At 68.2% G+C, this 57671-nt stretch carries 49 protein-coding genes (1 of these 49 running past the window's edge); 9 read left to right on the top strand and 40 right to left on the bottom strand.

Annotated features, from left to right (window positions below; translation table 11 throughout):
- The 26 genes from IFY26_RS16425 to IFY26_RS16300 form a co-directional block, all read right to left on the bottom strand.
- Positions 1–54: the 5' portion of a hypothetical protein gene (locus IFY26_RS16425; protein ID WP_232550086.1), read on the bottom strand. 405 nt of this gene lie to the left of the window's left edge; only the first 54 of its 459 coding nucleotides appear in the window; the start codon lies at positions 52–54; its stop codon lies beyond the left edge, outside the window.
- Between the two features lie 60 nt (positions 55–114).
- Positions 115–1227: a lytic transglycosylase domain-containing protein gene (locus IFY26_RS16420; protein WP_232550085.1), complete on the bottom strand. Its 1113-nt coding sequence runs from the start codon at positions 1225–1227 to the stop codon at positions 115–117.
- A complete protein-coding gene (locus IFY26_RS16415) occupies positions 1224–2735 on the bottom strand; it encodes an ATP-binding protein (protein WP_232550084.1) in 1512 nt (503 codons plus the stop codon). Before IFY26_RS16415 ends, IFY26_RS16420 begins: the two co-directional genes overlap by 4 nt.
- Positions 2732–4231 carry an SCO6880 family protein gene (locus IFY26_RS16410; protein ID WP_232550083.1) on the bottom strand — a complete coding sequence of 500 codons (1500 nt, stop codon included), beginning with the start codon at positions 4229–4231 and terminating at the stop codon, positions 2732–2734. The genes IFY26_RS16415 and IFY26_RS16410 overlap by 4 nt, the downstream gene beginning before the upstream one ends.
- Positions 4228–5700: a hypothetical protein gene (locus IFY26_RS16405; protein WP_232550082.1), complete on the bottom strand. Its 1473-nt coding sequence runs from the start codon at positions 5698–5700 to the stop codon at positions 4228–4230. The genes IFY26_RS16410 and IFY26_RS16405 overlap by 4 nt, the downstream gene beginning before the upstream one ends.
- Positions 5697–6482, bottom strand: coding sequence for a hypothetical protein (locus tag IFY26_RS16400; protein WP_232550081.1), 786 nt, complete (start codon positions 6480–6482; stop codon positions 5697–5699). The genes IFY26_RS16405 and IFY26_RS16400 overlap by 4 nt, the downstream gene beginning before the upstream one ends.
- Entirely contained in the window at positions 6479–6805 is a 327-nt protein-coding gene (locus tag IFY26_RS16395; protein ID WP_232550080.1) for a hypothetical protein, read from the bottom strand. Before IFY26_RS16395 ends, IFY26_RS16400 begins: the two co-directional genes overlap by 4 nt.
- An 18-nt stretch (positions 6806–6823) precedes the next feature.
- Positions 6824–7579: a hypothetical protein gene (locus IFY26_RS16390; RefSeq protein ID WP_232550079.1), complete on the bottom strand. Its 756-nt coding sequence runs from the start codon at positions 7577–7579 to the stop codon at positions 6824–6826.
- The gene (locus IFY26_RS16385; RefSeq protein ID WP_232550078.1) at positions 7576–7794 is read right to left on the bottom strand and encodes a hypothetical protein; all 219 of its coding nucleotides are present in this window, start codon (positions 7792–7794) and stop codon (positions 7576–7578) included. The genes IFY26_RS16390 and IFY26_RS16385 overlap by 4 nt, the downstream gene beginning before the upstream one ends.
- Positions 7791–7985, bottom strand: a complete 195-nt coding sequence (locus IFY26_RS16380; protein WP_232550077.1) for a hypothetical protein — start codon at positions 7983–7985, stop codon at positions 7791–7793. Before IFY26_RS16380 ends, IFY26_RS16385 begins: the two co-directional genes overlap by 4 nt.
- 144 nt (positions 7986–8129) lie before the next feature.
- Complete coding sequence (locus IFY26_RS16375; RefSeq protein WP_232550076.1) at positions 8130–8942, bottom strand: hypothetical protein; 813 nt, start codon at positions 8940–8942, stop codon at positions 8130–8132.
- 593 nt (positions 8943–9535) lie between these two features.
- Positions 9536–12736, bottom strand: coding sequence for a LysM peptidoglycan-binding domain-containing protein (locus tag IFY26_RS16370; RefSeq protein WP_232550075.1), 3201 nt, complete (start codon positions 12734–12736; stop codon positions 9536–9538).
- A complete protein-coding gene (locus IFY26_RS16365) occupies positions 12733–13104 on the bottom strand; it encodes a pilus assembly protein (RefSeq protein WP_232550074.1) in 372 nt (123 codons plus the stop codon). Before IFY26_RS16365 ends, IFY26_RS16370 begins: the two co-directional genes overlap by 4 nt.
- Positions 13105–13158: 54 nt before the next feature.
- Positions 13159–13584, bottom strand: coding sequence for a TadE/TadG family type IV pilus assembly protein (locus IFY26_RS16360; protein ID WP_232550073.1), 426 nt, complete (start codon positions 13582–13584; stop codon positions 13159–13161).
- On the bottom strand, positions 13581–13919 hold the full coding sequence (locus tag IFY26_RS16355) for a TadE/TadG family type IV pilus assembly protein (RefSeq protein WP_332836211.1): 339 nt from the start codon (positions 13917–13919) through the stop codon (positions 13581–13583). Before IFY26_RS16355 ends, IFY26_RS16360 begins: the two co-directional genes overlap by 4 nt.
- Before the next feature lie 41 nt (positions 13920–13960).
- On the bottom strand, positions 13961–14194 hold the full coding sequence (locus IFY26_RS16350; protein WP_232550072.1) for a hypothetical protein: 234 nt from the start codon (positions 14192–14194) through the stop codon (positions 13961–13963).
- Positions 14187–14387 (bottom strand): hypothetical protein, encoded by a 201-nt coding sequence (locus tag IFY26_RS16345; RefSeq protein ID WP_232550071.1) that lies wholly within the window; start codon positions 14385–14387, stop codon positions 14187–14189. Before IFY26_RS16345 ends, IFY26_RS16350 begins: the two co-directional genes overlap by 8 nt.
- Positions 14388–14438: 51 nt before the next feature.
- Positions 14439–15350 (bottom strand): type II secretion system F family protein, encoded by a 912-nt coding sequence (locus tag IFY26_RS16340; protein WP_232550070.1) that lies wholly within the window; start codon positions 15348–15350, stop codon positions 14439–14441.
- A gap of 7 nt (positions 15351–15357) precedes the next feature.
- Positions 15358–16236 carry a type II secretion system F family protein gene (locus tag IFY26_RS16335; protein WP_232550069.1) on the bottom strand — a complete coding sequence of 293 codons (879 nt, stop codon included), beginning with the start codon at positions 16234–16236 and terminating at the stop codon, positions 15358–15360.
- Positions 16233–17801 (bottom strand): CpaF family protein, encoded by a 1569-nt coding sequence (locus IFY26_RS16330; protein ID WP_232550068.1) that lies wholly within the window; start codon positions 17799–17801, stop codon positions 16233–16235. Before IFY26_RS16330 ends, IFY26_RS16335 begins: the two co-directional genes overlap by 4 nt.
- A complete protein-coding gene (locus IFY26_RS16325; protein ID WP_232550067.1) occupies positions 17798–18619 on the bottom strand; it encodes a hypothetical protein in 822 nt (273 codons plus the stop codon). The genes IFY26_RS16330 and IFY26_RS16325 overlap by 4 nt, the downstream gene beginning before the upstream one ends.
- Before the next feature lie 4 nt (positions 18620–18623).
- On the bottom strand, positions 18624–19229 hold the full coding sequence (locus IFY26_RS16320) for an SAF domain-containing protein (protein ID WP_232550066.1): 606 nt from the start codon (positions 19227–19229) through the stop codon (positions 18624–18626).
- A gap of 98 nt (positions 19230–19327) precedes the next feature.
- The gene (locus IFY26_RS16315; RefSeq protein WP_232550065.1) at positions 19328–19804 is read right to left on the bottom strand and encodes a hypothetical protein; all 477 of its coding nucleotides are present in this window, start codon (positions 19802–19804) and stop codon (positions 19328–19330) included.
- Positions 19805–20208: 404 nt separating this feature from the next.
- Positions 20209–20754: a hypothetical protein gene (locus tag IFY26_RS16310; RefSeq protein ID WP_232550064.1), complete on the bottom strand. Its 546-nt coding sequence runs from the start codon at positions 20752–20754 to the stop codon at positions 20209–20211.
- A gap of 402 nt (positions 20755–21156) precedes the next feature.
- Positions 21157–22965 carry a bifunctional DNA primase/polymerase gene (locus IFY26_RS16305; protein ID WP_232550063.1) on the bottom strand — a complete coding sequence of 603 codons (1809 nt, stop codon included), beginning with the start codon at positions 22963–22965 and terminating at the stop codon, positions 21157–21159.
- Positions 22966–23554: 589 nt separating this feature from the next.
- Positions 23555–23818, bottom strand: a complete 264-nt coding sequence (locus IFY26_RS16300; RefSeq protein WP_232550062.1) for a hypothetical protein — start codon at positions 23816–23818, stop codon at positions 23555–23557.
- A 561-nt stretch (positions 23819–24379) separates the two neighbouring features.
- On the opposite strand from IFY26_RS16300, the gene IFY26_RS16295 reads away from it, so the two are divergent.
- Genes IFY26_RS16295 through IFY26_RS16285 form a run of 3 tightly spaced genes read left to right on the top strand, consistent with a single transcriptional unit; the run spans position 24380 to position 26838 of the window.
- Entirely contained in the window at positions 24380–25840 is a 1461-nt protein-coding gene (locus IFY26_RS16295; RefSeq protein ID WP_232550061.1) for a ParB/RepB/Spo0J family partition protein, read from the top strand.
- Positions 25837–26613: a ParA family protein gene (locus IFY26_RS16290; protein ID WP_232550060.1), complete on the top strand. Its 777-nt coding sequence runs from the start codon at positions 25837–25839 to the stop codon at positions 26611–26613. The genes IFY26_RS16295 and IFY26_RS16290 overlap by 4 nt, the downstream gene beginning before the upstream one ends.
- Positions 26614–26838 (top strand): hypothetical protein, encoded by a 225-nt coding sequence (locus tag IFY26_RS16285; protein WP_232550059.1) that lies wholly within the window; start codon positions 26614–26616, stop codon positions 26836–26838.
- Between the two features lie 72 nt (positions 26839–26910).
- Here IFY26_RS16285 and IFY26_RS16280 read toward each other — a convergent pair whose 3' ends face one another.
- The 12 genes from IFY26_RS16280 to IFY26_RS16225 form a co-directional block, all read right to left on the bottom strand.
- Positions 26911–28311, bottom strand: a complete 1401-nt coding sequence (locus IFY26_RS16280) for a hypothetical protein (RefSeq protein ID WP_232550058.1) — start codon at positions 28309–28311, stop codon at positions 26911–26913.
- Positions 28308–28664 carry a hypothetical protein gene (locus tag IFY26_RS16275; protein ID WP_232550057.1) on the bottom strand — a complete coding sequence of 119 codons (357 nt, stop codon included), beginning with the start codon at positions 28662–28664 and terminating at the stop codon, positions 28308–28310. Before IFY26_RS16275 ends, IFY26_RS16280 begins: the two co-directional genes overlap by 4 nt.
- A 177-nt stretch (positions 28665–28841) precedes the next feature.
- Positions 28842–33797 carry a helicase-related protein gene (locus IFY26_RS16270; RefSeq protein WP_232550056.1) on the bottom strand — a complete coding sequence of 1652 codons (4956 nt, stop codon included), beginning with the start codon at positions 33795–33797 and terminating at the stop codon, positions 28842–28844.
- Between the two features lie 92 nt (positions 33798–33889).
- On the bottom strand, positions 33890–34294 hold the full coding sequence (locus tag IFY26_RS16265; protein WP_232550055.1) for a TnpV protein: 405 nt from the start codon (positions 34292–34294) through the stop codon (positions 33890–33892).
- A gap of 162 nt (positions 34295–34456) precedes the next feature.
- Positions 34457–35026 (bottom strand): hypothetical protein, encoded by a 570-nt coding sequence (locus IFY26_RS16260; RefSeq protein ID WP_232550054.1) that lies wholly within the window; start codon positions 35024–35026, stop codon positions 34457–34459.
- Positions 35027–35174: 148 nt separating this feature from the next.
- Entirely contained in the window at positions 35175–36470 is a 1296-nt protein-coding gene (locus tag IFY26_RS16255) for an RNA polymerase sigma factor (RefSeq protein WP_232550053.1), read from the bottom strand.
- The gene (locus tag IFY26_RS16250; RefSeq protein WP_232550052.1) at positions 36467–36823 is read right to left on the bottom strand and encodes a hypothetical protein; all 357 of its coding nucleotides are present in this window, start codon (positions 36821–36823) and stop codon (positions 36467–36469) included. Before IFY26_RS16250 ends, IFY26_RS16255 begins: the two co-directional genes overlap by 4 nt.
- Before the next feature lie 95 nt (positions 36824–36918).
- Positions 36919–38763 carry a DNA cytosine methyltransferase gene (locus IFY26_RS16245; protein ID WP_232550051.1) on the bottom strand — a complete coding sequence of 615 codons (1845 nt, stop codon included), beginning with the start codon at positions 38761–38763 and terminating at the stop codon, positions 36919–36921.
- A 113-nt stretch (positions 38764–38876) separates the two neighbouring features.
- Positions 38877–39461 (bottom strand): hypothetical protein, encoded by a 585-nt coding sequence (locus IFY26_RS16240; RefSeq protein WP_232550050.1) that lies wholly within the window; start codon positions 39459–39461, stop codon positions 38877–38879.
- Between the two features lie 10 nt (positions 39462–39471).
- Positions 39472–39897, bottom strand: a complete 426-nt coding sequence (locus tag IFY26_RS16235; RefSeq protein WP_232550049.1) for a thermonuclease family protein — start codon at positions 39895–39897, stop codon at positions 39472–39474.
- Between the two features lie 104 nt (positions 39898–40001).
- On the bottom strand, positions 40002–40715 hold the full coding sequence (locus IFY26_RS16230) for a hypothetical protein (RefSeq protein ID WP_232550048.1): 714 nt from the start codon (positions 40713–40715) through the stop codon (positions 40002–40004).
- Entirely contained in the window at positions 40712–41035 is a 324-nt protein-coding gene (locus tag IFY26_RS16225) for a hypothetical protein (protein ID WP_232550047.1), read from the bottom strand. The genes IFY26_RS16230 and IFY26_RS16225 overlap by 4 nt, the downstream gene beginning before the upstream one ends.
- 377 nt (positions 41036–41412) lie before the next feature.
- On the opposite strand from IFY26_RS16225, the gene mobF reads away from it, so the two are divergent.
- The 3 genes from mobF to IFY26_RS16210 all read left to right on the top strand — a co-directional run bounded on the left by mobF (position 41413) and on the right by IFY26_RS16210 (position 48199).
- Entirely contained in the window at positions 41413–46884 is a 5472-nt protein-coding gene (mobF, locus tag IFY26_RS16220) for a MobF family relaxase (RefSeq protein WP_232550046.1), read from the top strand.
- 25 nt (positions 46885–46909) lie between these two features.
- Positions 46910–47569, top strand: a complete 660-nt coding sequence (locus IFY26_RS16215) for a prepilin peptidase (protein ID WP_232550045.1) — start codon at positions 46910–46912, stop codon at positions 47567–47569.
- Between the two features lie 276 nt (positions 47570–47845).
- On the top strand, positions 47846–48199 hold the full coding sequence (locus IFY26_RS16210; protein WP_232550044.1) for a hypothetical protein: 354 nt from the start codon (positions 47846–47848) through the stop codon (positions 48197–48199).
- Positions 48200–48419: 220 nt separating this feature from the next.
- Here IFY26_RS16210 and IFY26_RS16205 read toward each other — a convergent pair whose 3' ends face one another.
- Together IFY26_RS16205 and IFY26_RS16200 are read right to left on the bottom strand one after the other, a co-directional pair.
- Entirely contained in the window at positions 48420–49049 is a 630-nt protein-coding gene (locus IFY26_RS16205; RefSeq protein ID WP_232550043.1) for a hypothetical protein, read from the bottom strand.
- Positions 49050–49358: 309 nt separating this feature from the next.
- A complete protein-coding gene (locus IFY26_RS16200; protein WP_232550042.1) occupies positions 49359–54137 on the bottom strand; it encodes a DEAD/DEAH box helicase in 4779 nt (1592 codons plus the stop codon).
- A 167-nt stretch (positions 54138–54304) separates the two neighbouring features.
- On the opposite strand from IFY26_RS16200, the gene IFY26_RS16195 reads away from it, so the two are divergent.
- The 3 genes from IFY26_RS16195 to IFY26_RS16185 all read left to right on the top strand — a co-directional run.
- Entirely contained in the window at positions 54305–55201 is an 897-nt protein-coding gene (locus IFY26_RS16195) for an EcsC family protein (protein WP_232550041.1), read from the top strand.
- A 66-nt stretch (positions 55202–55267) separates the two neighbouring features.
- On the top strand, positions 55268–55654 hold the full coding sequence (locus tag IFY26_RS16190; RefSeq protein ID WP_232550040.1) for a hypothetical protein: 387 nt from the start codon (positions 55268–55270) through the stop codon (positions 55652–55654).
- A gap of 168 nt (positions 55655–55822) precedes the next feature.
- On the top strand, positions 55823–57671 hold a 1849-nt coding region (locus IFY26_RS16185; RefSeq protein WP_232550039.1), incomplete at its 3' end, for an NB-ARC domain-containing protein.

The raw sequence follows: 57671 nt of genomic DNA, 5'->3' as shown, positions 1-57671 counted from the left end.
GGCGGGGATCTCCCAGGTGGTCGGGTAGGGGTTGTGCCGGCGCTGCTGCTGCATGGTGGGCCTTTCGCGCGGTCGTGAGACGGGTGTAGCTGTTCGGGTGTGTGGGCGTGGGTTTCACTCCAGGACGCTGATGTGGACGTGGTCGTAGTGGTTGTCGGTGTCGGAGCCGCGGTCAGCCATGGGCCGCCAGTAGGGCCGCTGCGGTGACCAGGACTGCTGGCGCCAGATGAGGTACTTGATGTTGAGGACCTCGTGGTTGGCGATGAGCCAGTCGCAGATCGCGTCACCGAGGGCGATCTGGGCGGGGTCGCGGTAGTTGGAGATCATCACGTCCAGGCCCTTGCCGTGGGGGTGGTCGGAGGTGCTGATCTTGGAGCTGGCCCGCCAGCCGCCGATGGTGGTGATGGTGGGGAACATGGCCGCCACGGCACGCTTGACGATCACCGTGGCCACGGTGAGGCGGTACTCGGAGCCGACGTTGCGGTCGGATTGGGGGATCTCGCCGTCGATGAGGGTCGGCGCGGTGGGTGTGCAAGGCTCGGTGGGGCTACCGGTGAGGGTTCCCCCGCCGTAGGCGTGGGCGTAGAACAGGACGTCGTTGACGTACCACTGGGCGCGGTTGTAGGCGAACACGGCGCTGCGGGTGCCGTCGGGGCCGTCGTGGGCGCCGCTGGCGGTGAGGTAGTTCGCGGCGGAGAAGATGCTGTCGGCGTCGTTGCGGATGTCGGCGTCGCCGTCGCCGTCGCCGTCGGTGCCGTAGGAGGCGAAGGTGGCGGGCATGAACTGCATCAGCCCTTGGGCGCCGGCGCTGCTGGTCGCCTTCAGCCGGCCGTGGTTGGTTTCAGCCATCCCGATCCCGGCCAGCAGGGTCCAGGGCAGCTGGAAGGCGGCCGCGGCGTCGCGGTAGAGCGTTTCGATGGGCGCGGGGATTGGGGTGGGCGGGTTGTTCAGGCTGGCTTTGCGGAGCCGGTCGTCGGCCGGCGGCAGCGCGAACCCTCCGCTCGGCTGGTCGCCGGTGGCGGCCAGCCCGCGGGTGCTCGGCGCCGACCCCTCCCCCACCCCCACCCCTGCCGTGGCGGCGGCGTCGGCGGGCAAGGTGGGGGTGCAGCTGGTGGTGGCGTGGTCGAGGGTGGGTGCGAACACGACGGTGGCGACGACCGCGACGGCGAACGGCCCGGCGGTGGCGAGGACGCTCGCGGTGAGCATGGCGATGATGAAGGTCTTCATGCCGGTGTCCCTGCGAGGGCTTCGTTGGTGTCGAACAGGGCCTGTTCGGCGGGGTGGAGGACGGTCTGGACGCGGAACTGGCGGTCGCCGACCCTCCACAGGGCGCGGCCCTTGTGTTGGCAGGCCCATTCGGTGATGGCGTGGTGGGCGACCGGGCCGAGGCTGGCGGGCACGGCGTCGGTGTCCTCGATGCCGTGGTAGATGGTGGTGGAGGCCAGCTTGGCCAGGTCGCGGGCGATCAGCGAGGACTGCGAGCCGGCGTCGGCGATTGCTTCGAAGTTCGACGGGTGGTGCATGTTGCACCACTGCACCGATCCTTCGCTGCGGGACAGCCGCAGGTCGGCGTCAAAGCTCTTGACCGCATCGGGTCCGAGCCGCAGCTGGAGCCACACCTCGTCGCGGATAGTGATGTTGAGCTGGTTGGGCTCAGACACTTCCCGCACACCGCGGCCCCACGAGCTGGTGCAGGCCAGCGCGATCGCGACCGCCTCATCCCCCAGCGGCTTGAGCCGGGACAGCGACAGCGACTGGATGGGCGCGTTCCAGTCGACCTTGATGGTGGTGTGGGCGTCGAAGATGCCGGCGAGGACGCCCTTGACGAGCCGGTTCAAGGAGTCGCGGAGCAGGCGGGTGTCGTCGAGGAACTGGCGGCGTCCGGCGTAGCGGCACTCACCGATCAGGTCGCTGCTGGGGTCCTCGATCAGTTTGGACAGCTCCGGCAGGGTGGTTTCGCTGAGCCGGGTCTGACCGTCGGCGTACCCGGTGAGGGTCCGCAGCGCTTGGTCGACGACGCGGGCCTCGGTGGGTCCGTAAGGGACGTGGGCATCACCGACCTTCTGGCTGCCGACCAGACCGCGGACCAGGGTGCCCCACCGGCCGAACACGACGGTAGCGCGGGTGCGGGCCTCGGCGGCGGTGAGGTTCTCCCAGCCGTGGATCAGCGGCCCGAAATCCAAAGGGTTGATCCGGGCCTGCAAGCCCTGGCCGACCGCGATCGGGTGGACGCCGAACCAGTGGCACAAGGACTCGTACTCGTCCTTAATGTCACCCAGGATCAGCGTCTTGTAGCCGAAGTCGCTCATTCGCAGCACGAACGCTTTGGTGGTGCCGGACTTGCCGCGGCCCGGGTCGCCGAAGCAGAACACGTTGGTGTTGGTGACCGGGATCGCGTCATCGAGGGTCCAGCCGACCGGATCGGCGTAGAACGCGCCCCCGGAGAAGTCGTCCACGCCGATCTCCGCACCGGTCGGCGGCAGCCCGGGGCCGGCGACAAACGGCCACAGGGCCGGGGCTTGGTCCGACGTCATCCGCCAGGCGGGGACCGGCGGCATGGACGGCGCCCAGCCGCTGTTGCGGCGCATCGGGCCGCGGCGGTTCGCGGGGCGGAACAGCGGCGTCCGGTCCGGTGCCGGCTCACTCGCCGCGACGTGGCGGGGTAGATCGTGGCCGAAGTCGGCCAGCAGCGCATCGACCGAGCGGACCGCCCGGCGGCGGGTGGGGTTGGTCATGTGGTGCTCCTGGACAGGCTGATGCCCAGCGGCAGCGACGACGCGGCGAACGCGACGTCGTGGGCCAGGTCGAGGACTTGGGGGGCGAACCCGGCCCGCCGCACCGCCGCCTCCAGCTGGTGGCTGTAGTCGCCGATCGAGAAGTGCTTCGGGACGGTCACGGTGCACACCGCATACGGGGTGGTCAGGGAGTTCCCGGCGGCCAACTTCGCATCCAGGGCGCGGCGGTGCCGGATGGTGGTGGCCTCCTTGGCGCGGGTCTTCATCTTGGCGCCCTCGCGCATCGCCTCGCCGACGTCGGCGGCCCACTCCCCCTTCCCGGTCTCTCGTTCAGCGGCCCGCAGCGTCTTGATCGGGTAGGCGACCACCATGGTGCGCCGCTCCATCGCCTCGCTGGGGGTCAGCATGGGCGCCATCGCCCCCATCAACACCCCCCGCGGCGGGAGCGCGATCCCGACCGAGGCTGAGTTCCACGCATCGTGGCTGTACCAGCGAGCCATGGTGTCCGCCCCGGACGGCCCGGCCTGGGACCACGGCACGCCCGCGTTCACCGTGGGGTCCTGCTCACGTTCTGCCAGCGCAGCGACGATCCCGGCTCGGTCGGTCGGCGCGAACCCGGTCCGGACCGCGACCGCAAGCTCGGGCGAGGTGAGCCAGACCACCTCGGTGAACCCCAACGCCCCCACCAGCTGCGCTTCCACCTCGGCCATGGTCAGTTCCAGCACTCGAGCGCGTCCCTCGACGCGGCCGCCGACCTCGCGGGCCCGGCGGGCGATGCGGCCCTCCGGCACGACGAGCGTCACGAACGCCTCGGTGCGGACGCTGGCGCGAGTCAGCGCCGCAGCGAGCTGGTCGTTGATCTGCGCCGCACCAGTACCCTCCCGGACCCGATGCCGCGCCACCCACTGGGCGCGCTCGGCGCCGTCATCGGGCACCGTGCGGACCACGAACAGTAACTCCGCGACCAGTTCGCCACGCGAGCAGATGTCCAGCAGGTCCGACAAGCCGCGGGCCATCTGGGCCCGCTCGGCCTCGGTGGCGGTCATGATGCCCTGGTGGGTGATCTTCGCGGTCACCGCCCACGTGCGTGCCACGTGGTCCTGGATGATGGCGACGCGCTGCATCAGCGGCGGCCGCGGCGTGCCCTCATGGATGTCGAGGGCGTTCATCACCCCGGGAAGGTCCGCCGCAGCCACATCGGTGACCGCGCCGCGGGTCAGCTTGGACCGCCACACCGACCAGCCGGTGACCCGGCCGGTCACGAACCGGGCGGCCGCCGCCGCCCAGCCGACCGCCGGGCGGCCGTGGATTGGCAGCACCGTCAACAGCGCCAACACCACCCAGCCAATCACTAGTCCGACCGTCACCAGCCACCGGCTGCTGCTCAGCGCGATCAGCGCCGGGAACGCGCCCACCACGAGGGTGCCCAACTGGGCCCCGGACAGGCCGAAGAACAGCCCCGCCTTGTCGCGGGCGTAGTCGTTGTAGATAGTCATGCGGGGTTTCCTGTCTGGTTGGAATTGCCGGGGCTTGTGCTGCCCGGGTCAGGCGGGGCGCCGAACGACAGTGCCGGGACCGGCGGCATCGGAGGCTGGTTGGGGGGCTGCTGGGCGGGTTGCTGCTGTTGGGTTGCGTTGTGTTGGGTGGCCACCTGCCCCTGCTGCGGGGCCCGCGGGGAGCCGTTGAAGTCGGGGTAGTAGCTGTTGTGGCCCACCCCGGACTGGCCCTGCAGGTCGGCGCCGATGGAGGCAAACTGGGCGCCGGCGCCGGCGAACGTGTCCAGCCCCTTGCCGTAAGCGTCGCGCATCGCGTTGATCCCGGTCGCCAGCGCGCCGGGCTGGTGACCGCCGCCTTGCTGGGGTGTCCCGCCGTGGGTTGCGCTGCCCGGCTGTCCGGGGGCGGCGGTGCCGCCGCCCAGCGAGTTGAGGGCGCTGGACAGCCGGCCTTGGGTGTTTGCCTGGGCTTGGGTCTCCCCCTGGGAGCCGCCCGTGCTGTTGGGCGAGGACGCCGCCGCAGAGGTGGTGCCCGCCTGGGTGGTCTGCTTGCCGGCGATGATGCCCTGCAGGCCGCCGACGGCCGCCCAGCCAGCCCGGGCCGAAGCGCCCGACGCGGTGCCGGGGTCCATGAACGCGAGCAGCCGGAACAACGCCAACGGCGCGAACGCCGAGGTGGCGATCAAGATGGTGGACGCGAACGCCGACCCGATCGAGGCCGCCACCCCGTCAGAGAACCCGGCCGCGACACCGTTGGCCATCTGGATGCCGATGCCCAGCACCAGCACCACCACCGTCGGGCTGAACGCGGCCGCGTGGAACCACCGCGACAGCTTCCACAGCCAGGTGTGGCCCAGATCCGAGACCAGACCTGCGGCCGCGATCGGGCTCGTGACCGCCATCACCAGCAGCGCCACCCCGCGCGCCACCATGATCAAGAAGAACGCGATCGCGGCGATGATCACGAACGCCGCGCAGATGCCCAGCACCGTCGCCAATGCGCCGTCGGTGACGTCCTGCAGGGCGAACGGCGTCCACGGCTGGAACTCCCGCCACGACGTCACCCCGAGCAGGGACCCCATCAGTGCCCGCGTGATCGCCGACGCCGCAGCGAGGACCGCCACCATGTAGGTGATGCCGATCGTCAGGTAGAACCAGAACGTCGCCACGCCGATCAGGAGCCGCCCCACGCTGCGGCCGTCGCGGCGCACCAGCGCCACCCCGGTCTGCACGACCGACAACACCCCCGCCAACACGACCGCCAACGCGATCGTGGTCATGTACACGTCGCGGGCCGGCCCGGCCAGGCGCAGGTCAGGCAACAGCATGGCGTCCATGAAGCCCAGCACCACACCCAGCAGCCACAGCGATGCCGACCAGATGCCCACCATCAGCGTGATCCAGCTGTCGGTGACCACATTGCCGACCGCCGAGCCGAGCAGGCCCAGCACATCCCACGGCAGGGGCATCATCGCTGCACCCCCTCGATGAGCCACGGCCGCCAGCCCGCGTCCGCGGCCTTCTGTGAACCCGGCCACGTTGAGGGCGCCCACGCCGGTGGGCTGCCGGCGTCGATCACCCAGCGGCCCTCGACCCACGCCATCCGCTCGCAATGCCCGAACCCGACCCGGGCCTTGGCGTGCAGGCTGGCGTCCACGTCCAACAGCACGCAAGCCACCACCCAATCGGGCCCATCGACACCCTTGACCTGAGCGGCCGCCGGGGTGGCCTTCACCACAGCCGCCTGCCCGTCCGCGCCGCTGCCACGGATGAAGCTCTGCACGCTGCGGGTCAGGACCCACTCCCCCACCAGCGGCCCACCCTCACGAACCCAAGCGGCGTGGACCGCCCGCACGGTGTCCATGCTCATGCTGTCCAGCACCGTGGCCTCGATCTGCGCCAGCTGACCCACCGCCCCCTCCGGGGTCTGCGGGAAGCCGGTCGGGACGCCGGCAGGACCATCGAGCACAGCTGGTTCGGGAATGGTGATGGCCGCCGGCTGGGCCAGCGCCGGGGCGCCCCGGGTCGCATCGTCACGAGACACCGCCAACATCGGGGAGGCGGCGATCCTGTCCCGTTCCACGCTGGCCGAGGCCGCCGCAGCGTCCCCGCCGCCCACGCTGGCGCTCGCCTGCGGCGAGCTGCCGGTGACCGCCTGCCAGACAGCCACCCCCAGACCTGCCAGCAGCACCACCACCGCCACGACGCCGACCAGCAGCATCGCCAGCAGCCGCTCCCGCGACCACGGAGTCATTGGGGCGTCGGTGCTGCAGAAGGGACGACTCCGATGCAGCCCGTCCCGCGCAGCCCCATCACGATGGCGTAGACCACCGGCAGGGCGATCGCCACGATCGCGGTCACCACCAGCGTCATCACGCCAGCCTTCGTGACATGCGGGATGCCGAAGATCCTGCCCACCAGGATCGCGCCGATGCCGATGATGATCGCCAGCCCGAACAAGATCGCGACACCACCGAGCACGTAGCCGCTCATCTCGTTGACGGCCGCGGTGGCCGCGTCCGGCAGCGTGGGGCAGATCTCCAGGACGCGGATCCGGACGAATAGGTAGTTGTTCATGGTTCCTCTTGGTTCCTTTCAGTGGAGGTTGCTGACCGCCGCCAAGACGGCGGCGGGCACAGGTTGAGAGTCCAGACCCCGCACAGCGAGGGCCTTGACCTCGGGTATGTGGGCGACCCTTTCGGCCTCGAGCAGGTCGGTGAGGGCGGCGGGACGCGGAATCTCGCGGGGCCATCGATGCTTCGGCGACGAGCCCGTGATCGCGACCCGCACTTCACGAGACGTGTTCCAGAGTTGGCCGAGCGCCACCTCGAGGCGGCGCATCCCAGGGGCCGTGAGGCGGGTGACGAGCACCAGCGGGGTCGACGGGTTGACCAGCGCTGCGGAGACCCAGCCGGGCGCTCCGCGCAGACTGAGGGCATCCCAGCCGGCGTCCAACACCGCCTGCCCACCATCGGGCGGCTCCGGACACTGCCCAGGCACGCAGGACCAGTCCAGCGGGGACCGCTGCACCAGCAGCCCGCCGCGGCGCCCCTGCCGCCACCCGTCGTCGGTGTCGCGAAGTTCTCGATCGCACACCCCGACCAGACCCGATGCCACCGTCGGTGCGGCGTCCCACAGCCGTTCGAGTCCGGCGCTCTCGGCCAAAGCCAACGAGACCGTGGATGCCCCCACCCCGCCGGCAACACCGACGACCACCACGCTCAGATCGGCAGGCACCCCCCCCTGGTTGCCTCTGGCAGGCGCCGCGAAAGCACCGGGTGTAGCGAACATCCCCGCATTGAGCGCGCGGGCAGCTCGCTTGAGCTCGGCGACATCCGCGGGACGCCTCATGCTTCATCTCCTGCGGTGAGGGCTTGCCGGCGTTCCAAGAGCGCCTCTTGCCTAGTTCGGGGCCCCATTTCGACCAGACCCGCGCGCGCCGCGCGGCTTTCACGCAGTAGGGCCACCCCTACTTCGAGGAGGGTCAGGGCGGTCTCTTCATCAGCGGCTGAGGCGATCAGACCATCGATGCGCGATTGCACGTTGCTGTGGCGGGCATCGTTCATGGTCTGCCCCCCTCCGGGAGGTGGCGCTCCAACCAGTGCTTCAGTTCGGTCAGGTCGGATCGATCGACATAGATGGCCGGTCGGCCGTTGATGCCGATGGAGAAGTAGCCGTGGCCGTCGCGCACCACCGACATAACCTGGACGCCACGCGCGATGATCAGTTGGTCGGGGTGGAGATCAAGGACGCTCACCGCTGTCCCTTTCTGTCGATGTGGATGTCCGACACCAGCTCACGTGACTGGCCGAGGTGTTCACGGCCAGCAACTCGGGCCACCGGGGCACCGATTGAGATGCGTCCGCAGGCATGTCTGGTGTCGCCGCGTGGCCTGCTCGCCTCATCGACGCCCGCCTTTGAACCGGGCAAGAGCGTCGACACAGGCCCCGGCGCGGCGCCGGATGCTTCGGGGGCTGGACTGATAGCGCTGTGCGACGACTGCCTCGACGTCGGCGGTCAGCAGACCTGCTACACCAGATCCCGACTGCCGACCAGCAGGAGCAGCCGCAGACGCTTCAGCGATCGTGAGGAGAAGGGCCCGCTCTCCCCAGTCGATGACCTGGCTCTCGATGGCCTCGTCGAGCAGCTCGATCAGCTCGTCGGCAGGGCGGGGATCGGCTGGATCATCGGGGTGGCCGAGGGGCAGCAGTGTGAAGTCGTTGGGGTCGACCGGGACGACGTGCCCGGCACGGTCACGGTCTTGGCTGTGGAGATCGTCAATGACAGCGCGGTTCAGGTCTCGCGCGATGTTCGCCGCGACGCTGCCGTGTCTGGTTTGCCAGGGATAGTCCCGGACGATGATCCACAGTTGCGCTGCGACGATCTGATCAATCAGGCGAGGCGATCGCCATTCGTTGCGGGACGCCACTGCGCATGCTGCGGGAAGCATCACCCAGCACAAGACCACAGCAGCGTCGGGATCGTCGTCGCCGTCACGCGATCCCAGGACGGCCAGCGCCCGCAACACTCGATTGATCTCTTGGTGAGTCTGGTCACTGGCTTGGCCGCGGCCCCGCCCCAGCCAGCGCTGGAGGTCTGTGGGCACTTTGACGGCACCGAGATCGGGCTGCAGCGCGCTCCACTGGGCCCACCGCTTGGCGACGATGACGACCGGGTCGACTGACTCCAATCCAAGTTCCCGCGCAACGCTCATGAGGAATCCCCTTCTGTTCTTCACAGCAAGGAACTCCACACAAGGGATGTGGCACGACAGGTTCAGGAGTTGTCCACACCCACCTTCAGCCACCGCCTAGAGATGTCCACAGCAGGACATCACCGGTTGTCAGGGGCATGTCCCCCCATGTCCCCCCTTCGATGGTGGGACGTGGTTGCCAGCACCCGCACGGGGGGCCCGCGCAAGTCACGGCGGGCCCGTGGTGGACGGATTATTCCGTGGAATATCGGGTCGCTGACGCGCTCGCGCGGCCCTGTGGGTGCATCGTCGGGGACGCGGCCGGTGACCCGCGCAAGTCACGGCGGGCCGTGGTGGACGAATTATTCCGTGGAGTATCGGGTCGCTGACGCGCTCAGGCGGCCCTGTGGGTGCATCGTCGGGGACGCGGCCGGGGCCCGCGCGTTTGGTGGGTCAGGGGCGGTTTGCCCGGCCCGTCGTGCAACGACGAGTTGCTGGCTGCGCCCCTGCAGGTGGCCTCTATCGTGAGGCCGGTCCAGATCATTCCGCCGTCCCGACGGCGACCCCGGACCGAATCGCTGTGGTTCAGGCGTCGCACACGACAGCTGGTCTGGTCAGCTGGCCTCGGCTCGGTCGAGCCAGGGGTGCCGGCCCAGGATTTCGTTGGCGCGGTCGCTCAGCTCGAGGGGTGCTTCGTCCCCGTCTCCGTCGATGGCCGTCCGCGCGATGCGCTGGGCCTCATGGGTCAGCCCTTCGGCGCTGGCAACAGCCGCCAGATCCAGTCGCGGGATCTGCTCGTGGGGGGCGGCGAGGATGGCTGTTTCTGCGGCCGCACGCGCGGCACGGTAGTTGCCTCGCGTCAGGCTGATCGTGGTCACCATGTGGGCCACATCGACGATGGCAGCTGTGAGGTAGTGCGGGAGGTTCTGGTCAATCAGCCACACTCCCCCACCGCTGCGGATCTGATCGAATGGCCTGCCGTTGACCAAGGAGAGTGCCTCGATGAGGTCGGCGAGTCCTTCCGGACCGCGCGCCTGCCCGCGGAGGCGGAGTCTGCGGAACAGGTCGGCGTCGTAGAGCAGGCCGTTGACTTCGTAGGCGCCGCCCCCGAGCAGTTTGGCGGCGTTGCTCTTGGTCGCTTCGGGTACATGGGGCTGGCTGGTCGCCGGGTCGGTGCCGAGCCAGTCGCGAAGGACGCTGAGGTCGCGGCGGACCCGCTTGGGGTCGATGTTCATGGCGTCGGCCACTTGGTCGGTGCGTGCACCGTTGGGGCGGCTGGCGAGATAGCAGAGCAGCTCGGTGTAGTAAGGCTTGCGCCGGATGACGGCCTGGGCGTTGCCACCGGTCCCGGTGCGGGCGGTGACCGGCCCGAGGACACTGAGGCGCGGCCGCGGACCGCCGGCCTTCCATTCGGCGAGATCCTCGTCGAGGGTGGGATCGATGACTTGCACCTCCACGGCGACGTCGTCGGGGATGGTGGGGGCAAGAGTGTCGAGGTCTTCTACGGTGGCCGCAGCGTGCGCCACGATGGTGGCATCGGCCTCGGGGATGATGGACGCATCATCTTGTCCGCTTGGGTGCCGGCCGGTGACCCGGGGGTCGGTGATTTGGCCGGCCTCGTTGGCGTAGCTGCGCCAGGTGTCCTGCCCGGCGGCAGGCTCCATCGGGGGGATGTCTGCGTCGTCGGTCTGGTCTGCGAAGGCGATCAGGGCGGCGCAGCCAGCGGCCTCGTCCTGGGTGAGGCCCACGGCAATCAGGTCCAACCCCACTTCGGGCAACTGGACGCGGCCGCTGGGGGTCAGGTGAATCTCGACCCCGTGGGTGCTGCCGGCGGGACCGGTCAGGATGACGCTGGTGCCGGTGCGACCAGGCTGGGAGGCGATGGTGTCCATCAACACGTCCAGCTCAGGCGTCGCCGGGTGGGCGATGACGACGGTGCGACTGACCCACAGGTCGTCTCCGGCATCGCCGGCGCGAGCATCGCCAAGGTCCGCGACGTCCGCCTCGGCGAGTCGGTCTGCAGTGTGGACCGCTTCGGCGAGGGCGTCGGTGACTGCTGCAGCAGTGGTGTGGTGGCGGACTCGGTTCGAGTCAATGGCTGTCAGCTCCGAGCAGGTGTTGATGCAGTCGACGCGAACGTCCTGCGCCCACGGGTTGAGGGCGAGTTCGGCCACCAAGTACCGGGTGAAGTCTTCGACGTAGGTCGGGTCGCCGCTGAGGCGCAGGGTGCCCATCTCTTCGGCGTTCAGCAGCCACGTGGCCCCAGTGTCGCCGGTGCCGATGGTGACCAGCTGGGGCCATGCCGGGGTGCCGCTGCCACCTGTGAGGGCGTCTTGGTCGGGGGCCTCGGACAGCTGCAGCGTCCAGTGGGTGCCGGTCGCGTCGCCGCGCCACGGGGCGAGCAGTTCATCATCCTCGGCCAGGTGCAGGGTGATTTTCTCGGCGTCCATGTCCAAGGCGACCAGGGGTGGCACCGTGCGGCCGGCTTGTAGCTGCTGGGTCGCTGTCCAGGACAGCACCCGATCGAGCATGTGGCCGCTCGCGGCGGCCGCAGGGCTGGCTGCGACAGTCTTCTCGATGGGTGCCAGCTCGGCAGGCGCGGCGGGGATTGCCTTGCCGGGCCGTCGGAATCTCGCTTGGATCGCCCTGCGGCGTCCCAGCGCGATCCCCAGTGCCCCGACCAGCAGTCCACCGGCGGCAAGTCCAGGCACGATCCAGCCAGCCATTGGGGCCCCGCCCGGTGCGTCGTGGTCTTGGGTCGTCACCGCATCGTCGGCGTTCGGTGCGGCATCCGCAGGAGCTGCGACGGGAGCCGTCACCGTGGCGTCGTCGGTCGATGTGTCCGCCGAGGGCTGTGGGTCGGCTTGGATGGGCGCCGGCTCGGCGGTGGGTGCTGGGGCGGAGAGTTCCGGACCAGACCTGGGGTTGGGCCCATCGTCGGCGACCGGCTGGGGTTGCTGGTCGACGGGGTCGGGGATGGCGAGGGTCCAGCCGATGTCGATCTGGTCGGGGTCCACCAGATGGCGGCCGTCGGGCTGGGTGATGGCGGTCGACGCGGCGTAGATGTCGGGCCAACTGGTGGCGTCGCCCAAATGAGCGGCTGCCAGTTTGCTCAGCGTGTCGCCTCTTTCCACGGTCACCTGGACCTGACCCCCGGTGGGTCCGGGCGCCTCGGCCGGAAGGAGGAGCTCCCAGCCGGGTTCGAGGAAGTCGGGTCCGTTGCTGAGGAGTTGACCGTTGAGGGCGACGATCTCGGGGAAGCGATCGGCGGTGCCGAGTTCACGTTCGGCGATGCGCCACAGCGAATCACCGGGCTGCACCACATAGGTCACCTCTGTCGCCGCCAAGGCCGTGGCGGGCGCTGCCTCAGCAACGGGCTCGGGCACCACGTCTTCATTGGGCGTGGAGTCGGCCACCTCGATTGTGGACACGGTGTTCGTCGAGGGAGCTGCCTCAGCGACACCCACGACGCTGTTGGTCGCCACGAACAGCAAAGCCGCCGTGCTGACCAGCTGGCGTGCCAGCGCCTGGGGGACGCGCAACCCCGTGATCTGGGGCGCCCGGACCCGGCGAACAGCGGCCACCAGCTCGGTCAACGTCAGCAGCGTGAACACGACCCACACCAGGCATCCGATGACCCACAACCCCGCCAGGACCAAAGTGCCGTCATCAGGCCGCAGCAGCGCGTCGAGCGGATTTCCGTAGGGAGGGCTGAGCACCGTCGGGACACCGACACCGACGAGGACGACCGGGAGGCCGACAAGGATCACGGCGATCGTGAAGGTCGCCGCCAGACCGCTAATGCGCTTCCTCATCGTTCTTCCCCGTTCTGTGCACGCACCAGCCGTGCTTGCGCCTCTCCGGTCAACGACACCGGCCCGAACGCGGGGAGGAACACGGGGGTGTGCGTTCCGGTCACGGTGACGTGCAGCACGTCACCCGACACACTCACGGTCCCGGTGTAGCCGGCAGTGGCGATGTAGGCCTGCGCAGCCGAGCGGGCATTCCCCGGATCGACCCTGGGGCTACGGCCCCGCATGGCGCTAGCCACGTCGACTTGCTGGCTGCCCGTGCGGGCAGCCTCGGCGGCGACATCGTTGATGCGCTGCAACGCGTACATGCGCCCGCCAAGGTCGACTGAGATGCCGATGATGATCACGAACGTCACCACCGAGAGCAGCATCCACGTGGAAATTGAGCCTCGTTCGTCGCGTCGTTTGGGATGGGGCATGGGCCGCTACCGTTCTCGATAGGTGTCCAACGGACTGGTCTGGGATGCCTCCACGAGCATGGTGCCGGGGACGCCGGGCAGGCTCAGGTCGGAGGTGGGGACGTGGCAGCTGATCGTCGCGGTGATCGTGGCTGGTGTGCCGACGGGCCGGTTGAACTGGCTGGTGTCGACCCTCACCGCCGCCGGCGAACAGGTTAAGCCCTGGTTGGCCAGACCCGCATAGCCAGCGGCCTGGCCGCCGAACGATGCCGCGCTGGCCGTGCGGGCGATGGATGCCGAGCGGGCAGCGTCCGCGGCTGCCGCCTGGACAGCCTGATGAGTGATGGCCAACCTGCCACCAAGCACGGTCAAAGCGAAGAAGACCGCGATGACCGGCACCACCATGAGTGCTTCGATGGTGGCTGACCCACGCTCGCGCAGTTTGCGGTTCATCCGGTGATCCTCTCCACGGGCAGGTTGACGCTCTGATGGGTGCTCGGCAGCACCAACGGGATGACGGACAAGGTCGTGCCCTGCACAGTCACTGTCGCGTCGGTGGTCGAACGCGAGCAGGAGACGGTGACGCCCGTCAGGGCGTCACCGACTTTCGCTGCCATCGCTTGCGCGGCCGCGTAGCAAGCAGCGGTGGTGCCGCTTTCCGCCGCAGCGGCTCGGACGCCGGTGTTGGCGATCGCGAGCGCTGCAGAGCGGCCGTAGTAGTACAGGCCGCCCTGCAGCGTCGCGAACATCAGCGCTAGGATCGCCGGCATCAGCATCAGCATCTGCACGGTCGCAGACCCTCGCTCGTCTCGACGCCCAGACTTGGGGATCATGCCAACAACACCAACAAGGGGCTGAACACCCACCAGACGAAGGCGATCGCGATCACCGCGATCGCAATGATCCCGCACACGGCCAGCAGGTTGTCGGTGGTGTGCGACCCTTCCTCGTTCGTGCGCGTGCTCCGCTGGGCGACGTAGCGCTCGGCGCGCAGTTGCTGGGACAGGAAGAAAGCGATGATGGTGTTCGGCTCTTCCGTAGGCTTCATGTCGTCGTCAGCCAATCTTGCCGATCAGACCGGAGGTGTACGCGAGGACGGCGGCGGTCCCGATCCCCGCGATCGCAATGACCGCCACTACCCACAGCAGGTTGTCGGTGGTCTGCGACCCTTCCTCGTTCGTGCGCGTGCTCCGCTGGGCGACGAAGTGCTCGGCGCGCAGCTGCTGGGACAGGAAGAAGGCGATGATGGTGTTCATGGTGCGGGTTCCTTTCGGTGTGGGTTGAGGTGTTGCAGGTGGTCGTTGAGGTCAGGCGCCGGTGAAGAGTCTGAAGATGGCAGGCCCGATGAGGATGACCATGAAGATCATCACCAAGAAGTTGCCGGGGATTGTGACGCGCTCGGACAAGGCGTTGGCCTTGGCCGTTTCGGTGGCGAGCATGGCGTCGCGCAGCGCGGTGCTGTGAGCGCGGAGAACGCCGTAGACCTGGGAGCCCTCCTCGCCTGCCAAGCGCATGATGTCGGCGACGTCGGCCAACTCGGGCAGGCCGAGTTCATCGGACAGGTCGTCCAGTGCGTCCCACGGGGCTTGGCCTGACCAGCGGGATCGTCCGAGTTCTTCCCTCAGCCGCCGGAACACCCAGCTGTCACCCACTTGGGCGGCTCGTTCCATGGCTTGCCGGGGTCCGGAACCGGAGTTGCGCTCCAAGGCGACCAGGTCCACCCAGGCGCTCAGGGACCGGTTGAACTCGTCTCGAGCTGCTTTGGCCTCCTGCTTGGCGTCGTAGGTAGGCACGAACCACATCGCGACGCCGGCCCCGAGCGAGGCGAGCACCGGGATGGTGAGGGGGATGGCAAAGCTCAACGAGAAGATCCACACCAGCAAGGGGGCGGTAGCCATGCCGACCAGCGCATACAGGATCTTCTGGCCGTAGAACACCGCCAGCGGGCGGCGAAGCAGACGCAACTCCTTGTAGGGGACGGCGCCCCACAACCGGGTCGGCACCACGCGCATGCCGATGGTGCCCAATCTTGAGGTCAGCCCCTCCGCGACGGCAGCGGTATCTGTGGTGGCTGTGGCCCGGCTTGGGACGGTGGGGCTGAGCCGGGTCAAGGCGTTGCCCAGGTCGGGGTGGGCCGGGATGAGCCGGAGGGCGAGAAGCGCGATCCCGGTGCCAATGGCGAGCCCGGACATCAAGAACAGCTGCAGCGTGGTGGGCATCAGGGCTTCACGCTCCTGCTCCGGCCTGGGCGCTGAGGAAGCGCGGCAGCGGCTTGCCCTGGGTCATGCGTCGCATCCAGACCAGCACCGCTGCGTACAGCGCCAAAAGGGTTCCCAGCACAATCTGGCCAACCGGGGTGGTGTAGGGGGCCATGTACTGCCCGGTGAAGGCCAACGCGACCAACACGACCGCCGAGACGAGCGTGGCGATCCGGGCGGTCGATCGGGGTTTGGCCCGATCAGCCTCGATCTTGCGGCGCGCGCTCACATCCTCGGCCACAGCGCTGGCCAGTCCGGACAGGACCGACGCCAAGCCCGCTCCCCGTTTGCGGGCGCTCAACAGCAACGCGGCCGCGACCATGTCACCGGTGGGGTCATCCAAGTCGTCTGCGAAGGCCCGTAACGCCGCCTCAGTGGTCCAGCGCGCCTGCAGGCGGGCGGCAAGTCGGCCCACCTCGTCACGGATCGCGGGCGGGGTGGAGCGGAGCGTGGCAATGAGCGCTTGTTCCAAGCCCACACCGACGGTGAGGACGCTGGCGAGGTTCCGCGTCCACTCAGCGATCCCCTCCAGCCGCTCGATGGTGCGTCCTTCGGTTGGAGCCGCGACCAGATACGGGATGGCGACCACGCACAACGGCAAGATGACGACCGCCAAGACCAGACCGGTCCACACCGCGATCACCACACCCGCGAGGAGCGCAGCAACGACCCCCAGCCGCATCTGTGCCGACAGCCCACCCCACCACGCACCCAGACCCCGCTTCTGCCGCAGCGACGTGCGCCGCGGCGCCGCGGGCGCCTCGGGACGGGGAATCAACGCCCACACCAACAACATCACGCCACCGGTCACCAAAGCTCCCGCCAGCGCCGGGACCAACGCGATCATGCCCGCCCCCGGTCTGCCTGCGCGAAGAACTCCCCCACATCGAACCCGCTGCGGCTCAGGTCCCGCAGCGGCTCGGGCATCACCCGCGGCACCGCAACGTAACTACCGGCCGGCGCATGGAACACATGGGTGAGGGCATACCCCTTCTCCGACTCCCCCGGAGTGACATGCACGATCTCGGAGACCCAGCGGACCTTCTGCGTGGCACCGCGCTCGTCGGTGATCGTCTCCGTGCGCAGGTAGACGACCAAGTCGACCACCTGGGCGAGCTTGCGGATCGCCAGCTCGGAGGTGACGTGCGGACCAGCCTCCATCGCACACGTCACCAACTTCCCGATCGCACCCTCGGCGTCCGCGGCATGCGTGGTGCACATCGACCCCGGCCCGGACTCCATCGCCTTCAACATCGGCCACGCCTCAGGACCACGAACCTCGCCCACCAGCTGACGGGACAAGATGAACCGGAAACTGTCGTTCAGCTGCTCCAACGTGGTGTACTCCCCCGCGCCCCGGCCATCGGCCATCACCTCACCTGACCCTGGCCGCGCCTCCCAAGCAAACACCACGTCCTGGTTGTGCAGCTCGTGAAGGTGGAGCTCGTACTCCGTCTCGAACGTGCCCAACACCTCATCACGCGGGATCTCTGCCGCCAACGCACGCATCATCGTCGTCTTCCCGACCCCCTGGACGCCGGCGACAATGATCGACAACTTCGCTCGCACCGCCGCCTTCAGGAAGCTGGCTGCTGTCGGTGACAGCGACTGCCGAGCCACCAGATCATCCAGCGTCTCCCGCATCAAACGGTGGCGGCGGATCACCACCGCCGGGCGAGGCACCACCCAGGCGGTTGCCGCGAGCCGATAGCCGCCGTCCAACCGGAGATGCAGTGACGGATGCGCCTCGCTGAACGACCTGGCATTGGCCTCCGAGCGGGACGCCAAGAAGGACAAGAAGTCGATGAGTTCCTGATCGGAATCCGCAACGGCCGGGCCCGGCACCGTAGAACCGTCGGTCAATCCCAACCAGACCCGGTCGCAGCCGTCGATGATGATGTTCTCCACCCGGTCGTCCTCAACCAGCGGCTGCAGGCGTCCCAACCGGAACAAGGCGTCAAACACGGCCTGGGCAAGGCGTTGCTGCAGCGCCGGCGACCACGCCTTCTTGCCCTGGTCGATCAGGGTCATCGCCGCCGTGTCCAGCAGCTCCAACACAATCGCACGTCCCTGCTCGCGCTGCAGCTCAGCAGACACATGCGTGCGATCCTCCCCCAAGACGCGGGTGAGTTGCTCGGAGGCCTGCGCACGGAAGGCAGCCACCAACGACCAGTCCACCGACTCCCCCTCAGCCAACGGCAGCGCTACACCCGAGACGGCGACGTCCTCGGCCGACACCACCCCGACGGGCAGATCAGCCAACGGAGCGCGCTCAGCATCACCCAACCGGAACTGGCCACGGACCCGGCCACCTCGAGCAGGAAGCCGCCCCTCGCCAGCGGGCTGGGCCGAGTTCCCCGCCCCGGCGAACAACGGCAATCCCGAGATGGGTTGACGTCCCTGCTCGCTCATTGCACACCATCCTTGACCTGCGCCATCACCTCAGGGGTCAGCACCGAACGCGTCTGCCGACGCAGCACGTCACCTGCCGTCGTAACGCTGCGAACGTAGCCCGAACGCGCGAACCTCTCCTTGGTTGCTGCGCGGCCAGCAAGGCGTGACAGCCCGCCCGGTCGGGGATAGCCGGCCCCCTCGGAAAACACCGCGGCCGCCTCCGGGCACCACTCCACGTCCCCGATGAGGGGAACGTCCAACGCTGAGGCGACCTCACGGCTCGAATACGGCCTGCCGCCACCCACCACCACCACGCCAAGCTGGCCGGCGGAACGGTCCTTCAACGTCTGAACCCACGAGCGCGCAGCAGAGACCGCAGTCAGGTTGGACCGCACCAACACCGTCGTGATGTCGGCGCCGACCAACAGCGGCATCGGTGATCCCACCAGGCCCAGCCGGCCGGCATCCACGAGCACGTCTTGACCGTTGTCCTCCAACCGGCGCAGCGTCTCCAGCAGCGGAGACCACAACGTCTCCAAGCCCACCGACTGATCATGGGAACGCGTCCCGACCAGCACACTGGCCTGGGTGCCCTCGATGCCCCTCAGCAACGACGGCAAGGTGTGCGCCAACTGCCCCCGCCGGTGGGCCATCACCAGCTGGATCAGGCCGGGCTGGTCCACCATCCCCTGGTAGAAACCGGCCAAGACGGCCGAGCCACCCGTGGGATCGGCTTCGACCACGACGACCGGTCGCGGCCACACACTGCCCAGTGCCAGCACGGTCGTGGTGACTCCCGGGGACCCACCGGCCGAAGCGAACGCGTAAATGGCCATCGAACTACTGCTCCCGAGCGTCGAGGACGAGCGCGACCCGCCCAGTCGCAGCGCGCGCCGCAACCTCAGGGGCCAGCGCTGATGCCACCAAGACGTCGACCACGGTCCGGTCCCCGACCGTGCGCACCGCGAGGACCTCCGCGGAGAGCGCCGTTGGAGTGCCGGTGAAGTCACCCTGCGCGCCCGGAGTCTGCACAATCCGGACTTGGTCGCCCGGCCGGAGCTCCTCGGCCGGCATGAACCCCACCTCGGGAGAAACACCCACCACCGAGAAGCCCGTCGAGGGCGGCAACGCGTCTGTGACCTCGCCCGCCGCTACCAAGGTCCCGGCCACCAGGTCGGTCGTGGCACGGTCTCCCACCAGCGACGCCATCTCGGAGGCTGGCACGACCTGCAGATTGGCGTCCGGGTTGACCCGCACCGTCATCAAGTCCTCGGCGCGGAGCTCTTGGCCCCGCTGGACGGCCGCGCGCGTTGCAACTACCTCAACCGTGTCGGACGCCGACATCCACACCCACACACCACCCAGACCACCCATCACGATCAGCGCGGCAGCCACCAAGGCCGCGAGCGGACGCCGGCGCAGCTTTGGTGGATCAGGCAGCGTCACGCTGCGAACGATCCCGCCATCGTGGGGAGTCCCGTTCGCCGCCTGTGGCGTCGTGTCTGTGCGAGGTGTGGCAGTCATGATCGTCCTTCAGCTCCGGTTCACTGGTTGAGTGCTTGGGCTTCGCCCACGTTGATCGTCGTTGTCGAACCCATCTCCCAAGCGAAGTCGCCCGACTCGCCCGTCGAGGCGAACCACTCGGCCGCCCACTGGGTCGACGCCTCGACCGCATACGCGCCCTGCTTGGTGTAGCGGTGCCCGCACGTCGGGGAATCCGAACTCCCAAAACGGTCCTCATACGGCGTCCCCGGGGTCGTACAGGTCACCACGGCCCCATCGCCCATCACCCACCGGATCGCGTGGACCTTGGCCTGCAGCGTCACCGTGACCCCGCCCACCGTCAGCGACCGGGTCTGCGGACCCCACGTCGATGGCCCCGGGTCAGACACCCACATCCACGTGGGGAGCCCCACCAGCCCCATCGAATCCGGCCCCGGCTCGGGCACGATGCCAATAGCAACCGGCTGCAGCGGCATCTCGGCCAGCAGCTGCTCCGCAATCGCCCGCGGATCAACCACCACCGGCGCCACACCAGGCGGAACCCACACCTGGTAGCTCAACCCGCCAGCGATGGGCGTGCAGCGATAAATCTGACCTTCCTGCTGGCCACCCCACTCAGGGTCAGAGAACGGCGGCGGAGGTACGACGAGCTGCATGTAGCAGTTGTTCGCGTTGCTCCACACACCCGAACCCGAGTTGCACGCCACCACCGCACCCGAAGCCGTAGCGCAAACCCGAGCACCCCCCGGACCCCCTCCAGACCCGCCGCCATCTCCGCCACCGGGAGTGCGCATGCTGATCACGCAGTAGCCAAGCACCGCCACCTGCCCCTTTGGGCAGGTGACGGGAGCCGCAACCGCGGAGCTGAAAGGAGAGAGAGCCACGAGCGTGCTGGCCGCCAGTAGGACGCCCACTGATCGGCCTAGCATGGCGAGGACACCGCTTCCTCCTCCATCACCAGCAAGCGACCGCTTACGTCTCGCACCGAGTACTGCCACAGCGTCAAGGTGGCTTGGCCCTCAGGGATCATCGAACGACCCTCCGCGTCCGTGATGGTGATCTCTGAGTTGTCCACGCAAGCCTGAACGATGTACGGCGCCGCCTCTCCCTGGACGTCACGAACTTCGACATAACGTCGTCCGTTCATTACGTACCCATCGCCCAGGAGTTCCTGCATCACACGCAACTGCTGGCGAGCAACGTCTCCCGACGCCGCTTCGTAGAGCGAGTCAAGGGGAGCACCCTCGACCGCAATTTGGTCAACGATCTGGATGTAGCGCTCGACGACCGCGGCCGCTTCAGCCTGCCCCGCATCTGGGGTGGGGGTTGGCGTCGGGCTGGCGAAGGGTGTGGTGGGGGTGCTGAGGGTGGGAGTAGGCGTGGGGGTTGCATCTCCAACACAGGCGCTCAGCGTCACGACAGTGGCACACACGGCCGTCGTCGCGATCGCGCATCGCTTGAACATCATGTCGGTCTCCTCTACTACTCCCCCCTGCACCGCCATATGCGTTTCAGGGACGCGTTCACGGCCACGTTGCGGTGAACCATCCCTTAGAAGAGCCTGCACGCCATCCAGGAAACGAACCGAACACGGAGGGTTCCCGTGTGGGGCCTTCGGGGGTAGGTCCAACTGCGTCGCACAGTAGCCCACGCATCCCTCAAGGCCCGTCATGTCACACCCTGAGACCCCTCGCCAGACCTGGCTCTCCGACACCCCACCCCCGAGAACACGCCCTGCGGCGGGGTGAGTCCACCCCGTTATTCCATGGAATATCGGCCACGACCGACCACCTGAGAGTCTCCGGCGCCAACAGCCCCTCGCCGATATTCCATGGAGTATCGCCCGCCAAGAGCCTCGGCCAGGGCCGCTTCAGGCGGCGGCAGTGGAGCGGTGGACGATCGCCTGGGCACATGTGCGCGCCGCCTCGAGGTGATTGGGTCGCCAAGTTCTGCCGCGTCGGGGATACCGACCGAGCGACTCCAGTACCCTCGGTGAACTCGACTCGGGTCGCTGCTGGTCCCGCACACGTTGGACCTCGTCGAGCCACCACCGGTACTGGAGTCGCTCGATCGCATGACTCACCCTTCGCCGATCGAGCGTCCCATCAACCCGGTGCTGCTTCGCCCAAGCATCGAGCTCCTGACGTGTTGTGGTAGGACGGATCCCTCCGGTGGTCAGCCGCCGGGTACCACTCTCACTCACCACCTTCGGATTGACCCACAGGTTTCCAGCGGCAAGACCCAACCCCCTGCCTGTCCATGCATCGTGATGCAGACGCAACAGTCGACTCCGCAAAATCGCACGCAGAACGCTCCAGCCCACGCGGGCGGTCGCGTCGGCTGGGGGAGGTACCCCCCCTGGGACTGCGTGTGGCAGAGCAGGTATTGGATGCGTGTGGATAACTAGCTCCCAAGTGGCGGCTCGCGTGCCGACGCTCTCGGAGACGTGACGCACCAGGCCCCATCGCTCGAGCGCCCACAGGGCCGTCCTGGCGCTCTCGTGACTGAGGGTGGCGCTTTCACCGAGGTGGCGGACCGATGCATCGAGCCTGAGCGTCAAACCCTCGAGGGCCCAGGCGCAGAGGGTGTCCAGCGCGCGGCGCGCTGCGGGGCCATGTCCCTCGGCCCAGCGACCTGGGGTGGCATCGGCAGCGGCCTGGATGCTCTCCACGGCGTCGGCGATGGGCGCAGCGAGGCGGTCCCACGTCTCGCCGTGGTCGGAGCGGCGGGGATTCCGTGCGATGTGCGCGCACGCCTTTCGCCACTGGCGCCTCATGACGGCCGTCGCGCTGTCCGGCCCCGTTCGTGGCCGTGCGATGCGGGCCTGACCTGTCACTGAGCGCTGGGTGCGAGCGTGCTCGAATCCAGGCTCGCCGGCATGGGCGATGACGTCGGCGAAACGCCACCGGGCTGCCGCGCAGCCGAGCATGATTCGCCACAGAGCAGCACTGGCATCGTCGCCTGGTCCCATGGCCCGCTGCACCGCGTCCTTGGTCGCTGGCGACAGGTTCCGCCGTTCCCCGGAGAGGTACGGATGACCTTTCCCATCCTTCGGTAGGCGCGCCAGGGTCGCGTCCTCGCTGGCTACAACCGCCGGAAGCTCCTCAATGCGGGCATCCAACACGTCGAGCAGGGCCGCGACATGCTGGGGCGTGTTCGCTGGGCGGGTCAGCCATTCGATCCGACCTCGAAGCAGCGTCGAGCTACCACCTGCCCGGTGTGGTGCGCCTGGAGGTCGGACACAGCCCGAGGTGGCGTTACACAGGGGCGCCTTGTCGAGCGTCGGCAGTAGCGCTCCCAACCGCTGCGCAAGAGCGTTGGCCACCGCTGCGGAAATCGGTTCAGTGAGCGCCACCCAGACGTGCCGGCCGCCGTCGGCTTGTCCTGAAGAGGCCGTGGTCACGGCACGGATACGAAGGTCAGCCAGCAACTTCTCCAAGGTCGCGGTGTCTTCGTGAGCGGCCTCAGTGACGTCGGGCCGGTGCGCGTCAAGATCGAAGGCCAGCAGATGGAACCGGCCTTGATCGTCAGCCAGGTTCACAGCCCACGGGCTGTCCGGGACGCCGTCGTCGAGCCCGTGAGTCTCGCTGTACCGCTGCGCCAGCATGCCTGACGCCTCGCGTGGGATGACGCGGACCGTGTGCCGGGGGCTGATCACCTGCGTGATCTGCCACCCCATCTGGGCAGAGATCCGGCGCCCAGCGCTGTTCACGCTGAGACCCGGAGTTTGCTGGCCAGGTCAAGGCGATGCGCACGGTACACCCTGCGCTCCAGCGCAGCCACGGTGGTCCCCAGCCTGGCAGCAATGTGGGCTGCGGTGTCCCACGTCAAGAGCCACTCCAGCTCGGCGATCAGCTCCACCGTCGAGTACCCACGCCGACTTGTCTTGGCGCGATTGGATCGCTCCGACTGCCGAGGCGCGGCATCAGCTGCCGGAGCTTTGAGCGTGCCAGTACTCGAGGCTGCGGAGTTCTGGCGCTGCCAACGCGGCAGGCATGCCCCGCACACCGGCGCGTCGGAAGGGAACTGGGTGGCTGTCCGCCGCTGGTTGCAGCGCGGGCAGCACCGCAGCATGTCGCGACGCGCGGTAGCGGGGGGGTTGGCTGTGCGCGCGGGCTGGGTTACTCTAGGCATGCCGAAGCTCCTCACGGTTTCTGCTGGTGGCAGTGATCCCAAGGGAAGGGCGACGACGGACGGGCTGGCACCCGGAACGTCGAAGAATCTTGTGAGTCGGATCGGGGTGGGGACCCCGGTCCGACTTTCGTTTGTCAGCCGGTCATCCGGAGGTCCTCCTCATCGCGGATGGGAAGCAGGTCTTGGTTGAGCCCTTCGCAACTGGGGAGGTCGTCGGGGCCGAGGTTCTCCAGCGCCGTCTCGATCAGGTACCACAGCGGCACGTTGTGCTGATGAGCGAGCGTGGCAGCCCTGTCCCGGACTCCCTCGCTGATGCGGACGTTGAGTTGCACGTTGGTGACGTTCGCCGAGGTGTCGCGTCTCAGCGTGCGGGCTTTCCCCTTCAACGTGTTCGGCATGGCTCTCACGCTAGGGCGGAGTTACATGGTTGTGATGCCGCCACGCCGACCGGCACGCTGCTATTGATAGCAATGTCGCCCAGGCCCGTCGTTGCCGCCGCCCACGCGCGTTGGAAGTCCGGCCTCAGAGCGGCCCAGTTCCGCCGCAGATACGCGTCGGCTGCCAGCAGCGCCGACTCCGTCGATAGCGTGGAGTGAGCATCCGCCATGCTTGGCGTCAGGCCCTCCATGTCCCCAAAGTGCGCATCGAGGTCCGCCAGCGTCGCGACAAGCTCGCCACCCCCGCTCGCAGCGGCAGCTCGCCGCACACATCCCCACGCCTGACACAGATCCTGCCGCGTTCCCATCACGCGCTCCCCCCGTCCTGAAATCGATTGGTGTTTCGTTCGGCGCAGCAAGCCGCCCCTTGCCTCCCTATGTGGACAAGACCGCTCGTCGCGGCCATCGCTCCTGAGGCCAGCAAGCGTCATGCGTTGCGGCGTGCCCTCGCTGCAAGCCGCAGCCGACATGCAATACTTGTTTTCCTTGTAGGGAACGGACGATTGGACCGGAGGCATCCTGATGGCGTTACCCACTCGAGGCATCCCCGACGGCACAACCTTGCGCACGACCCGGCGCAGCGCTGGAGTGTTGACTTCTGCGGTCGACGGACCCCGGACGGTTGCGGTGTCGGAGATCGCCTTCAACCCCAATAACCCGCCCCGTCGTCGTAGCCAAGACATTGAGGCTCTCGCACGCTCGGTGGCCAGCCAAGGCGTCCTGACCCCACTTCTGCTGTGTCGTGCCGAAGAGTGGCTGGAGCGATTCCCAGACCATGCAGACGAAGTCGGGGACGCCACTTGGGTCGCCCTGGACGGCGACCGGCGCCTGTCCGCGGCGCGCCTGTGTTCCGACACCGTTCAGCAGGTGCCCTACTACGAGCGCAGCATCCATGACCTGGACGACACCCTGGTTCGCCTACACACGGGGACCACCGCGCTGCGGCTCACCCCCATCGAAGATGCCGTGCAGCTGCAGAGGTTGATGGCCCAGCACAACTGGACGCAACAAGAGGTCGCTGAAGCTGTTGCGGTCAGCCAGTCACATGTCTCCAAACGGCTTCAACTGATGACGCTACCCGTGGCCGTGCAAGCGGCCGTCGAAGACGGCCGGATCACGGTCAAAGAAGCACTCGATCTCGCAGCCACTCGTCGCGATCTGGATGGCAAGTCGGTCCGCGACGACGACCTCCTCGACCGAGTTGCGGCCCTGCTCGACGCTGCAATGGCCGGCGCGACCGGCAACGATGAGGACGTTCGCGAAGACTCCGAGGGGGAGAATCAGACTTCGCTGGCCGAGCTCCGCGAGATCGCACTGCGCCAGCGCCACCAAGAAGCGTCGGACGAGGTCGCCCGGTCCCGGGCCAAGGAGTTCGGCGCGATGTTCGCCGAAGACCCCTTGGAACACATCGACGACATGTTCGGCCACAGGATCCACGCCACGGATCAAGCCACGCTGCAGCGGGCTGCCCGGGACCACAACCTCCTGGTCACACCATCAACTGCGGGCAAGGACACCGGCCCGCAGTACTGGCACCTTCGGCCACCGCAAAGAACTCACGAGCACGAGAACACGCAGGACCGGCAGCGTCGCGATGCCAAGCACGCCAGGGAAGCGCGGTGGGTGGCACTATCGCAGGCTGCCGCCTACTCGCCCTCGCCGGAACTCCTCCGGGACGTACTCATCGCAACCATGCTGACCGCAGCCGAACGGCTACCCGACCTGAACCGGCTCATCCACAAGCTCCTGAAGGAGCACAATTGGATCAAGTCGGACTCCAGCGACTGGGCAGGCCAACTGGCCGGCGCCGAGGCGCCCAGTCAGGTCGCCTGGGCGGTGGCCTTGGCGCACCGCGAGGCTCGCATCCGGGCCAATGAACGCTGGACAGCATCAGACGTGGACTACATCGAGGTTCTGATGAACGTGGCCCAATACGCCCCCACGGAGTGGGAGAAGGCTCAGATGGACGAGGTGAACTCATGACGACACCCACGACCCTTGCCGTCGCTGGTGCAGCAGGGAGCTCCGGCAAGTCCACGACCGTGGCCGCCCTGGCCGCCCTCCTCGGCGAGGACGGCAAGAAGGTGATCGTGGTCGACGCAGACGCTCAAGGGACAGCGACCCAGTGGCTGGGGCTGCAGCCAGATGAAGCAGAGTTCACCCTCGCCGACGTCCTGCTGCGCAAGGAGCCGATCGCCCGCGCCATCGTCCAAACTGATGTGCCCGGGGTGAGCATCATCCCCGGTAACGACACGTTGCACGCGGTGGGTCTACAACTGCCCGCCATGCACGGTGGTGAGCTGCGTCTGCGCAAAGCGCTGAAGGGACTACCCGCCGACGTCGATGTCGTTCTCATCGACTGCCCAGGTTCACTCCAGCTCGTCAGCATCTCGGCGATGGTCGCTGCAGATCACGTGCTGACGGTGGCCTTCCCCACCATGAAGGAGATCCAAGGCATCCCCGCCCTCATCGACGCGCTCGATGAGGTGCGCGAACTCTTGAACGATCAGGTGACGCTGAGCGGGATCATCCCCTGCATGGTCCCGCCCGCCACCCAGGGCAAGGTCTACACCGAGGCGCTGGCCGTGCTGACCCGCCACTACGGGTCGCTGGTGACTCCAGCGGTCCGTCGGAGCAGTCAGGTGGCCGTGTCGCACGCCGCCGGGGTCCCTCTGCCCGTGCACGCCCCCCGCGAGCGCGTCACCAAGGACTACCGCGACGTGTTCGCCTGGCTCCGAGAACGTGAGGTGCTCTGAATGGCGCGCGTCCCGTACTCCACCCAAGTGTCCCCCGACGTCTTGGGCCGCGTCCGGGCCACCGTGCTCGGACTCCAACGCAACGACCCCACCGTCACCATCGCTAAGTTCACCGAGGAGGCCCTTGAAGCCTGGTGTGAGCGCCAAGAAGCGCAGGCCAACGATGGCGCACCGTGGCCACCGTCGACGCAGGGGCCGCGCCGGGGCCGCCGCCTCGACGCCTGATATTCCACGGAATATTGCGCATCGCCGAACCCGATTCCGTCTCGCCACGGTCAGAGTCTCGGGGCCGGCCCTTCAGTAGGACAACGACGACATGGGCCGGCTTCGGTGTGTGGCGGGCATGGGTTCGCGGCGGGCTCCGCGTCCCACGGGCTGGCTGGGGACGACTTCGTACTGGCCCGCCGTCCCGCCTGGGCTGGTGAGTAGGGCGCGCACGTGGTTGGCCAGGGTCTGGCTGTGGTCTGCGGCATCGGCGGCGTGGCCGATCAAGGCTTGGACGTCGGCGCCCGGATCGGGGATGAGGACCCAGCGCCGAGGCAGGATGCTGGGGGCGCGGCGGCTGGGGTGACGTGTGGCCGTCGTGGTCGCGATGGTGGGGTCCAGTTCCAGCGCCGAGTCCAGCGAGCGCCACAGTCTGCTATGGCCGGTCCCGGCTTCCTGCAGCGCCAGATGGAAGGCGGCACCGACGCGTTGCGAGGTGGTGGCGGCGGCATACGCGAAAGTGTCGAGGTCGTAGCTGCTGTAACGCTGCCGGATCGCCTCGGCGGGCCGCCAGCCCCCCTCGCCCCGTAGCAGGGCACTCGTGGGGGCTCTGAGGGCTCGGGAGGCGGCCACGAACTCGACGGGGGGTTTCCCCCCGAGCTGGAGTTCTGTGGCCGGCCATGCGGCGAGCCGACGCCACGCCTGCTGGGCCTGCGCGATGGCCTCGGCCACCTGCGGGGCCGACTCGGTGGGGACGACCGACTTCACCGCGCCGGCCAAGATGAACAGGTCGGCCGCCATCATGGCCATCGACCCGGTCGACAGCGACGCGCGGTGGAGTGCCTGCTCGGCCTCACCGCCCCACCGCTGCACGGCGCCGGTCAAGGAGCGGTCCTCGGTGGTGTGGACCGCGAGGTGTTCCAGGTGGCTGCGGGGGTGGCCGCGGCCCGGGCGGCGGAACTGTTCGGTGATGACCGCGACGTGGAGCAGGTCGCGAGCCAGTTCTGGCCGGGGCGTCATGGCATGCAGTCGATCCAAGGACCAGGCGGCGGCCTCACCCACAGCGGCGAGGACAGCTTGCTGGATCGGGGCGGCCGCGGCGTTGTCAGCGGGACGTGGCTGGTAGGGCCACGGCTCCGCCCGGCGGGCACGGCGCGTGGGCTCCGGCGCGACCGTGAAAGGGCTGCGATGGGCGACCAAGACGTCACTGATCGCGCCGGCAACCATCGCCATCTCGGCCAGGGGAGTCGCGTGGGGCGCGGTCTCACCCCAGCGGCGTCCAGCGAGCCGCTGCAGCGCATCCAGGGCGACGTCGCGGCTCAGTGCCACCACGGAGCCCTGCTCGACGGGAAGGGCGTTGAGCAGGCCGCTCGTGGTGCGGGCGAGCTCCCGCCAACCCTGCTCGATCTCCTCCAGAGTCGCCTCGGTCTGGGCCGTGGGCACGCTGCCCAAGACATGAAACCTGTCCAGCAACCCACCCACGGTGGTGCTCACAGCGACGCCTGCAGACGGCGCGCCTCGCATAGGAAGACCCCTGCGTCGGCCGGCGCGATGTTGCCGGCCTCATCCAACAAGTCACCGACCAGATCGAGGAGTTCACCCCATGATCGGCCGGTGATCTCTGCCCGGGACGGTTCGATGGGTTCGGTATCAACGACCTCCAGTTCCACGATGGCGTCGATCAATGCGGTGAGGACAAACTCATCGATCTCGGCGCTGCATCGAAGGTGGTGCAGCAACCCCAAGGCGCGGCCCATCAACGCCCGCTGTTGGCGGCGGGCTTTCACATCCGCAGCGCCCCCCGGATATGCAACCGCCCCGGTGCGCTGATCAACCGCCTCACTCATGCCCTAGCTACGCAGCCAAGCTCCCTCGTCACGGCCACCAACCGGCAGCTCGACCCCCACCCCCCGTAGGAGCCGGAGCGGGCACTCAGCTGATATTCCATGGAATAACGACCACAGGAACACCTGGTGCGCCGGCTGTCGGCCGACGGCCGCGGGTCCGAATCACCGACCCCAGCATCACCACGTCGGGTTGGTCGAGGGTGCGGGTGCCTGCCGCCCGCTGAGGCCCCGCTCGGCGGATGGAGTCGGGAGTGCGTCCGAGGGGACCTGTTCCCATGTGGGTTGGCTGGTGTCGTCGGCGAGTTCGGCAGAGAGCACGCGATACCGCTCCCGCGCCGCCTCGAGGGCGTCGCCGTGTTTGAAGGGCCGGCCGTGCAAGGTGCGTGCGTTGGTGACGTTGCGGTCGAGCTCGGCACCGCGCAGGGCGATGTCTTCGAGACGGCGCACGATGCGTCCGGGCAGGTTCTCCAACCGGGTGAGGGTGCCGACATCGGCGCCGCCAGGATGGTCCTCGGCGCGCGGCCACGCGACGGTCGTGGCGATCGTGGCCGCGTCGGCGAGCCGGTAGGTGATGTCCCGATCGCCGTAGCTGCGTCCCGGTCCCACCTCCGCCACGACGTCGTGGCCCGCGATCCGGGCCACGAGGCGCGGTTCGTGCAGCTGGTAGTGGCGCGGCAGCGCTCGGTTCAGCAGGTTCACCGCCCGGGCCCGGTCGGTGCACATCACCAGCTCGGTCTCGGTGCCGACGCCGCGGCCCACCGGACGGAGGTAGATCCCGATCGCGAACGCATCGGTGGTCTGGGTGGCGGCTGCTGCGGTCCGCAACCGGTCGGCCTCGGCACTCATCGCGGCGAGGTCGCGAGCACCGTTGGCGATGGTGGCCTGCAGCCCGCGTTCGGTGCGCTGGTGCGCGGTCTCCAGGCGGGTGAGGCGTCCCAGGTCGGCTTGGACCTCGGCCAGTTGGATCAGCTTCGGGTTGCCCGACCCGATGGCCTTGGCCTCGGCGAACGAGAACGCGTCATCGGCGATGTCGCCGGTTTCTCGGTCGGCGCCGCCGCGCATGATCTGTCCGATGAACGCCGCTTTGCGTTCCAGTGTCTGCCAGCTGTAGGTGTCGAACGTCTGCTCGGTGATGACCTGGGTGAGCATCAGCTCGGGGTTCTGGTTGCCCTGACGCCAGCCGCGGCCGTTGCGTTGGGTGAGGTCGGCCGGTCGCCAAGGGGCGTTCATGTGGAGCAGGTGGACCACCCGGTCCTGGATGTTGACGCCGGTGCCCATCTTCGCGGTGGATCCGATCAGGATGGACACGTGCCCGTTGCGGCAGGCGCTGAACAGAGCCGCCTTGTCGCGGTCCCTGACTGCTTCGTGGATGAACCGGACCCGGCCTGTGGGGACGCCGCGGTCAGTCAGGGCTGTTCGCAACGCCGTGTAGACGTCCCACGACGCCGCCTCCGATCCAGGCGTGCCGGGGGTGCCAAGGTCGCAGAACACCAGCTGGAGTGCGCCCCGGTTGGGTGAGGGCTCACCGGTGCTCTTGTCGAGGTAGCTGTTGTGCCTGGTGTCGTGGTACACCCTGGCCAGGTAGTCGGCGGCCGCCAGGACCTTCCCGCCGGCGTCATCGCCGGCAGGGTGGCGGGGGTCGATCAGGCGCAGATCCAGCGACCCGAGCCGCGCCTCGGAGGACAGCTTCAGCATGTTGTCCTCCTTCGGGTCCACCTGACCCGACTCGATCTGGGTGGCGCGCTCGGCGATGGTGGCCATGAACTCGGCCTGGGGCTCGGTCCGCTGGACCACCAACAGGTGGGCGGCCCGTTCCCCGTCGTCGGGCCGCGGCGCGATCGCTGGCCGTGGCAGATCGAGGTCTTCGGCGGTCTTCACGTCGGCGAACCGGTTGAACAGGGCCAACAGCTCGGGCACGTTGTTGAACCGGGCGAGCCGGTTCTTCATCTTGAAGCCGTCGCCGTGGATGCGGACTTCGGGTTGGGTGACGACGGTGCCGAAGGTCGCCGCCCACGTGTCGAAGTCGACCATGCCGAGCTCACGCATGCCGGCGGGATCGTGGTAGCGCATCATCACATACATCTCGGTGATGCTGTTCGCGATCGGGGTGGCGGTCGCTCCAGTGAACACGCGCTCCCCGGTGGTCTGGCGCAGGTACTCGATCTTGGCGAACAGGTCCAGCGCCCGCTTCGAACCAGCCAGCGCTGCACCTTGGATACGGCTGGGGGTGGCGAGGTTCTTGTAGTCGTGGAGTTCATCCACGACGAGGTAGTCGATGCCGGACTCCTCGAACGACACGCCGGGGTCGGCCGGCTTGTCCATCTCAGCCTTGAGTTGCTCCTCGCGGCGCGACAGGGCCTTCTCCAGCGCCTTGACCGAGCGGCTCCGCACACCGTCGCCCGCGACCCGGGCCAACGCCTCGCGTTGGCCCTCCAGCTCACGCTGGAGAAAGGCGTACTGATTGCGCGGGGTGAGCGCGAGCCGCTCGAACGCGGTGCGCGTCATCACGATCGCGTCCCACTCGTTGGTGGCCGCCCGAGCGACGAACCGCTTGCGGTTCGGCGCCGACAGGTCATCAACACCGGCGGCGAGGATGGCCGCCTGCGGGTAGAGCTGCAGCCACTCCCGGGAGAACTGCTCCAGCATCGAGTTGGGCACCACCACCGCCGGTTTGCGGATCAACCCGAGCCGTTTGAGCTCGGTCATGCCCATCACCATCTCGGCGGTCTTCCCGGCCCCCACCTCGTGGAACAGCCCCACGCAGGGTTCGTGGAGCATGCGCGCCACGGCCGCCCGCTGGTGGTCCCGCGGCACGAACGACGTCGCCAAGCCGGGCAGGGTCAGCGCCGCGCCCTCATGGGAGTAGTCACGCAGGACGACCGAGTTGAACATCTGGTTGTACACCTCGACCAGGCGGGCGCTGCGGTCGCCGTCCTCCCACACCCATTCCGCGAAGCGGGCCGACATCTGCTCGGCCTTCTCGATGGCCGCGTCGGTGTCGACCCGGTTCAAGATGCGCTTTTCCTTGTCCCCGACGTCGATCAGGTCGTGGACCTCGATCGGCGCCTGTTCCATGATCTTGCGCATCAGGGTGCCGGCCGGCATCCGTTCGGTGCCCCACTGCCGGGTCGCCAACACCCCGTAGTTGGCGTGCTCCACCTCCCAGGCCGACCCCGAGACCCGTTTGACCGTGCAGTAGCCGCTGTCCAGGATTTCGCGCAGGAACTTCTGGTGGTCGCTGGGCGGAATCCACACCGCTCCCAAGCTGGCGTGGATCTCACCGGCCTGGATGTCGGGCGGCATCACCGCCACCAACGCCTCGACGTTGCCCTGCCACGCGTCGGGATCAACCAGTGCTGCCGTGCGCGCGTCGGTCAGGGCGCGCCGCACGTTGCCCGAGAGGTACTCCGCGCGCGTCACCCACGGCCGCTGCGGGTCGTACCCCGCAGTGGTGGGCGGCACCTGGAAGATCGCATCACCCAACGCGGCCGCGACCTCGTCGACGCTGATGCCAGCCCCCATCAGGTCCGCCACGGCCTCGAGGTCGACCCACCCCTTCTGGTCCAACACGACCGCGAGTCCGTCGACGGCGCTGTCCACGCCCCGAACCGGTTCTCGTGGAACCACCTGGCGTCGTCGCAGCATCCCGGCCGGTTCCGCCGCTTGCGCGACCGGGTCGAACACCTCGATCGCCGCAGTGAGCGCCCCGTGCGGATCGCTCAACAGCCGCCGGACCGTGGCCGGTACGACCTGTGCGAGCACCTCCTCGCCGTCCTCACCGGTTCGGCCGGTCCGGCGCGTGGTGAAGCGGTTGATGGGGCCGTACCTGGCGACGTAGGCCTGCCAGTCGGCGGCCAGACGTGACCGGTCCGCGTCCAGGGCGACGTCGTCCAACGAGGTGGACTCGGCGCGGACCAGTGCGCTGATCTGGTCGCGCAGTCCCAACAGGGTCCGCATCTCGACCGCTTGGGTTGCCGGCACGCCCAGCGGAGTCAGCGTGGCGTCCTCCACCACAGCGAACGATCCATCCGGGTTGGCGACCAGCGCGCCCTCGAGCATGCCTTCGGCCGCAGCCGCACGTTCCACCGCGGGCACGGTGTCCGGCGCGGCCAGACTGAACACCATGCGCTGGCCGACGGCGGTGCGGTCCTGGGCGAACCTGACCACCGAGTCCAGGCCGGCGGCCAGTTCCGCGCCGATCTCGCTGGGATGCTCGTGCTCGACGCTCACGGTGGGCCCGTAGCCGCTGGAGCGCCACCGGTGGACGCCGATCACGTGCCGGGGATACTCAGACCAGTAGTTGTTCACGGCCAGCGCCTGATCCTCACCGGGCCCCTGCAGCTGCAGCGTGACGGTGGTGTCCCACACGGTGTGCGCCGCCGGGGCATCCGGTTCGCGGCGGCGCAGGATCAACATGTCGGTGACCGCATTGGTGCCGGCGGTGCGTTCGTGGGCACCCAGCGGAAGCCGGACGGCGCCCACCAGGTCGGCGCGATCCATGATGGCCCGCCGGGCGGCGGGGTTCGTGCCGTCCATGGTCCACCGGGAAGTCAGAACCGCGACCAGCCCTCCGGGACGTACCAGGTTCAGCGACTTCACGATGAAGTGGTTGTGCATCGACAACTTGCCCGGGTTGTGCGTGGGGTCGTGCAGCACGATGTCGCCGAACGGGACGTTGCCGATGGCCAGGTCGAAGGATGCCGGCGCCAGCTTGGTGTCGGCGAAGGACTCCGCCCGTACGGTCGCGTCGGGATACAGCGCCGCCGCGATGCCGGCAGTGATCGGATCCAGTTCCACGCCCGTCACCTGGCAGCCAGCCGGTGCCAACCCCATGAACACACCCGCCCCACACCCGGGCTCCAACACCCGGCCCTGCTCGAAGCCGAGCGCGCGCACAGCACCCCACAGAGCCGTGGCGATCTGCGGGTCGGTGTAGTGCGCGTTCAGCGTCGTCTTCTGGGCAGCTCGGTACTCCGCGTCCGACAACAGCTCCCGCAGCACCTCCCGCCGGGCCGCGTTGGTTGAGGTGCGCTCGTCGAACACCTCCGCCAACCCGGACGCCCCCCAGCCCGACCACGCCGCCAACACCTGCTGTTCGGCGCTGGACGCCGGACGCTGTTCGTCCTCCAGCACCCGAAGCACCCTGATCGCGTCGACGTTCGCCGCGAACCGGGCCATCGCTGTGGCCGGCGCCGCCGGCACGTCAGCGTCGGGGACGTAGGGCGCTACGACAGGTCGTCGGTCCGCGACGCCTCGAGCGTCGCGTCCTCCTCCAACGCTGCCTGCCGGGCCGTCTCCGTGTCCTGCCAGAACACCAGGCTCGGATCGATCCAGTCCAGATCCTCGGGTTCCTCCTGCTCCGATGTCACCGTCGAAGAGGGTGGCATCAGCACTTCCGCCCGAACGATCTCCTCGGCCCGCAGCCGCGCGTTGTTGATCCGCCCCACCTTCTCCAGCCAGGTCTCCCCCGGCAGGTCCGGACCGGCCAACTCCCTGCTCAGCTCGAACCACGCCCCCTCGGCGTCCATCCCCAGCATCGTGAAGAACGCGTCCCGGTCCTCGATCTCCGCGAGACTCTCCGGGGCTGTCTCCGCCCAGATCGTCATCGCCAACCGCCCGAACCGGTTCATCGCTGCTCCCCCCATCGGGCTCGGACCACCAATCCTCCAGCGAGGGTTGCCCCTGCCCCAGATCGTATCCACGCCGCGCCATCGCAGCTCACCACGCCTCGACGGCTGCCGATACACACACCGCCCGTTCACCACCATCACTTCGCCCCTCTCCCGCTCGGCTCACCGCTCCACACCCCGGCCGGGCGCCGCCGGTCCCAACGACGGCGGCAGCCGCCGTTCCACAGCGGCGCCGTCTCGACCCGTCGACCTGATCCGTTCGACCGGCTCGCCCAACTCGGCGTCCAACGTCACCAGGCCGCGCTCGTGCAGCACCTTCGCCAGCGCCGACTGCACCGGGGCCCCCGACCGGCGCATCTCCGCGAACGCGACGTCGAGGGAATCCAACAGGTCCGCGCGCAGCGCCGCCACCTCCGGATTCTGCGCGCGGCGCAGCTCATCGACCGCGTGAGCTCGGCTGCCGCGCACCACCTCCATGTCGAATGCGGCCAGCTGCTCCCTCACCCCAGCCGCGAGCCGATCCCGGTCGTCGGGCTGAACCCACCCTGGTCGATCATCGATAGTCCGCAACAAGGTCGCCACCTCACTGGGCGGCGAGGTCCGCAGCAACGCCGGCTCACCGACGAACGACTCCACCCACGCCCCGAACTCCGTCGGCGGCGCCGCCAAGGCCCAGTCCTCCCACTGCTGCAGATTTGCCGCGTCCAAACGTGTCATCGCGATCATCGCCACCCGCGAGTCCTCAAAACCCCCATCACGTGCCGGCTGCACCATGCCCCACCACCCCGCCTCTCTCACCTCCAGATACGCCGAGAGCCACACGCTCCACGGCCACCGCCCCCCCGCCATATTCCATGGAATAACCGACCTCGGCCGGGCTTCACCGACTCACCCCGCGACGCCGAGGGTCGTAGCCCACAGCGCGCGCGACCTCCTCTCTGCCCCGCTCCAAACGCCGCGCCACCGTGGCCGTCGAAGCTCCGATACGCTCAGCGATCTCCGCGTGCGTCTCACCCCTGATCGACCGCAACAACGGCTCCCGCAGCCCACTCGGCAGGCTCATCACCACGTCGACGAGCCCCCCAGCCTCCGCCCACCCAGCAGGCCCCGGTCCCTCATCGGCCGGCAACCAATACTCAGACGCCCCGTCCCAGGACACCGGCACCTCCTTGGTCCTGCTCCGCAACTCGCGGACGCCAGGGCCCATACCCCCGGCGGCCCGATGGACCACCTGCCAGGCGTAGGTCGACCACTGTCCACCCGAGGCATGCTCCGGGTCGTAGTTCAGCGCCGCCCGCGACACCCTCTCGAACAACACGCCCAGGTCGTCCTCATCGCCCCGCCGAGCCGCCCACGCCGCAATCGCCATCGGCCGCACCGACTCGACCAAGTCCGCAACAGCCAGCCGCCCCTCCTCCACCAATCGCGGCCACTGCGCACGATTCACGCCCCTCAGCGACGGGTGATCTGACTCACCCCGGCGAGCCGCCTGGCCCGCATCACGAGACCGGCACAACGCCACCACGACGTCAGGGTCCAACTGCACCCCAGCAGGCACCCGCGGCGTCGGAGGCAGAACAGTGGCCGCTCCCCTGCCCTGATCCGCCACGTCGCCGCGCTCCGGGATCGGGCCCACCGCTTTCCGCAGAACAGGGCCGCTGAGGTTGACCCGCTCGAGTTCTTGGGCAGCCCCCTGCAGCCGCTCGAACGGCGCCGGGTCTGCCCTCACCACGGCAGCCACCCTCCCCGCCGCCCCCACCCCGGACGCCAACAGGGCGCGCAGCCGTGCCTCGGCCGGCTCCTCACACTGCGCTGCCTGGCTGACCCCGGCGGAGGCCTCGCCCAGCTGCAACCGCAGCCCATCCACAAACCGGCCCGACTCCACGCGCCCACCCAACGACGCATCGAGCCCGTCGCGCAGCACCACGGCCACCGAGCGGAGCTCGTCCACCAAGGCCGACACCTCCGGTCGGCGCGTCAACCGACCATCCGCGACGAGCTCCCGCACCGCCCCGTGGGCCACATGAAGGATCGTCAGATGGCCCAACGCCACCGCGCCGCGAACCTGCGCGAGCTCGGCATACCGCGCCACCGCGTCCACCGCGGTCTCCCACGACTCCAGACTCGACGCCATCGGCGAACCCGAACCGCCGCCGCCCAGGGGGTACGCGTTCATGCCAGCGCCCACCCATCCGCAGCGAAGATCCCGCCCAACACCGCTAGCCGCCAAGACAAGTCGGCCACCAGCACCGCATCGGGCCCGTCGGACCGGTCCCACACGATCTTCCGCACCAGGACCGCCGCATCAGCCAGGCACTCCTCCAGGCTCATCGAGCCCAACCCCGCCACACTCACCCCAGCCGGCGGCGGGAACGCCGCCGAGAGCACCGCAGCGGCCCCCCTGGCAGCCAACACGTGCTCCGCAGCTCCATCCCACCGATCCGCCACCAGAACCGACGCCTGCCCCAGCAGCACCTCCACCAGCGCCAGCGACACCGGCGCCCCCTCGACCTGCCCGTGATGATCCACGCCTCGTCTCCCCTCATGCATCGAAACCACACCCCCACGATGCGGAGCTGCCGCCATTTCGCTCCGTCCCACATCAGCTGTGCACAGGCCCACCCTCATCGCCGTCGCCCATCCACAGCACGTCCCACCCCAGGCTGGTCACCGCCACGGCGTTGCTGAGCCGCGCCCCTGGAGTGAGAGTCATTGCCGATCACCTCGTGGCTCACCGATGCGTCTCCATCAAGCGCGGCTGCCGTTGCACGACCCAGCCAGTGCGCCACGTTGACCGGGACCGCGTTGCCGGCCTGCATCTGCTGCTCACCCTGGTTGCCCTGGATGATGTAGGAGGGCGGGAACCGCTGCGCGTTGGCCGCCTCACGCGGCTTCAGCATCCTGAAGTGGTAGTCCGTCACCGGGATGTCCTCGGCGCCGTTGAGGACGCCGTGCTGCGCGTGGGTGGCCGCCGTCGACAGCGGCCCCTCCTCGACCGGATAGGGCACTGCTCCCTTGCGGTACGGCACCACCAGCGCATGATGGAAGCCGCCGCCGGTGAACGTCGCCAGCGGCTCCCCCGCCGGCGTGGCGCGCCCGTGGTTGCGCAACATCGCCACAAACGCCTCATCGACCACCAGCGCCTGACCTTGTTTCACAGTCTCGGAAGGAAGCGGACGAGCAGCGGGATCGAAGTGCCGGCCGTCCCCATCATGGTTCACCGACATCACGAAGCGGCCCTCCCTGGGCGGGGTGACCAAGCTCAGGTTCGGGCGGGTCACGAACCCGGGCAGCGGCTCGTCGAGGCCCTTGTTCATGTGCTCGATCGCCCGGTAGTCCAACCCGCCGTGATGCTTGGAGATGAAGCCCGGCGGAAACGTCACGCCAAGTTCGCTGGTCGTCGTTGCCGTTGCCATTGGCGAACCGTCCACCGGCCACACCCGCAGGTAGCTACCCGGCTTGCCGGACGCCGCGTCATAGGTCTGCCCGGCCGCCGCGACCATCAACGCCGCCGCCTCCGACGACCCGGCCGACTCGGCGCCCTCCCACACCCGCGAGAACGAGAACTCCCCCGACGCGATCATCCGCGCCCCCGCCTCGATCCGGCGCATCGTCGCTGGGCTCAGCGGCCGCTTCCGGTCCCCGATCCGCGTGCCCAGATCCGACCAGTCGATGGCTGCGGCCGCCGGCAGCACGAACGGCTCCACCCGCCCGTGCGTGGGGACCGGGCAGGCGTAGATGTACTGCTGGCCGTACTTGCCGACCGGCAGCTCGCGGTACCACAGCTTCGCCCGGCGCCCGTTGATCGGCTTCCACTGCTGCACCGCCTCCACGACGTGGTCGCACGCCCCACAGAACGCCTGGGGACGCGGCTCGAGCTTTGGCATGTGCACGCCCTTGGGTAAAGCCTGGATGTAGATCCGGTCCCGCCACTGCGGCGCGAACGCGTTCACCTCATCGCCCACATGCGCTGCCGAGACCGACACCACCTGCCACTGGTAGCCCAGCCGCTCCAGCCCGTCGAGGAAGACCGGCATCAACTGCCAGTCGAAGGCCTCGACCACGTTCTCGATCAAGATGGCGTCCTGCTTGTGGATCTCCGCGGCCCGCAACACCTCCCAGAACGTCACCCGCGTCCGCTCGAACGCAGCATCCGGCACATGCCCGTACTCCTCAAACAGGTCCATCTCCGCACGCCGCCGCTTCTTGCCCCCAGCCGGTGACACTTCCGTGCAGATCGGGGATGCCCACAACAGCCGAGTCCGTGGCAAATAGCGCAGGTCGACCGCCTGGATGTCGGCGCACAGATGCTCGGTGTCCGGATGATTCGCCGAATGGGTCTCGATCGCACGAGCCCAGTGGTTCGCCGCGACCCTCACCTTGAAGCCGGCCTCAACCAACCCGGTCGAAGATCCCCCCATCCCGCAGAACAGATCGACCGCATCCAAGTTCGCATCACCGCTCGTCATCAGGACCGACGCCTCCTCGAGGCACCCCACGATGGAGCACCCCCTCCAGATACGCGCCTACGCCCGCACCCCACGGCCAGGCCCCAGCCTGGCGCGACCCGCCGTCCGTGTGATCACGGCGCCAGCGGCCGAGAGGGAGCGTGAGACAGATGATCCAACGGTTCCTGCCGGTGCGCAGGTGGCGCGGCCACGGTCTCCCACACCGGTCCCGTGGGGAGGCTCTCCGACGGCATTTGCCGTTCCGCGACGCGCCGGAACACATACAGGGGATGGCTCGGCTCGATGGCGGCGTACAGGGCCTCGATCGCGGGCAAGAGAGCCTGGGCGACCTCGAGGTCGGTTCGGTCACCGGCCAGCGGTACCGGGGGCTCAACATGGACCTGCACGTCACGAATGAACTGGTCCTCCAGAGGCGACCACACCGCTGACGCAGTCCAACCGCCATCGAACACCCGGCGAAGTTCGGCCTCCACCAGGCTCGGCAGTGCTTGGTCGTGGACGTCGACTCCGGCGGTTTCGAGGTGCAGGCCCAAGTTTTCGTGCAGCACCACCCTGGCGCTCTGCGCGTCCCGCTCGATGTAGGCGTACCCGTCGACCGGTTCGTACCCGATCGGCACCACACTGATCGAACCCAGGGCGGCGCTCGGCGCCTCGTGGTCCACCCTGATCCACGGATCACCTGCCGGCGTCATAGGCATCCTGAACCTCCTATCCGGCGGCAGAGACGCCGGCGACCGAGCTGCGCCCCACCGTGGCGCAATCCGCCCAGCCGCCCCGCCGCTGCGAACGCGCTTGGTGTTCAGCTTCGACATAGGCCAACCAGTCAGGCGGGTAGACCCCGCCCGCTGGCACCCACGCCGACACCCAGCCCTCCTGCAGCATGAGGAGCGCTACGTCGACGCCCTCGGCATGCACCACAGCCAGCGTGCGGCCGTATCGGTCCCGGGTGGTGCCCTCTACCTCCACGCTGCCTTCACCGATCAGTTCGGCGAGACGAGCCTGGGCTTGTGCAGCTCCGCAGTCACCCGGACGTCCGTCGCGGCCCAGCTCTGGCGCGTCGACGCCGAGCACCCGGACGCGCTCGTCGTTCTCGACCACCACGGTGTCGCCATCGACGGCCCGAACGACCCCCACCGACCTTGTCTCCTGCGTCGCGGGGGCCGAACAAGCTCCGCCCAACAGCGCCGAGGCAGCCACCGCAACAGCCGATATTCCATGGAATATCGCTGGCCGGCGCATCAGACACCCTCCATGGCAGGCGCGGTCTGCGCGGTGCTGATCAGGTCGAGTTTGGCCCGCCACCGCGCTTCCCAGGCAGGGCCTGCGAAGCAGGCGGCCACGAGAACGACCAGTCCGACGGCCGCCGGCCATCGGCCAGCCGCGGTTTGCTGGACGGTCGCGACGGCACCCAGGATCACCAGCCAGGTGTACATCCACACCATCAGACCGGGCCGTGACGCAACGACCACCCTCAGTGGCGCGATGGCCAACTTCCCGGGCAGGCACAAGGTGTCGAGTGCCACCACCCACGTGCGCCGCGTCACCGCGCCCCGGGCGGCCGCGGCGGCGATCCCTGCGGCCAGCACCTCGGCGCTACCTCCCTCGAGCAGGTAGCGTGACCAGCCGCGGCCCACGACCAAATCGCGGCGCGTCGCCAGGTAGATCTGGTCGCCGCCCTGGAGCCACAGTCGTGGTTCCCGCCGACCGCGCAGCCCGGGCACCAGGCCCATGCTGGCCCGCACGACCTCGACCTCGGCCGGCACAGGGCGCCGGACACCACCCAGGCGCCAGAGCCGCATGGTCTTCGTCGTCAGGTACGCCCACCCGACCGATCCGGCCAGCCACACCAGCAACGCCCCGGTCTGCAGCGCCTCGGCGACGAACACGATGGCAAGGCTCACCACCATGGGGATCACCCGCGCCGCCAGGAACGCCCCGCGCCACCGGATCATGATGCGACCGCCGCGCCGCTGGCGGCCGGGTCCTCGCCCTCCACGGCCGTCTTGGCGAGCTTCCGCAGCCGCGAGACCTCCCGCGCCGAGACGCCCCCGCACCACTGCGCGAGCTCCTCGCCTTTCAACCCCATCCCGGCCAGCTGCTCCAACATCCGCCCCGCCTCACGCTCACACGCATGGCTCTCCCCCAGCTTGACCATCACCCGCGCAGCCAAACCCTCGATCTCCCGCTCCCGCTCCGCACGCTCAGCCCGCAGCCGCCGCCTCGTCTCAGCAACCTGCTGACGAAGCCTCGCCTTCTCACCCGTCGTCGCCATCTCCCACCACTCCCTCGAGCACTCACTTGCCTGACACCTCCCCTACGCAGCCCAAACCACCCCCCACGGCCACCATCCCCCGCCGACCCACCACCCCCTCGACACTCACCCACACCCCAACGCCTTCACCACCCCCCTCCACGCACACGAAACCCTCACGAACCAGCCCACGTCCCCCCACCGATTTCCCACCTTCGACATGGACACACCTCTTGCACTCTGGAACGGACCGCTCGCCGCGGCGGTCGGCAAGCCGCCCCCACCGGCCCCACCGAACCGGCCCCCGGCCATCCCGGGTGACCCCCGATCTGGGCTCCCGGTGTGTCACACCGGGTCACCTTGGCCGTGAGCACCCCGCACAGCTACATAGGCATGGTGTGACGGCTTCCATCACCAAGATCACCGTCGGGACGGGGTATGAGTACCTGACCCGTCAGGTGGCGCGCATGGACGCTGTCGGTGAGGCCCGCCCAAGCTTGTCGGACTACTACGAGGAGAAGGGCGAATCGCCGGGACGCTGGGTCGGAACCGGCATGCGGGGCCTGCTGGGTTTGGACGCCGGGGACCCCGTCACCGAGGGGCAGATGTGGAACCTGTACGGCCTGGGTCACCACCCCCTGGCCGAACAGCTGCGGGACGCCGCACAGGGTCGGCACAAGTCGCACCTCGAGGTGGAACGAGCCGGGCGGCTGGGCGCGCCGTTCCCGCTGGTGAACCAAGACGTCGATGAGTTCCGCATCGAGGTTGCGCGGCGACTCAACCAGTTCAACCGCGCCCAGGGCCTTGATCGTGATGAGCAGGTGCCGGCGGCCGTGCGGGCGCAGATCCGCACCGAGGTGGCCACCGAGATGTTCACCACCCGGTTCGGCCGAGAACCCAAGGACGCCCGCGAACTGGCCGGTCACGTGGCCCGCCTATCCCGGCAGCAGTCCACCGCCGTCGCGGGGTTCGACGTCACGTTCAGCCCGGTGAAGTCCGTCTCGACGTTGTGGGCGCTGGCTGATCGCGGCCTTGCTGCCGCGATCGAACAGGCCCACGACCAGGCCGTCGCCGACGCATTGCGAGCGATCGAGGACAGCGCGCTGTACACCCGTGTCGGGGCCGGCGGCGTCCGGCAGGTCGATGTTCGCGGCCTGGTCGGTGCCGCGTTCACCCATCGTGATTCCCGCGCCGGCGACCCCGACCTCCACACACACGTGGCGATCGCGAACAAGGTCCAAGAAGCCGAGACCGGCCGCTGGTACTCCATCGACGGCCGGGTGCTGCTCAAGGCGGTCGTGACGATCTCGGAGACCTACAACACCGCTTTGGAGCGGCACCTGACCGAGCGGCTCGGGGTGCGGTTCGATGACCGGCCCGGCCCCGACGGGAAGCGTCCGGTGCGCGAGATCGTGGGTGTGGAACCGGCGCTGAACGAGCGCTGGTCGACCCGCCGGCAGGCCATCGAGGCACGCCGTGCAGTGTTGGCGCGCGAGTTCCAAACAGCGCACGGCCGCCCGCCGTCGCCGACGGAGGCCATCGGGTTGGCCCAGCAGGCCACCTTGGAGACCCGGGACGCCAAACACGGTCCCCGCTCGCAGGCAGAACAACGGTCGACATGGCACGCCGAAGCAGTCGATGTGCTCGGCTCGACCGACGCGGTCCAAGCGATGGTGACCAGGTCCGTGCACCGGCCGGACGCAGTGACCTACACCCCGGACCAAGCATGGATCGAGGCAGCAGCCCGGCGCGTGACAGGGGTCGTCCAGGCCCACCGGTCGACATGGCAGGGATGGCACGTGCGCGCCGAAGCGCTGCGGCAGATCCGCGCGGCGAACGTGGCCGCAGCGCTGATCGAAGACACCGCAGACCAGATCGTGGCACGCGCCCTCACCGTGCACTGCGTAGCGCTGGAGCGGCCCATCACCAGCCCCGACGGCAGCCTGGTCGAACCCTCCGAACCGGCCGCGCTACGCCGGTCCGACGGGACCAGCCAGTACACAGTGGCCGGGGCTGCGCTGTACACCAGCAGCCCCGTGCTGGCCGCTGAGCAGTTCATCGTCACGGCCGCCGGACGCCGTGACGGCTGGGGCGTCACCGAGGCCCACGTCGGGGTCGCACTGGCCGAATCGGCGGCCAACGGCGTCACCCTCAACGCCGGCCAAGCGGCCCTGGTCGCCGGGATGGCCACCAGCGGCGCACGGGTGCAAGCGGCGATCGCGCCCGCCGGCTCGGGCAAAACCACCGCCATGCGTGCCCTCACCCAGGCGTGGGTCGACGGGGGCGGAACGGTCATTGGGCTCGCGCCATCCGCAGCCGCAGCGGAACAGCTCCGCGACCAGACCGGTGCGCCCACCGACACGCTGGCCAAGCTGTGCCACCACCTCAGCGAACACACCCCCCACCCCTTCCTCCCGCGGGTGGATGCCACGACGCTGGTGGTGATCGACGAGGCCGGCATGGCCGACACACTGAGCCTCCACCAAGCGATCCAGCACGTCGTAGAGGCCGGCGGCAGCGTCCGTCTGATCGGTGACGATCAGCAGCTGGCGGCCATCGGCGCCGGCGGTGTGCTGCGCGACATCGACGCCCACCACGGTGTGCTGCGGCTCGATGAGCTCGTCCGTTTCCGTGATCCCGCCGAGGGCGCCGCCAGTCTCGCGCTGCGGCAGGGACGCCCCGAAGCGCTCGGGTTCTATCTCGACGCCCAACGCGTCCACGTCGGCGACATGGCCACCATGACCGACGCCGTCTTCACCGCGTGGAACACCGACCGCGAACAAGGACTCGACTCGATCATGCTCGCCCCGACCCGCGAGCTGGTCGGCGAACTCAACCACCGCGCCCGCACCCAACGCCTCGACGGTGCGTCACCGGCCGACGAGGTCACCCTCGCCGACGGGCTCTCGGCCAGCGAGGGAGACCTCATCATCACCCGCCAGAACAACCGGCAGCTGCACACCAGTGCCACCGACTTCGTCAAGAACGGCGACCGGTGGACGATCCTCACCACCCACCCCGACGGCGGGCTCCACGTGTGCCACGCCCGCACCGGGCGGCGCGTCACCCTGCCCGCTCGCTACGTCGCTGAGCACGTCGAGCTCGGTTACGCCTCCACCATCCACAGCGCCCAAGGAGTGTCGGTCGACACCACCCACGGCGTGCTGAACGGCGGCGAAACACGCCAACTGCTGTACACGATGATGACCCGCGGCCGGGAAGCCAACCACGCCTACCTCGCGGTCGTGTCCGACGGCAACGAGCACGCCACCTTCACCCCGGAGACCGTCAACCCGCTCACCCCCACCGACATGCTGGAAAAGATCCTCGGCCGCGATGACACCCCGCTGTCCGCAACCACTCAAACCCGGCTCGCCACCGACCCTGCCAGCCAGCTCGCGAACGCCACCCGACGCTACGCCGACGCGATCGGGGTGGCCGCCGCCCGAACCGCCGACCCCGATCTGGTGCGCCACCTCACCCGCCGCATCGACAACATGGTCCCCGGGATCAGAGACTCCGACGCCTGGCCCACCCTGGTCAATCGGCTGCTGGTCATCGCCGCAGACGGCTGCGACCCGTTTGACGAAGTCCACGACGCGCTCACCCGTGCCCCGCTGAAGGCGGCCCACGACGCCGCATCAGTGCTGATCGGACGCCTCGACACCCGCACCAGCGCCAAAGGCCCCCTGCCGTGGCTACCCGGAATTCCCACCACGCTCAGCGACGACCCGACCTGGGGTCCCTACCTGCGCGCCCGACGCGACCTCATCACCAGCCTCGCCGACCACGTCCGCGACCGCACCCTCATTACCACCGACCAGCCCGCCTGGGTCGACACCACAAGCTGGGCGCCTCCCATCGCGCTCATCGCCGACGTCGAGGTGTACCGGGCCGCGACCGGCGTCGACCCCGCCGACCTCCGCCCCACCGGCGACCCCCAGTTCCAGCGGACGCTGCACTCCTACCAGACCACGCTCAACCGACGGCTCCGCGAGGACCACTCCCCCGCCCTGGCCGAGTGGGGACCGGCCCTCACCGAGCTGTCGGCCACCATGCCCGAAGACCCCTACCTGTCTCAGCTCGCGCGCCAACTCGCGGCGCTGTCCAGCCACGGCACCGACGTCCGATCGCTACTGGACGCCGCCTCCCACCAGCCTCTACCCGACGACCACCCCGCCGCCGCCCTGTGGTGGCGCATCGTCGGCCAGCTCGACCACACCCAGCGCAACGACCAGCGGCGCACGCCCGACCAGTGGCTGCCCGATCTGATCAACCGGCTCGGCGAGCACGCCACCACGTTCCACGACAGCCCGTGGTGGATGACGCTCGTCGACGGCATCGACCGCGGCCTGCAGCGCGGGTGGACCCTCGACGCGCTCGTCCCGACCCACCACGACGGCGACATCCAGACCCTCATCGAGAACGTCACCCGCCTCGCCGACGTCCGCCACGTGCCCGACGACGCCCTCGAGGCAGAAACCGCACCCGACGACCTGTGGGACGACTACATCCCCGCCCACCCCATCGTGGTCGCCGCACCCGGCGAGCAACCCGACCCCCAACCCCTCGACCCCCGCCCCGAACCCGAAGACGTACCCAGCGACTGGGACAACGACGATCTCACCGTCGAAGCCATCATCCGCGCCGGACTCCGCCTCGACCCCGACCCCACCGACACTGTCCGGCTCCTCGACCAAGCCGACCAGTGGCACACCAGCCCAGCCACCGCGGAACGCCTCCACCACATCAACGAGCTCACCACCCGCTTCTACCAAGACGCCTTCACCCACAGCTGGGCGCGCAGCTACCTCGCCGAACGCTTCGGCGTCGATGTCCACGACCACCCCGACCTGCGCCCCGGCCTCGCCCCTGCAGGATGGACCCACCTGATCGAACACCTGCGTGGCCACGGCATCACCGAGGAGGAGATGCTCACCGCCGGCATCGCCACCCGTACCCGCAACGGCAACCTCATCGACCGGTTCCGCGACCGGGTCACCCTGCCCATCCTCGACACCGACCACCACGTCCTCGGGTTCGTCGGACGCCGCAACCCCACCAGCCCCGACGAGCACGCACCCAAGTACCTCAACACCCCCGACACCCCCCTGTTCCACAAGGGCAACCAGCTCTACGGGCCCACCCACCTCCTCACCGCCGACCCGACCCGCATCCCCGTAATCGCCGAAGGCCCCCTCGACGCCCACGCCATCACCCTGGCCACCCACGGCCGCTACATCGGTCTGGCCCCGCTCGGCACCAGCCTCACCACCCTGCAAGCAGCCCAGCTCGCCGACCTCGGACGGACCCCGATCGTGGCCACCGACGCCGACCCCGCCGGACGCCTCGCCGCCGAACGCGACTACTGGATGCTCACCCCCCACGGCCTCGACCCCCGCTACGCCACCCTCACCCCAGGCAGCGACCCCGCCGAACTACTCGCCAACGGCAACGCCGCCGCCCTCCACCAGGCCCTCACCCAGGCGACTCCGCTGGCAGACCTCCTCATCAACGAACGGATCAGCAACCTGCCCACCCCCCAAGCCGCCCTCGACGCGATCGCAGTCCTCGCCGCCCAACCACCCCACCAATGGGAACACGGCATCCAAACCCTCGCCGGCCGGCTCGACATCGCCCCAGCCTTCCTCCGCGGCACCCTGAAGGGGCACGTCCGCGCCTGGAACACCGACGCCCGCCGCGCAGCAGACAGCCAGATCGCGCGCCTGCGCGACGTCAAGCAACGACTCATCCCCGCCAGCGACATCCACGAAACCCCGCCCAGCCGACCCGACCCCACAAGCGGACCCACCATCGAACGCGTCCCCACTCTCGCCCCTGGACGCCGCCCCGGTGGCCGTGGCCGCTGACCTACCCTGAACCCCAGGAGCCACCATGACCCCCGCCGTCCTCACCGCCACCCTCGCCGCCACCCTCGCCGGCGGACTCATCGGCGAACACCAGCGACGGCGCCTCACCACGCTCGCCTACCGCTACCCCGAAGAGACCCCCGACGTGTGGCCGCTGCCCGGCCCCCGCCGCTGGGTTCCGGTCTGTCTCGCCGCCACGCTCGGGCTCCTCACATGGCGCTACACCAGCATCGGCGGCGCTGCGCATCTGCTCCACCTCGTCCCGCTCGCGCTCGCCGCGCCCTGGCTCGCCGCCGTCGACGTCGACGTACACCGCCTCCCCTACCGCACCACTGTGGCGACCCTCATCGCCAGCGTCGCCGGCCTCCTCGGTCTGGTGGCCCTCACCGGGCAATGGCAGCTTGCCGGCGGCGGCGCCCTCGGCTGGGTCATCGCCCACGGCGCGTTCTGGGCCCTGCACAAGATCGGCGGCGGCATGGGCTACGGCGACGTCCGCCTCGCCGGACTCATCGGGCTCACCACCGCACCCCTGGGCATCCACGCGCCCATCGCCGCGTTCCTCATCGGCACCCTCGCCGCCACCGCGTGGGCCCTCACCCGCCCCCGCGACCCCGCCGCCCGCTACGCCTACGGGCCGTGGCTGCTTCTCGGGTGGACCACCGCCATCCTTCTGGCCACTCTGTAGAAAGAGAGCAACCGTCCATGACCATCGACTGGATCGACAGCCACGAGATCTACACCACCGTCCGGACCAGCTGGGCCAGCCGACTCACCCAGCCCAACGACTACGGCATCGCCGACGCCCTCGGAAAGGACACCACGACAGCGGTCCTCAGCCGACCCGCGTTCGCCGCGGTCTATCTCCCAAGCCGCCGTCGTCGGCGTCTGCGACGCCATCCTCAGCCGAGGCCACGACCATGCCCGCACCATTATCCAGAACCCGCGCCTCCCGCACCCCACCGTGGACGACTTCGATCTCACCAACGAGATCCCCACCGTCCAGCAATGGATCATCCACAGCCTCACCGGGACCAACCACCAGACCGAAGCCGAGATCACCGACACCATCACAGCCGCCACCAATCCCACCGACGCCGCCGTCCGGCACGCGATCGCGCTCCTCCTCGCCGGCAGCCTCGCCGCTGCCGAACCCGAACAGCCCACCACCCGCCGACCCGACCTGCCGCACACCCCCGGCAGCGCCGAAGGCGCCGCCGCGGCCATGGACACGATCAACGCCAACCTCGACGAACTGCGCCGGATCAGCGGACTCCCCCCAGCACCCACCCCGGAGGCCGGCTCACACCCCCACTGACCCACCCTGCCCCGGTTCTCGAGGACCAATTTCGAGTCATCCCTGACCGCACCAAATGGGGCACACACAAGCCTCCGCCAGAACCCGTGTCTGTTGAGTTCGAACGCCACGAGAACGGCCGACAGGCCCTCGACCTACCCATTCGGACCAGGGAGAAGCAACCGAGACGATTCGGGATCCTGACCACCCTCCTCGGGTTCACGGTCCCGCCGCTCCTGGACTACGGGTCGGTGCGCTCGTCCCCCCCTGGTTGCGGAGACGGGCGCCTCATCATGCCCCTCGTCCGATGGCCTCGTACCCGGTCCAGCTCGGATGCCTCCTCCCCGTCGCCGTTCTGCAACTTCTTGATCCACCGCCGCTGCAACTCGTCTCGCACGCCGGTCGCCAAAATCAGCCCCACGGCCAGCAACACAAACCACACCAGCCCGAGCAGGACCGACCCAGGGATCTCGCCAAGGTATAGAACGAAAGACCCGAAAAGGAAGATGAAGCTGAACGCGAAGAACGCTCGAGTTATCTCGCTCCACCGCGAGTTCTCCCACTTCAGGCGGGCCACTGCGGAGCGGAGTTGCGCGCGCGCTTGTTCGCGCAGTCCTCCGGCCAAGCGCGTGAGCTCGCCCTTCTCAGTCGCGTTCAGTGCACCCGTGCCGGCCTCGATCTTGTCGGCTCGGGCCATGGCCTGTTCATGAGCAGCCAAGGCAATGAGGAAGCGCTGATCGGCTCGCCGTGTTGCCCACTGCCAGAAAGTACTTCCGAGGGCTCCGAAGCCGAGGGCACCCGCGAGGGCAAGACCTGTCTGGCTCAAGTTCAAAACCTGCTCGACACCTTGGATTGGGTTCGACTCAGTCATGCAACTCCTCCTCGGAGGTGGCCCGGGCTACATCGGGGATGGCAATGCACCTACAAGAAACACTAGCCCTTGCGTCAGGGTGCTGTCCTCACCAGGGAGATCACCTTCTGGGACGTCAACAGTTTCTCGATCAACTCCACCTATTCGGTTGGCGACGCCACCCAAGCGTGTCCACATGTCCTAGCACCACCAAGGCGGTTCGAAGCGGCCCCACCTGTGGACGTGCGGGTGTGACCGAACCGAGAGCTGGTGATGGCCGGTGAAGGTCTTGGTCCAGCCAACTGGGGGCGGGTTCGCGAGGGTCAACGACTAAGCAGACCTGGCGGCACCCAGAGGAAGCACTGGTAACCGATCCACGATCCGCATCGTGTCAACCGACACCCTGACGACCCGCTTCACGAGGTTGACTATGTACCGAGGATCTCCGTGCTCACGACCCCAGTCATTGGGGTCGTTCACGATCCCGGACGCTTTGTCCGTCTTCACCTGGTAACGGTCGATCAACCACTCGATCGCCGACCTGGAACCAAGCATGTACCTCTGGGCGGCAGCAGGAATGTCACCAAGAGTCACGTGCTGGTTGACGATCAGAGCCGTCTTCGAGGTCTTGTCGGCCCAGCGCATCTTCGTGACACGGTAGGTATCCCACGGGTCGCCCGCCAAGACACCCTGCTCGTGGAGGGGGTACGGATCAACGCTCTCGTAGCCCACGTGGAGATCAGACAGCGTCCGCCCAGCCGCAACGAACACCTCGAAATCTTGGCGGGACGCGGCGAGCGGGATGCGGGGCAGCATCCGCTTCAGGTCCGCGGCGAACGCCTTCCGGTACTGCTCCGAGTGCAGCACCCCGTACACGTAGAAGAACACGTCATCTTTCGTCACCTGCTCACCGAACTTGTCCCGGTAGACGGTCAGGATGCCGTCGGTGATGTTGTCGACCCGCCGGTAACCCCACTCGTCCATGTCACTCTCGGTGTCGCCCAACAGGTCCCCTTGCTCGGCCGCTGTGGTCTTCTCATACGTCCACCGCGGGAAGTACTGGGCAGCATCCACGTACATCTTGCTGTCGGGAAGTTGATCCGACATGAGGACAGCGAAGGGAGCACGCGCGCCACTCTCAATCACGCAGTAGCCGATGTTCTCGTGGCGGGGCGTCGGGAAGTAGAGGGCGTTCTTGCCGATGCGGTGGTTGAAGACGGGGTCGAAGTAGACGGCCTGCTTGCTGAAGGGCCGATACAGCCCGCTCCGCACGCGTGCGGCGTCGTACGCGTAGATTTGGCCGCGCCGAGCATGAGACGTGAGGCTGGACGACCAACTGATCTTGGTGGGGTCAAGGTCCAGTTGGTCTTCAGATGTGTGCCCGGCGGCGGCTTGATCGTTGTAAGTGTCGATCATCCGTCGCATGTTCGACTCCACCGCGTTGCGGCTGGCGTTGTATGCCCACGCATCCCGGTTGGTCTGGACGCCCGCCGAGTTCGATGTGAAGTAGCTGCCCGGCTCCCCGGAGATCGCAGGGAAGGCGTCGAACGCGGCGTTGCGCTGGCTGAGCCAGTCGCCTGCCTCGTTCGGGGTGACGTTCTGCCATGGGATGCCCGCGAGGGTGGCTGCGGCCACATCGGCGAGCTTGGTTTCGCGGTCCTGGTAGTCGGGGACGCCGTGGTACTGCACGTTGCAACGCCCGTCGGCGTCGGGGCCCTTGGCGGCGATGAGCACAGCGATGCCGGTTCGCGCGCCGGAGCCGAATACCTTCCCACCTTCCTGTCGAGAGAGTTCTCCTGCGGTGCGTTGGTTGCCGCGCAGGTTGTAGACCCAGATGTCGGTGAACTCGCTGGTGAACGTCTTGCGGATGCCGTCGGCGGTGTTCCCGTCGACCCACCCGTTGTTGGACACGAACGCGATCACACCTTGGTCACCGATGCGGTCGCTGGCCCATCGGAACGCCCGAATGTAGGAGTCGTAGAGGCTGTTCTTGTTGGTGGCCGTCGATTGGGCGGCGTAGGTGTCGGCGATCCGCTGGTCGAGGGTGGGGTAGTTCAGGTTGGCGTTGTTGTCGTTGGCCGAGGACTGTCCGGCGCTGTAGGGCGGGTTGCCGACGATGACGCGGATGGGTGCGGCCAGCTGGGCGGTGATGCGTTCGTTGTTAACGGGGATGAGGCTGGTGTCGGCCTGGTCGCTGTGCTCGGTGATCTGGAACGTGTCGGTGAGGGTCGCGCCGGGGAACGGCACGTAGGACATTTCCTCGCCTCCGGGCTGGTTGGCGGCCATGACGGCTTGGTGGGTGGCTTCGATGTTGACGCAGGCGATGTAGTAGGCGAGCAGCATCAGTTCGTTGGCCCACAGCTCGGTGGTGTACTTTCTCGCCAGGTCCTGCGGTTGGATGATGCCGGATTCCAGGAGTCGCACGATGAAGGTGCCGGTGCCGGTGAACGGGTCGAGGATGTGCACGTCTTCGTCGGTGAGGCTGTAGCCAAACTGGGTGCGGCACACGTCGTCGGCAGCTCTGAGGATGAAGTCGACGATCTCGACGGGGGTGTAGACCACCCCGAGACTGCTGGACTGCTTGGGGAACGCCTCCTTGAAGAACTGCTCGTACAGGTCAGCGATCACGGTTTGGCGGCCTTCGGGGGTCACGATGCCCTCGGCTCGCTTGCGGACCGAGGCGTAGAAGGCGTCGAGTTTGCGCGTTTCAGCAGCGAGCCCGTGGCCGTCGAGGGCGCTGACCATGGCTTGCATGGTCTGGGATACAGGGTTGTGGGCGGCAAAGCTCTCGTGGGCGAACAGGGCGTCGAACACCGGCTTGGTGATGAGGTGCTGCGACAACATGTCCACGGCGCTGTCCCGTGTGATCGAGTCGTTCAGGTTGTCCTTCAACCCTTGGTGGAAGGCGTTGAACTGGGCGGTCAACGCTGCGTTGCCTTGGTCGAGGATTGCGTTGATGCGGGCGGTCTGGGTGGCGTGGATGTCGACGACGTCGCCTGTCCATTTGTCCCAGTACTCTCGGTCGCCCACCTTCTTGACGATGCGCGCCAGGATCGAGTCCTTCCACTCCGTGAGCGCGAACAAGGGCAGCTGCGTGCCCTTGTCGGCGCGGGTGGTGTTGCCGTCGGCGTCGTCGATGGGCCCGCGGTTGCCGATGACGTCGATGCTGATCTTGTCACGGGTGTTCTTGTCCAGGTCGATCGAGTTGATCATCGAGTTGAATCGGTCATCGTGCGCCCTGAGGGCGTTGAGCACGTCCCAGACGACCTTGAACCGCTTGTTGTCGCGCAGCGCTTCTTCGGGGGCCATGCCTGCGGGCACAGCGACGGGGAGGATGACGTAGCCGTAGTCCTTGCCCTTGGCCTTGCGCATCACGCGGCCGACGGATTGGACCACGTCCACGAGGCTGTTGCGGGGGTGGAGGAACAACACCGCGTCGAGAGCGGGCACGTCGACGCCTTCGGACAGGCAGCGCGCATTGGTAAGGATCCGGCATTCGCCGTCGGGGACGTAAGCCTTGAGCCAGGCGAGTTCCTCGGCGCGCTGGAGGGCATTCATGGTGCCGTCGACGTGGCGCACGTCCACAGCCAGTTGGCTGTCAGGGTCGGTGATGGTCTCGACCACCTCGGGGAACGCCCGGGTGAAAGCCTTGCTGGTGCGGATGTTCTCGGCGAACGCGACGGCCCGCTGCATGGGGATGGGGTTGGGGCCGAAGTCGTGGTCGACGGTGCGCTTGGCCAGGCCGTTCCAGCACCCGACGATCTTCGCCGCGTCATCCAGACGAAGTTCCGGGTCACCCCCTGCGAGTGAGGACTGGAAGGTCTCGCTGATGGCATCGCCGGGGACGACCAGGACCATGACCTTGTAATCGGCCAGCAGTTTCATCTCGACCGCGTCGCCGAAGCCGAGTCGGTGGAACTCGGGCCCGTACACATTGTCGTCGTCCATGCTGGTGAGGATGGCGGCGGCTTCGTCGGCCTTGGCCTTGACCGCATCGCCGTAGATGCGGGGGGTGGCGGTCATGTAGAGCCGCTTGCCAGCAGGCAGATAGGTGTTGTCGTGGACCTTGACGAATGCTGACTCGGTGGTGTCTCCAGAGAGGGTGACGCCGGTGGTGCGGTGTGCTTCGTCGCAGAGGATGAGGTCGAACGGCTCACCGGATTCGCATTGGGCTTGGGCGACCACGTCGATGGACTGGTAGGTGGAGAACACGACGACCATCTGCTTGCCGCGGAGGCCGATGTTGGCGAGGTTGTCGGCCAGCCGGGCAGCGTCGGTGGTGGGTAGGGGGATGTCGTGGGTGCTGATGTCCTCAGCCTGACGCCCCGCCTTGGTGTCAGAGCACACCACCAGCGGGCGAATGGTCGTCTGCGTCTGTGCCATCCACTCACGCAAGGACTGGGACACCAGCGAGATCGACGGGGCCAGGAACAAGACCTTCAGATGGCCGCCGTTCTCGTCGCACATCTGCTCAGCCAACTTCAACGACGTGAAGGTCTTGCCCGTGCCGCACGCGCTGATCCACCTCCCCCGGTCGTGCTCTGCGAACCCGGCCTTGATCGCAACGATGGCGTCCTTCTGGTGGGACCTCAGCCCGTACTTCACGGCCCGGCGCAGTTCGAACTCGCCCGGCGACTGCTGCATCCAGTCGATCGGTGACTCGGCTAGATCGGGGACGCCGATGCGCTGGACGGGGATCTGCTGTTGGGAGAGCGCACTCTCGGCGTGGGACGACCACCGGTCGGTCGTAGAGACGATGATGCGGTTGACGAACCGAACCCCGTCCCAGGAACGCCCAGAGGCGGTGAAGAAGGAATCGATGTCACCCTTCTGCAAGGAGTGCTTGGGGTCGAAGAACTTGCACTGGATGGCCGTCCACTCGCCCGTGCTCGTGGTGCGTGCCACAAGGTCGATGCCGCTGTCGTGGGTGCCCTCGTTGTGGCTCCAGTTGGGCCAGCGCTCCACGAGGTCGTACTCGGCAGCGAGGGTGGGGTCCAGCCGGAAGTAGGCGACCATCAGCTTCTCGAACGCCTCCCCACGTTCCACGTTCGTCGCATATGTGGTGCGCAACTCATCGATGACCTGCTGGACAGTGGTGCGGGTCGCCACGGGGTGTCCTCCTCGGTACAAGGGTGGGAGCGCCGCCATTGTGCGTGTTCCCTCCTGGGCAGCCTAGCGGCGCACAGCTCCCCGTGGCGGGTGAGCTTCCCGTCGAGTGCTTCCCGCGGTACGGAGGAGCTATGCGACTGCGGGGATTTCATCGATAGGCTGCGCGCATGCCCAGCAGCGAAGAGATCGAGCAGCAACCTGGTTCGACGTTCTCCCAAACATTGGAGGCAGCGGCGAGGCTACCCGGCGTCCGGATCGATCGCACGGGATATCTCCGGGCGGCACTCAAGCGCCACTGCACCGAGGAGCAGATCGAACGAGCCATCGCAGGAAGCCCCGCGGCAGCCGGCATCTCACTGCAGATCATCACCGAGGTAGCGGACACCTCGATCGCTTACGAGACGACTAAGGCAGCCGGGATGTCCGCAGCGGCGGGGATCCCAGGAGGCCTTTGGGTGATCGCCACTGTGCCTGTCGACGCGGCGCAGTACCTCGGCCACATGTTGCGCATCGCTCAGAAGCTCGCCTACATCTACAGTTGGCCCGATCTGTTCGCCGATGGTGGCGACGAGATCGACGAGGCAACCGAGGGGATTCTGATCCTCTTCGTCGGGGTCATGGCCGGAGTGCAGTTGGCGCAGGGTGGCGTCTCCAAAGCCTCCGCCATGATCGCCACTCAGGTGATCAAGAAGCTGCCGCAGCAGGCGCTCACCAAGGGCGCGATCTACCCGATCGTGAAGAAGGTCGCGGCGTACCTTGGCGTGTCGATGACCAAGAAGCTGTTCGCCAGCGGAGTCGCGAAAGCTATCCCCGTCGTCGGGGCTGTGCTGTCCGGCGGTCTCACCCTGAGCACATTTCTCCCCATGTCGAAGAAGCTGCAGGAGCACCTCGCCAGCTTGGAACTCACAAAGCCAGGGCACCGCACCAACGCGACCGACATCATCGACGGAGAGGTCATGGACATGGACGATGTCGAGGAGTTCCCAGAGGACAACGGCGAGCAGTCAGTGCCGCCAGGGGATGCCAGCCCCGCCGACGAGACGAACCTGCACGAAGGGCTCTGACGCCCGAGCCTCATCTGTGACACGCGTCACCAGAGCGCTCGCAGACCGGCCCCAGACTTGAGCTGGATGCGTTTCGGTGAGGTCGTCGCCCTGTTCCTGCAGGCGGGGCTCTCGATCGCGCTGTCGCCGCTCCAGCACAGGCAATCGCCCATGTGCACGATTGCAGGTACCCTCAGCGGCATGTCCTCGCGCGTGACCTCGGAGTTCGGCTCCCTCGGAGAACGCATCGCCAGCACAACCGGCGACAACACCCCAGCCACCCCGGCCCGACACGTCGTGGCCCGCGACGACGCCGGCAGCTGGCAACCAGCCCTCCTCACCGCCTGGCGACAACAGAACGGGCATTGGTGGGGTCGCGTGGTCATGCTCGATGCCGGAGAACCGGCTCTCCTCGACCTCGCGGCCGAGCGCCTACGTCCCGCAAACTGCGGTTGTTGCCAGACGCCCGCCTGATTCACGCGACATGTGGGTGTGCCTCAGCGAGGGCGTCTGCCCGCCGTCTCCCACGGGTCTCAGGCCGGCAGCCTGTCAGAGGAGACCATTTCACCGGCGAGACGGGCCGGCGTGTGAGAACCTGCTTTTGGTGCCCCCTGCTGCTGGGGCTGAGCCTGGGGGTGGACGGTGAGCCTGGAGGACGCTGCGAAGATCCAGCCGCTGGTCGATGGCGTGTTGGGTCTCCTGGGGGTCCCGATCGATCCGCTGGGGACGGCAATCGCACTGTCTCGGATGCGTACCAAACCGTTGGAGCGCTTCGAAGCGAGGGCGGTTGCGCAGATCGCCGAGCGTCGAGGCTCCGAAGGGGCGGGGTTGAGTGCCTTCGACAAGGAGGCTGTGGAGACGCGGGTCAGGGAACTGCTCCAGCAGGGCCCTCGTGAGGCGTTGCTGGCCTCAGCGGTCCTCGGCTATGCCGAGTTCTCCGCGGCGTTGATACCGGACCGGGCTCGCGTCGTCGAGGGATTGGGTGATGGTGGTGAGGCCTACCTCGTCGTCTTGGTCGCCGCAGTTCACGGGTTGATCGACGAGTTCGTGCGTACCCCGGAGGTGTATCCGGCTGCGAGCGAGGCGGCGATCCGCGCCCTGAAGGCTGCGCTGGAGACGCGTGCGACTACCGCTGAGGTCATCAAGATGCTGGACGCCCTGCGCGCCGAGCTGGCCCGCCGTCCTGCGTCGATCGTGGCCGGCAACCGGCCCCGGCTCGCGCATCACTTCGTGGGTCGCGATGAGATGGCCACACTCGAGGAGGCGATGGCCGATGGTGGGGTGGCCACCGTGTGCGCGCTCCAAGGAATGGTTGGGGTGGGTAAGTCCCAGCTCGCGTCGGCCTACGCCGAAGCGTGCGAGAACGCGGGCTGGGGTTTCGTCGCCTGGGTGGGCGCGAGCACCAGGGAGCAGGCCGTGGAGGAACTCGCGGCGATCGCGCAGGGTGCTGGCCTGGCGCCCATCGACATCACTCCCCAGGATGCTGCGGCCCAGCTGGTGTTGTGGCTCAGCGATGCCAGCCTGTCGGATCGTTTGCTGGTCTTCGACAACGTCACCTCTGTCGGCGACCTCGACAAGTTGGTGCCGCGCGGCAACGGGATGCGGGTCATCGTGACCACCACCAATCGCGTGTCAACCGTAGGAACCCCCGTCGAGGTCGGCGTCTACACCCTGCCGCAAGCGGTCCACTACCTGACCGAGACCACAGGCCTGACCGACGAGCACGAAGCCGAACTCCTCGCAGTGGACCTGGACCGGCTTCCGGTGGCCCTCACCCAAGCAGCCGCAGCGATCCGTTTGTTGGGACTGAACTTCACCACCTATCGAGACCTTCTGGCCGAAAGAAGCCTCGACTCGATGGTCGAGCAGGAACCCGGGGACCCCTATCCGAAGAAGGTGGGCTGGGCCTTACGGATCGCCTACCAGGGCTACTTGACCCGGCTGGCGGAATCGGACCCTGCCCAAGCCCGCGTCGCCGGCCTCATCCTTGGGGCGCTGTCCCTCCTGGCCGAGACGGGCACCCCGCGGTCCTGGTTCGGTCCCCTGACTCCTGATCCCCTGATCGCGGCTCGGGTTGTGGGCGGGCTGATCCAGCACTCCCTGGTGACACCCGACGTCGACGGCCGGACCGTGGCCCTGCATCGACTGCAGGGGCAAGTCGTCCGGGAGGATGCCGCCACCACCGAGGCCAAGGGCGAACACCACCAAGCCGCTGCGTCCGTCTTGGCAGGCATCGAGCTCACCGCCGACGCCCATGCCGAGCAACGCACCCGAATCAAAGAAGCCGCCAGCGTCCTGACCGCACTGTGTTCCCAAACACACTCCAGTGCTCTGATCACAGACCCTGCCGTACTAACCGCCGCTAGGACGGTCACCTACCACGCCAACACGGTGAACGATCCGTACACGGGAATCAGCCTGGCCGAGTTCGTGGCACTCTCCGAGCGGCACCTCGGCCCCGACCACCCCGACACCCTGACCTCCCGCAACA

The sequence above is a fragment of the Propioniciclava soli genome (assembly GCF_014858005.1).
GTDB classification, from domain to species: Bacteria; Actinomycetota; Actinomycetes; order Propionibacteriales; family Propionibacteriaceae; genus Propioniciclava; species Propioniciclava soli.
Note: the sequence above shows the minus strand (reverse complement) of the source record. Positions and strands in the feature narration are given on the sequence as shown.

Coding starts and splice junctions, on each gene's coding strand:
- IFY26_RS16420 (WP_232550085.1), bottom strand. CDS start 1,227: ATGAAGACCTTCATCATCGCCATGCTCACCGCGAGCGTCCTCGCCACC.
- IFY26_RS16415 (WP_232550084.1), bottom strand. CDS start 2,735: ATGACCAACCCCACCCGCCGCCGGGCGGTCCGCTCGGTCGATGCGCTG.
- IFY26_RS16410 (WP_232550083.1), bottom strand. CDS start 4,231: ATGACTATCTACAACGACTACGCCCGCGACAAGGCGGGGCTGTTCTTC.
- IFY26_RS16405 (WP_232550082.1), bottom strand. CDS start 5,700: ATGATGCCCCTGCCGTGGGATGTGCTGGGCCTGCTCGGCTCGGCGGTC.
- IFY26_RS16400 (WP_232550081.1), bottom strand. CDS start 6,482: ATGACTCCGTGGTCGCGGGAGCGGCTGCTGGCGATGCTGCTGGTCGGC.
- IFY26_RS16395 (WP_232550080.1), bottom strand. CDS start 6,805: ATGAACAACTACCTATTCGTCCGGATCCGCGTCCTGGAGATCTGCCCC.
- IFY26_RS16390 (WP_232550079.1), bottom strand. CDS start 7,579: ATGAGGCGTCCCGCGGATGTCGCCGAGCTCAAGCGAGCTGCCCGCGCG.
- IFY26_RS16385 (WP_232550078.1), bottom strand. CDS start 7,794: ATGAACGATGCCCGCCACAGCAACGTGCAATCGCGCATCGATGGTCTG.
- IFY26_RS16375 (WP_232550076.1), bottom strand. CDS start 8,942: ATGAGCGTTGCGCGGGAACTTGGATTGGAGTCAGTCGACCCGGTCGTC.
- IFY26_RS16370 (WP_232550075.1), bottom strand. CDS start 12,736: ATGAGGAAGCGCATTAGCGGTCTGGCGGCGACCTTCACGATCGCCGTG.
- IFY26_RS16365 (WP_232550074.1), bottom strand. CDS start 13,104: ATGCTGCTCTCGGTGGTGACGTTCGTGATCATCATCGGCATCTCAGTC.
- IFY26_RS16360 (WP_232550073.1), bottom strand. CDS start 13,584: ATGAACCGCAAACTGCGCGAGCGTGGGTCAGCCACCATCGAAGCACTC.
- IFY26_RS16345 (WP_232550071.1), bottom strand. CDS start 14,387: ATGAACACCATCATCGCCTTCTTCCTGTCCCAGCAGCTGCGCGCCGAG.
- IFY26_RS16340 (WP_232550070.1), bottom strand. CDS start 15,350: ATGCCCACCACGCTGCAGCTGTTCTTGATGTCCGGGCTCGCCATTGGC.
- IFY26_RS16335 (WP_232550069.1), bottom strand. CDS start 16,236: ATGATCGCGTTGGTCCCGGCGCTGGCGGGAGCTTTGGTGACCGGTGGC.
- IFY26_RS16330 (WP_232550068.1), bottom strand. CDS start 17,801: ATGAGCGAGCAGGGACGTCAACCCATCTCGGGATTGCCGTTGTTCGCC.
- IFY26_RS16325 (WP_232550067.1), bottom strand. CDS start 18,619: ATGGCCATTTACGCGTTCGCTTCGGCCGGTGGGTCCCCGGGAGTCACC.
- IFY26_RS16310 (WP_232550064.1), bottom strand. CDS start 20,754: ATGATGTTCAAGCGATGCGCGATCGCGACGACGGCCGTGTGTGCCACT.
- IFY26_RS16305 (WP_232550063.1), bottom strand. CDS start 22,965: ATGGGGTGGCAGATCACGCAGGTGATCAGCCCCCGGCACACGGTCCGC.
- IFY26_RS16300 (WP_232550062.1), bottom strand. CDS start 23,818: ATGCCGAACACGTTGAAGGGGAAAGCCCGCACGCTGAGACGCGACACC.
- IFY26_RS16295 (WP_232550061.1), top strand. CDS start 24,380: ATGGCGTTACCCACTCGAGGCATCCCCGACGGCACAACCTTGCGCACG.
- IFY26_RS16290 (WP_232550060.1), top strand. CDS start 25,837: ATGACGACACCCACGACCCTTGCCGTCGCTGGTGCAGCAGGGAGCTCC.
- IFY26_RS16285 (WP_232550059.1), top strand. CDS start 26,614: ATGGCGCGCGTCCCGTACTCCACCCAAGTGTCCCCCGACGTCTTGGGC.
- IFY26_RS16275 (WP_232550057.1), bottom strand. CDS start 28,664: ATGAGTGAGGCGGTTGATCAGCGCACCGGGGCGGTTGCATATCCGGGG.
- IFY26_RS16265 (WP_232550055.1), bottom strand. CDS start 34,294: ATGAACCGGTTCGGGCGGTTGGCGATGACGATCTGGGCGGAGACAGCC.
- IFY26_RS16255 (WP_232550053.1), bottom strand. CDS start 36,470: ATGAACGCGTACCCCCTGGGCGGCGGCGGTTCGGGTTCGCCGATGGCG.
- IFY26_RS16245 (WP_232550051.1), bottom strand. CDS start 38,763: ATGACGAGCGGTGATGCGAACTTGGATGCGGTCGATCTGTTCTGCGGG.
- IFY26_RS16240 (WP_232550050.1), bottom strand. CDS start 39,461: ATGCCTATGACGCCGGCAGGTGATCCGTGGATCAGGGTGGACCACGAG.
- IFY26_RS16230 (WP_232550048.1), bottom strand. CDS start 40,715: ATGATCCGGTGGCGCGGGGCGTTCCTGGCGGCGCGGGTGATCCCCATG.
- IFY26_RS16225 (WP_232550047.1), bottom strand. CDS start 41,035: ATGGCGACGACGGGTGAGAAGGCGAGGCTTCGTCAGCAGGTTGCTGAG.
- IFY26_RS16215 (WP_232550045.1), top strand. CDS start 46,910: ATGACCCCCGCCGTCCTCACCGCCACCCTCGCCGCCACCCTCGCCGGC.
- IFY26_RS16205 (WP_232550043.1), bottom strand. CDS start 49,049: ATGACTGAGTCGAACCCAATCCAAGGTGTCGAGCAGGTTTTGAACTTG.
- IFY26_RS16195 (WP_232550041.1), top strand. CDS start 54,305: ATGCCCAGCAGCGAAGAGATCGAGCAGCAACCTGGTTCGACGTTCTCC.
- IFY26_RS16190 (WP_232550040.1), top strand. CDS start 55,268: ATGCGTTTCGGTGAGGTCGTCGCCCTGTTCCTGCAGGCGGGGCTCTCG.